We start from the raw sequence: 55,103 nt of genomic DNA on the forward strand, positions 1-55,103 counted from the left end.
CGGCGCCCAGTTGCGGTTCACCGACCTCGACGGGCTGCGGCTGACCTGCTTCGCGACCAACACAAAAGGCGGCCAGCTCGCCGACCTCGAACTGCGTCACCGCCGCCGGGCCCGATGCGAGGACCGCATCCGAGGCGCCCGCGACACCGGCCTGCGCAACCTGCCCCTGCACGACACCGCGCAGAACCGGATCTGGCTGGAGATCGTCTCCCTCGCACTCGACCTCCTCGCCTGGATGCCCATGCTCGCTCTGACCGGCACAACCCGCCGCTGGGAACCCAAGAAGCTCCGCCTGCGGCTGTTCTCCGCCGCCGCCCAGCTCGTGAACACCGGCCGCCGCCGCTGGCTGCGCTTTAGGGCCCGCTGGCCCTGGACCGACGTCATCACCCACGCGATGGACAGGCTCCACACCCTCCCGAACCCCGGATGACCAGCAACTTCGACCATTCCGACAACCCGCACCACCCCACCGGCGAAGTGGAACCCGGCGCCCACCCGACGCGAGAGCCGGGCCCTCAGCCTGCCCCAACCCCGAAAAGACCCCACCGCACAGACACAGAGTCCCCGTCAGCAAGCTGACGGGGACTCATGAATGATCGAGGCTAGGGAAGCCATAAGGCAAGCCGTCACCGAAGGCCGAGCCGGTGACATCGCTTCTGCCCGCCAGAAGCTTCTGACCCTGTGGTCCGCGGTCGGTGTCACGGACGACCCGCTTCACCGCTGCTCTCTCGCTCACTACCTGGCAGATCTCTGTGAAAATCCCGCCCGGGCCCTGACCTGGCGCGTCCGGGCCTTGCAAGCCGGCCGCCATGCAGCGAAGCCGGTGCCCCGCCAACCGGCACACCGCGTCATTCCGAAGGAATGCGAAACTCGAATTCGGGACGGTCCCACGGCACGGCGGGCGGGTTCGCGAACGCGGTCCCGGTCCGCACCGCACCGACGCGGTGGTAGAAGTCCGCGGCGGGAAGGTGCGACACGACCTTGAGACGGTCGATCCCGGCAGCACGGGCCTCGGACTGCATGTGCGCCACGAGCAGCCGTCCAATACCCCGCCCTTGCACTTCGTCGGCGACGAACAGCAGGTCGAGCTCCGGTGGAGCAAGGACGAGCGAGTAGAACCCGAGGACCCGGTCTCCATGCTCGTAGGCGCCGACGGCCACAAAGGCGCGGTGGGCCTCGATGTAATCAGGACCGACCCGGTAGCCCGCGACTGCGGCTGCGTACTTACCCTGGTAGGCGCCTGAGCCACGCACGAGCCGCGTGAGCCGTTTGGCATCCCGCGCGACGGCCCTCCGTATCGTGACCGGCTGGCTGATCGGGGAAGTGCGTGAACTCATCGGGAGAGTATTTCGCACCGGGAAGTGCCTTCGTGCGGCGGGTCGGCTGATTGTGCGGGCGTTCCTGCACCGCTCCCCGGAACCCCTCGCCCAGGCCCCGAACCCGCTCCGGATCCCTGCCCCGCATCCCCGCACAAGCCCCTGCACGGCGACGAAGAGGCCGCCCAGGTAGGAGGAACGGCTGCTGCTCGCCACCGGCCGCCGCGCCCGACCGACATCGAAGCGAGCTGCTAGCGCTGTACCACCAGCAGACCAAGAACCTCCTGGTGTCATACGCCCCGAAGAAACTGGGCTTCTTCTAGCCACGAAAGAAGGGCGCCTGACCAGGCAAGACCGCCGTCAGGCGCCCTTCACCGGGCTCGCCTAAGGAGCGCGCGGGGCACTTCCGGGCCAAGCCTCCGCCAGGAACTTGGCGTAGTAACGGAAGGGGGCTTGGATGCTATGCCCTGCGCGACGCGCGCACTCGGCAGGGTCAGCACCGGAGGCCAACCAGAAGGGAATGCCGGCATGGCGGAGGTCACAGGGGCACATCACAAGCTCAAGGGCATGCTCATCCCCGTCCCCGGCCGCGGTGCCCCGCGGGGCACCGATTCCGCCGACGTGCTCCCCCTTCTCACAGAAGTGGCCGCCTTCCCGTAGAAGTGGGGCGAGGACATCCTCCAGTGCTCCCTGCCCACCATGTAGCGCGACGCATAGGTATACGCCGACGACCACGCCACCACCCCACCCCAGCTGATCACCGGCAGCCGGCGGGCCCTCGCCGACCTGACCGCTGCACGCACCCGCTGGAACCAGGCCACAACACCCCCGCCCGCGACGAGGCTCTTGCCGTCCTGTGCGGGGTGCCCGTCGTAGTCGACGTGGTCTGCATCGGCCGGGCGGGCATGATTCCGGGCGGGAGCACGGTCCGCTGACGGTCCTTACCGCTGCTGGGCCACCGTCCGCAGATACGTGCCGAGCCGGGCGATGGCGGACGGGTTGCGGGGGCTTTCCACCAGGTCGACGTAGTCGAGGACGAAGATCCGCTTGTGCTTGACCGCGGAGACATCACGGAGCGGGGCGTACGACAGCAGGAACTTCCGCTTCTGCTCGGCGCTCAGGTCGCCGTAGTTGCAGACGACGATGACGTCCGGGTTCCGCTCGACGACGGACTCCCAGCCGACGGTGGTCCAGGAGTCGTCGATGTCGTGCATGACGTTGTCCCCGCCGGCCCTGCTGATGATCTCGTCAGGGGCGCCGTAACGGCCCGACGACAAAGGCTGGTTCTGGCCGCTGTCGTAGAGGAAGACCTTCGGCCGGTGGGCGGGCGCCTTCGCCTCGGTGGTGGCGATCTGCCTCTTGAAGTCGGCGATCAGCGCGGCGGCCCGCTTCTCCACACCGAAGAGCTTGCCGAGGTTGGTGAGGTCGGCGTACAGGGCGTCCAGGGGCGGCACGATGCCGCGCGAGGTCTTGGTGCGGCCGTTGCGGCAGGACTCGGTGAGGATGTACGTCGGGATGCCGAGCTTCTTCAGAGCCTCCGGGGTGAAGCCGCTGTCCTCGCGGAAGCCGTAGCTCCAGCCGGCGAAGACGAGGTCGGCGCGTGCGTCGAGGACGTTCTCCTTGGTGAGCCGGTCCTTGGAGAGCCACTTGACCTTGTCGTAGGCGTCCTTCCAGGGCACGTCGGTCAGGTCGCCCTTGTCGTCGGGCATGGCGAACCCGGCCATGCGGTTCTCCAGGCCGAGAGCGAACATCAGCTCGGTGATGCCGACGTCGTTGGTGACGACCCGCCGGGGGACCTTGTCGTACGTCACCTTCTTGCCGCAGTTGGTGAGCGTGACGGCATGGGACTTCGCCTCCTTGGACGACTCGACACTGGCACCGCACCCGGTTGCGGTGACGGTGGCTGCGAGGCAGAGGGCGGCGGCAAGCAACTTACGCATGGAAGTCCTTACTTGGCGGGCCGAAGCAGGTCGAACAGGAGCTGGACCGCGCCGGTCTCCGGGTGCCGCACCGGATGCGCGCTCACCCCGAACACCTCGGCGAGCAGGGCGGGTTGGAGTACGTCGTGCGGTGGTCCGGAGGCGGCGATCCGGCCGCCGGCGATGACGTAGAGGACATCGCAGTGCGCGGCGGCCAGGTTGAGGTCATGCAGGGCGGCGAGCACGGTCGGCCCGCTGTCGCGGACGAGGGAGAGCACGTCCAGCTGGTGGGCGATGTCGAGGTGGTTGGTGGGTTCGTCCAGGACGAGGACGCGGGGTTGCTGGGCGAGGACACGGGCGATGAGGACGCGCTGTTTCTCGCCGCCGGACAGGGCGAGGAACCCGCGGTCGGCGAGGTGCGTGACGCCGGTGCGTTCCATGGCCGCAGCGCACACGGCGCGGTCCTCGGCGGCCGTGCGGCCCTGGTGCGGCAGGCGTCCCATCGCGACCACTTCGGCGACGGTGAAGTCGAACTCGGCGGACGACTCCTGCGGCAGCGCGGCCAACTGCCGGGCGGCGGCCCGCGGTTCCATGGTGTGCAGGTCGTCCCCGTCGAGGCGTACGACTCCCCCGGCCGGGCGCAGTGCCCGGTACACGCAGCGCAGCAACGTCGACTTGCCACTGCCGTTCGGACCGACGAGCCCGACGAACGCCCCGCTGTCCACAGCGAGCCGCACGTCCTCCACCAGCCGAACCCCGGCAGCCTCGACCGTCACGTCCTCGATGTCGAGCCTCATCTGTCACCGACCTCCGAACGCGTAGCCGCCGCGCCGCATCAGCAGCAGGAAGGCGGGGACTCCGACCACTGCGGTGATCACGCCGACCGGCAACTCCGCGGGCGCGAGCAGGAGTCGGGACAGGATGTCCGCCCACACCAGCAGGACGGCTCCGGCGAGGGGTGCCACCGCGAGCACCTTCCGGTGGTCGGCGCCGACGAGCATCCGTACGACGTGCGGCACCATCAGCCCGACGAAACCGATGGCTCCACTGACCGAGACCACCGTGCCGGTCACAGCTGCCGTCACCAGGAACAACACCCTGCGCAGCCGGGCGGGTTGGACGCCGAGCGCGGCGGCCGTCTCGTCGCCCATGGCGAGCGCGTTGAGCGGCTCGGCCCGCCACCGCAGCCACGCCCACCCGGCGGCCACGGTCACCGCGGCGAGCGGCACCTGCGCCCAGGTCGCCCCGCCCAGGCTGCCCAGCAGCCACATCATCGCCGAACGGGCCGCCTCGCCCCGGGCCGCCCCGAACACCATCACCGTGGTGACCGCCTCGAAGCCGTACGCCAGCGCCGTCCCGGTCAGGATCAGCCGCAGCGGGGTCAGCCCGTGCGCCGAGCGAGCCACCGCGTACACGAGGACCATGGCCGCGAGCGCCGAGGCGAACGCCGACACCGACAGCGCCCACACACCCAGCCCGGCGAACGCCCCGAGCAGGATGACCGCGTTCGCGCCCACCGCCGCACCCGAGGAGATGCCCAGCACGAACGGATCGGCGAGCGCGTTGCGCACCATGGCCTGCACGGCGACCCCGACGGCCGCGAGCCCCGCGCCCACGACGGCCCCGAGCACGACGCGCGGCAGCCGGATCTCCCAGACGATGATGTACGCGGCGGCGTCATCGGCATGCACGGTGCCGCCGGTGGTCCCCGCCCACAGGAAGCGGAACACATCCGCGCAGCCGATCCCCGCGGCCCCCAGCACGACACCGCACACGAGCGACACGAGGAGAAGCAATCCGAGGCCAAGTGCCAAGGGAGGTACGGGTATTCGTCCGGGGGTGGGGCTGCGGCGCACGGTCAGGGCGGTCCTTCGCCTAGAGCCGCCGGTCGGACCTCACGCTAGGAGAGAGCCCGTACGACACGAAGGCCGCTCGGTCCCCTCTCGCAGTCCACGGCGAGCAGTCAACGGGTCGCGCCACCCACAGGCGATCGGGCTCACGCGAACAACCAGGGGTCGCCGCGCACACCGTTGCGGGTCAGCGCCGGACTCTCACCGGACTTCCCCCGCGGGAGGCGTCGCGAGCCTAACAGAGGCGGATCAGCAGCAGTCGTGCCGCTCCCGCTCCGGCGAATACAGGTGGCTGCCGTGCGCCTGGGCATCGCTCGCGGGCCTGAACCCGGCTTCACATCCCGCCCCGACTTTCCGGCGGCCACACCTCGCTGCTGCTCGTCCGTGTCCTCGCCCGGCCGCCCAGTTCACCCAGACCGTGCTCCGGTACGGCGTGCCCGTGCTCATCGGCCGCGAAGGCGGCGCCCCGATCGACGCGTCCAGCGTCCTTCAGGTCATGGGGCTGGCGGTGAAGCACGACGAGGCCGTCGTCCTCTCCTGTGAGGCTCCCGGCGCCGACCAGGTGCTGGACGACCTCGCCACGCTGCTGGCCACCGACCTCGACGCGGAGTGACGGTGCCGACCACCCCGCTCATCGAAGGCCTCGGCGTGGGACACGGAGCAGCCGTCGGCCCCGTGAATGGCGCCCGTGGACGAAGAGGTGCGGTCCGCGCTGGAAATCGTTCCCTGACCCAGCGGCCCTGAGTCCTGCCCGGGCGAGACGGCCCGGGACGGCACGACTGGCCCTGCACCCTCCGCCGGGGCCTGCGCCACCTCTTGTATCTGTAAATCAGATGCCGCACAACGAAAACCCCTGTTGGACAGAACTATTGGGGTGCACAGAGGATTTCCTGTGCGGTAGCGGGTCGATTCGACAGTGCAGTGGCCTACCGCCTGAGTGGAGGTTGACATGTCGAGTGAAGAGACCGAGGTAGTCGTCGTCGGGGCGGGTCAGGCAGGTGTGGCGATGAGCGAGCACCTGGGCGCCCACGGCGTACCGCACGTCGTGCTGGAGCGGCACCGCATCGCCGAGCGGTGGCGTTCGGAGCGGTGGGATTCCCTGGTCGCGAACGGGCCCGCGTGGCACGACCGCTTCCCGGGACTGGAGTTCTCCGACGTCCACCCCGACGCCTTCGCCTCGAAGGATCAGGTCGCGGACTACTTCGTCGCGTACGCCGAGAAGATCGGCGCCCCGGTCCGGTGCGGTGTCGAGGTGACGTCGGTGCGCAGGCACGCCGGTCGGGCAGGCTTCCGGGTCGAGACGTCGAAGGGCGCCATCGACGCGCGCTTCGTCGTGGCGGCGACCGGGCCGTTCCAGCGGCCCGTGATCCCGCCGATCGTCCCGGACGGTGCCGTCTGCACACAGATCCACTCCAGCGGTTACCGCAACCCGGAGCAACTGCCCGAGGGCGCGGTCCTCGTAGTCGGGGCCGGCTCCTCGGGCGTGCAGATCGCCGACGAACTGCGCCGGTCGGGCCGGCAGGTCTTCCTCTCCGTCGGTCCGCACGACCGTCCTCCCCGCGAGTACCGCGGACGTGACTTCTGCTGGTGGCTCGGTGTGCTCGGGCTCTGGGACGCGGAGACACCGCCCCAGGGTGCCGAACATGTCACCATCGCGGTCAGCGGCGCCCGCGGCGGCCACACCGTGGACTTCCGTGACCTGGCCGCCGACGGCATTCAGCTCGTGGGTCTGACCATGTCCTACGACGACGGCGTACTGCGCTTCGCGCCGGATCTCGCCACGAACATCGCCCTCGGCGACGCCCAGTACCTGGCACTTCTCCAGGCGGCCGACGCGTACGTCAAGCGCAACGGGCTGGACCTCCCCGAGGAGCCGGAGGCCCACGTCCTCGGGCCGGACCCGGAATGCGTGACCGAGCCCCGACTCGAACTGGACCTGGCCGAGGCGGGTGTCACCTCGATCGTCTGGGCGACGGGCTTCTCCGCCGACTACAGCTGGCTCCAGGTCGACGCGTTCGACGAGAACGGCCGGCCAGAGCAGCGACGAGGAGTTTCCACCGAGCCCGGCGTCTACTTCCTGGGCCTGCCCTGGCTGTCCCGCCGCGGGTCGAGCTTCATCTGGGGTGTGTGGCACGACGCCAGATATGTGTCCGACCACATCGTGACCCAGCGGGGCTACCTCGCCTACGGCAGCGGCCAACGGCCGCTCGCCGCGCCAGTGACCGGAAAGAACTGAAGGGACAGACGATGACCTCCACGAGCGAGGACCGACCGGTCAAGGCCCCGATCGTCGCCGGCGGACACACCCGGATCCGGCCGTTCAACACGCGCGACACCTATCCCGAGCAGAACCTCGACAACGACCTCTGCCAGGCCGTCGTCGCCGGGAACACCGTGTATGTCCGGGGTCAGATCGGCCAGGACCTCGACACCAGTGAGTCCGTGGGCATCGGCGACGCCGAGGCCCAGGCCGAGCAGGCCATGGCCAACATCAAGATGCTGCTCGAAGAAGCGGGCAGCCGGATGGAACACCTGGTCAAACTGACGATCTACCTGGTCGACCCGCGCTATCGCGAGGCGGTGTACCGCACCGTGGGCCGCTGGACCAAGGGTGTGCACCCCATCTCCACCGGTTTGGTGGTCTCCGCCCTCGCCCGCCCGGAGTGGCTGTGCGAGATCGACGCGATCGCGGTGATCCCCGAGGAGGAGCGGCGATGACCTTCTCCCTGGTGGTCCGCGACGGCGAGCGGTTCGGCATCGCGGTCAGCTCGTCCAGTCCCGCCGTCGCGGCCCGGTGCGCGCATCTGCGGCCCGGCGTCGGCGCCGCCGCCTCACAGAACATCACCCATCCTGTCCTCGGCACCGAGTTGCTCGACCGGCTCGCCGAACACGGCGACGCCCAGCGCGCCTTGACCGATGTCACCGGCGCGGACCGCAACGCGCCGACCATCGCATATCGGCAGTTGACCGTTCTGGGGCACACCGGGCCCGGACATGCCTTCAGTGGCTCCGGAACGCTCGGCACATACGCGTCGGCGACCGCGGACGGTGCTGTCGCCGCGGGGAACTTGCTGGCCGGCGCGCACATCCCCGATGTTCTCCTGGACGCCTACTTCGCGGCGACGGGTGAGCTGGAGGAGCGGTTGGTCTCCGCTCTGCGCGCTGCCCTCGCGGTCGGCGGTGAGGCGGGGCCGGTGCGCTCCGCGGGCCTGGCGGTCGTCGCGGACGTGGGCTGGCGGGTGACCGACCTGCGGGTGGACTGGGCCGACGATCCGATCGAACAGCTCGCTGCTCTTCTGGACGTGTGGCTGCCGCAACGGGACGACTACGTGCGGCGCGGCCTCGACCCCGCGGGCTCCCCCTCCTACGGCGTGCCGGGCGATCTGTGATGGGCGCGCTGAAGGAGGCCGCCCGGAGCGCGGTCAACCGGCACGCGGAGGAACTGATCGGGCTGTCCGAGCGGCTGCACGCCGACCCGGAGACGGCCTGGGAGGAACACCGGGCCGCGGCCACCGTGCCGGAGCTGCTGGACCGCGCCGGATTCGACGTCACTTCCACCTATCTCGGCCTGGAGACGGCGTTCTACGCCCGGTTGGGCAGCGGGCCCACCCGCATCGCCGTGTGTGCCGAGTACGACGCGCTGCCGGGCCTGGGCCATGCGTGCGGGCACAACCTGATCGCGGCGAGTTCCATCGGCGCGGCGCTCGGCCTGGCCGCCGTGGCGGACGACGCCGGCCTGACCGTGGAGGTCTACGGCACCCCGGCCGAGGAGGGCGGCGGCGGCAAGATCGAGATGCTGGAGCGTGGCGCCTTCGCCGGGGTGGACCTGGCGATGATGGTGCACCCCGCGCCGGTCGACGTCGCCGAGGCCCGCCCCTTCGCGGTCAGCCACTCCAAGATCTCCTACACCGGCAAGTCCTCACACGCAGCGGCCTACCCGGAGGCCGGGGTCAACGCGGCCGACGCCTTCACCGTGGCCCAGGTCGCCATCGGCCTGCTGCGCCAGCAGTTGCCGGCCTCGGCCCGCGTGCACGGTGTGGTCACCCACGCCGGGGACGCGCCCAACGCCATCCCCGAGCGGGCGACCGGCCGGTGGTACGTACGGGCGGAGACGCTGGCCGAACTGGCCGAGCTGGAACCCCGCGTCATGCGGGCCTTCGAAGCGGGGGCCCTCGCGACCGGCTGCGCGCTGGAGATCGAACCGGAGAGCAAGCCGTACGCGGAGTTCCGCACGGACGAGACCGCCCTGGCGTACTACCGCGCCAACGCCCTCGCGCTGGGCCGGGAGTTCGCGCCGCCCGGCCAGGCCGCCCGGATGAACCGCGCCTCCACCGACATGGGCAACGTCTCACAGGTGGTGCCGGCCATCCACCCCTACATCGGCATCGGTTCCCTGCCCGCCACCAACCACCAGCACGAGTTCGCCGCGTACTGCGTGGGCGGCAAGGCCCAGCGTGCCCTGCTGGACGGGGCGATCGCACTGGCCTGGACCGCAGTGGACCGCGGCGCGGCGGCCACCGCAGCAGTGTGACCGCGGGCGCGGAGGCCGGCCCGGGCCCCGTCGGTTCACGCCCTGTGCCCGGTCGTCACGCTCTTGCGGAGTGGCTGTCAGGTGTCGAGGCCGTTCCCCGGATCCGCTCCCCGCTCTCGTTCATCTCCTGTGACTCTTGAGGACATCATGTCTGCACCATCAGCGGCCGGGCGTCCCGGCGCACACGTCGCGACCGGCTCGGTTTCTCGCCGGGACCACGACATGCTCGGCAGTGTCGAAGTGCCGGGCGATGCCTACTACGGTGCGCACACGGCGCGGGCGGTGGTCAACTTCCCGATCACGGGAGAGACCCTGTCGGCCCGCCCGCACCTGATCCGAGCCCTGGCCGCCGTGAAGCAGGCCGCGGCCGCGGCCAATGCGGAGGTCGGGGCCTTGGACGGGGATCTCGCCTCGGCGATCGCCGACGCCTGCACGGAGATCCGTGAGGGAGCGCTGCACGAGCAGTTCGTGGTCGACCTCATCCAGGGCGGCGCGGGGACGTCGACCAACATGAACGCCAACGAGGTGATCGCCAATCGCGCCCTGGAACTGCTCGGCCTCTCCCGCGGTGAGTACACCGCCCTGCACCCCCTGGACCACGTCAACCTCGGACAGAGCACCAACGACGTCTACCCGACCGCGGTGAAACTGGCCCTGGACGCGCACATCGCCGGGCTGCTCGGTGCGCTGGCCGGGCTTCGTATTGCCTTCGCCGACAAGGCGGCGGAGTTCGCCGACGTACTGAAGATGGGCCGCACCCAGTTGCAGGACGCCGTGCCCATGACGCTGGGCCAGGAGTTCGCGGCGTTCGCCGCGACCCTTGCCGAGGACGAGCAGCGCCTGGGCGAGGCCAGAGTGCTGCTGCACGAACTCAACCTCGGCGGCACGGCGATCGGCACCGGCCTCAACGCACGCCCCGGCTACCGGCAACTCGCGGTGGAGCACCTGCGGCGGCTGACGGGCATACCGACGCTGGTGTCCTCCCCTGACCTGATCGAGGCGACCCAGGACGTCGGCGTGTTCGTGCAGTTGTCCGGTGTGCTCAAGCGGCTCGCGGTGAAACTCTCGAAGATCTGCAACGACCTGCGCCTGCTGTCGTCGGGGCCGCAGGCCGGCCTCGGCGAGATCAACCTCCCGGCGCGCCAGGCCGGTTCGTCCATCATGCCCGGCAAGGTCAACCCGGTGATTCCCGAGGCCGTCAACCAGATCGCGTTCGAGGTCATCGGCAACGACGTGACCGTGACGTTCGCCGCGGAGGGCGGACAGCTCCAGCTCAACGCCTTCGAGCCGATCATCTACCGCAGTCTGAGCGCGGGCCTGGATCATCTCGCCGCGGGGATCACCGTGCTCACCGAGCGGTGTGTGCGCGGCATCACCGCCAACCGGGACCGGCTCGCGCAGACCGTCGCGGCCTCCACCGGACTGGTCACCGCGCTCAGCCCCGCGATCGGGTACGAGTCCGCGTGCGCCATCGCCCTGGAGGCGCACCGTACCGGCCGGCCCGCGCTGGACCTGGTGCGTGAGCGCGCGCTGCTGACCGAGGCGGAGCTGCGCGCCCTCACCAGTCCTGCCATGCTGACGGGCCGACTCGCGCCCTGACCGGCCGGGCGTCGTCCAGGACCGCTGTACCGGTGCCGCCCACCCCTGTAATCTGTTTGCTGGATTCAGTCGGGTAGGCACGCCTCGATAACTGATGCAAGGGTCTGTTATGACACCGCCGGTTGGCTTCACGCTTGTCCAGTTGCGCTATTTCGTGACGGCCGCCGAATGCGGGTCGATGACGGCGGCGGCCGAAAGGCTGCGTATCGCGCAGTCTGCCGTGTCCTCTGCCATCACCAACCTGGAACACGAGTTGCGGGTGCAGCTCTTCGTCCGCCACCGGGCCCGGGGGCTGACCCTGACCTCGGCGGGCGAGCGCCTGCAGCACCAGGCCCGTGAGCTGCTGGCTCGTGCACGCGAGGTGGAGGCGGAGGCCCGCGGCAGCGGCGGTTCCCTGGCCGGCCCGGTCACGCTGGGCTGCTTCGTCACGCTGGCGCCCTACTACCTGCCTGCGCTGTTCGCCGCCTGCAGCGAACAGCATCCGGGGATCGAACTCAACGTGGTGGAGGCGGAGGCAGAACAGCTGGCCCAGGCGCTGCAGAGCGGGAAGATCGATTTCGCGCTCACCTACGATCTCGGCATGTCCGCCACCCCAGCTCTGCGCCGGGACGTCATCGACCAGGCCTCGGCGTACGTGATCATCCCCGAGACGCATCGGTTGGCCGACCGCCAGTCGGTGGAGCTGTCCGAACTGGCCGCCGAACCGATGGTCCTCCTCGACCTCCCCTACAGTCGCGACTACTTCCGGGCACTGGTCACCGCCACGGGCATCGCCCCCGACATCCGTTACCGGACCCAGAGCTATGAGACGGTGCGGTCCCTGGTCGCTCACGGGCTCGGGTACTCGGTCCTCAATCAGCGGCCGGCCACCAGCCAGACCTACGCGGGCAGGGACGTCGTCCCGCTGGAACTCATCGACGACCATCCGCATCTCGACGTGACGATCGCGCTGATGGACGGCGTCCGGCAGACCATGCGCGCTCAGGCCGTGATCGACCTGCTCCGGGAGATCGGCTCGTCGACGAAGCCGCGGGCCGGCCGTCGGTCGCGTTCCCACTAGCAGCGCCAACCGTGGCGCCGGCCGGGGCGCCGCCGCGCAGGCAGCCGCGGCCCGGGGATGGTGACGGCAACTGGGGAAGGTCTCCTCGCAGCGCTCCCGGCGGCGGCCGGCCGGGGGCCGAGTTCGCTGTCCCCCGCTGCCCGGCCCGAGAGGGTGCGGGCAAACCGTTGCCGCGGGCGTCTGTGCCGCCGGGGCACGACAACACAGACGCCTGGCTGTTGCCGGGTCAGATCAGCGCCGCATCGGTGCTCTCCGGCGAGGGCACGACGACGGAAGCGGAACGCCGCAGCGCGGCCTTGGCCCAGAAGTAGTACAGGGGGCTGATGACCGCCAGCCCGACGATCCAGGACAGGTCCACGCCGCCCATCGCGGTCGCCGCGGGCCCCGTGTACATGGTCGTGGAGACGAAGGGCAGCTGGATGACGGCGCCGATGAGGTAACAGCAGACCGCGGGTACGTTGACGCGCCCGTAGATGCCGCCGTCGGCGCGGAAGAACGACTCGACGTCGTAGTCACCGTGGCGCAGCAGGTAGTAGTCGACGAGGTTGATGGCGGTCCACGGCACGAGCACGGTCATCAGCAGGGTGATGAAGTTGAGCCAGTTCGCCATGAAGTTGTTCTGGCCCGCCAGCGCCGCGATCAGCGCCAGGAGGAACAGGGCGACGGCGGTGACGGCCCGTACGACTCTTCCCGGGGACCAGGCCGGTGCGAAGGTCTGCCCGACGGTGAGGGTGGACAGCACGCCGCAGTAGAGGTTCATGGAGTTGGTGGCGGCGATACCGAGCGAGAAGATCAGGATGATGGCGGGCCCGACGGGTCCGGTGAGCTGGTCGAGTCCCGCGACGACGTCCTCGCCGACGGCCACGCCGACGATGGCTCCCAGGATCATCGGGAAGATGGAGCCCAGCGAGCAGCCGGCGTAGCTGGACCAGAAGGCGGGGCGGGCGCCGGTGTCCGCGGGCATGTAGCGCGAGTAGTCCGACACGTACGGAGCGTAGGCGACCTGCCACAGCGCGGACGCGGTGACCGTGCCCATGAAACCGGCGATGCAGACCGAGCCGTGGGAGGCGAAGCCCTCCGGGAGGCCGTGCACGCCGATGATCCAGACGAAGGCGAGGAGCAGGGCGGCCCCGGAGAGGTAGGTCAGGATGCGAGTGTAGGTGTGGATCAGGTCGTACCCGAAGATCACCGCGATCACCGCGACCACACCGACGACGACGATGCCTGTGCTCGTTCCGACCGGAAGTCCCGCGGCGACGAGCGACTGGCCGGCCAGGACCAGGTTCGATGCGAAGAACCCTATGTACATCAGCACCACGAGCACGGTGACCAGCAGCGCCCCGTAGCTTCCGAACTGGCCGCGTGACTGCACCATCTGCGGCACACCGAGCTGGGGGCCTTGCGCGGAATGCAGGGCCATCAGCACGGCGCCCAGAAGGTTGCCGACGAGGATGGCGACGACGGTCAGCCAGAACGGCAGCTGGAAGACAGCGGTGCCCAGCGCTCCGGTGACGACAGTGAGCACCATGATGTTGGAACCGAACCAGATGGTGAACAGGTCACGGGCGCTGCCGTGCCGCTCGGACGGCGGTATGGGCTGGATCGTTTTGTCTTCAAGGCGTTGAGGCACCTCAACCTGCGTCATGGGACGGCCCTCCGCTCAAGGTATGGCTCGAAACTGCCATAACGTTGGGCCCACGGATGTCCCCTGTCCAATAGATGTTTGCGATCCAGTTCCCCTGTTCTTCGCATATGGCCGGCCATGAGACGCAGCGGGTTGACGCAGCCGGACGGGGCGGGCCAGCACTACACCCCATCGAGCACATCATCAAAAGCGATGACGCTGTTCTAAAATATCTGCTTTACAGGTGGCTCACCTGCTGATTCTGTCTATTCATCGCCCCGTTCCCCGCCGTACGGAGAGCCGCATGTCCGCCTCCGTCCGGTTCAGGGCGTGACCACGCGAACCGCTTCACCGGAGGCCCAGGCATGACGGCTGCGAACACCTACCAGCAGTGGACCAAGCTCGCGGCGGGCTTCGCCCCCGACGGCAACGCCTTCATCGACGGTGCCCGCCGCCCGGCCCTCTCCGGCCGCACCTTCTCCACGGTCAATCCGGCCACCGACACCACCATCGCGCAGGTGGCCCGGTGCGAGGCGCCCGACGTCGACGACGCCGTCCGCTCGGCCCGCGACGTCTTCGAACGCGGGGACTGGTCGCGCGCCGACCCCCAGGACCGCAAGGCCGCCCTGCTGCGCCTCGCCGACCTCATCCGCGACAACCTGGAAGAGCTGGCCCTCACCGAGTCCCTGGACATGGGCAAGCTGGTGGCCGACGCCGCCACGATCGACGTGCCGGGGACCGCGGCCGTCTTCGCCTGGTACGCCGAAGCCATCGACAAGCTGTACGACGAGGTGGCGCCGACCGGCCCCGGAAACCTGGCCCTGGTCCGGCGTGAGCCGCTGGGCGTCGTCGGAGCGATCGTGCCCTGGAACTTCCCCCTGGAAATGGCCGCGTGGAAGCTCGCCCCCGCGCTCGCGGCGGGAAACAGTGTGGTTCTCAAACCCGCCGAGCAGTCGCCGCTGTCCGCCCTCAGGCTCGGCGAGCTGGCCATAGCGGCGGGCATCCCGGCAGGCGTCCTCAACGTCGTCCCCGGCTTCGGCGAGGAAGCCGGCAAGGCGATCGGACTCCACCCGGACATCGACTGCGTCGCGTTCACCGGCTCCGGCGAGGTCGGCAAACTGCTCCTCGGCTACGCCGGGCAGTCCAACCTCAAGCAGGTCTGGCTGGAGTGCGGCGGCAAGAGCCCCAACATCGTCTTCACCGACGCCCGCGACCTCGACGAGGTCGCCGAAATGGCCTGCTTCGGCATCTTCGCCAACCAGGGCGAGGTCTGCTCCGCCAACTCCCGGCTCCTCGTGCAGGACACCATCGCCGACGACCTGCTGACCCGCATCATCGAGCGCGCCGCCGACATCAAGCCCGGTGACCCCCTCGACCCCGACGCCACCATGGGAGCGATGGTCGACCGCAAGCACGCCGACCGGGTCAAGGCCCACATCGACGCCGGCCGGAACGTGGCCCGCCTGCTGCACGGCGGCAACCTCGTCCAGGTCGACGGCCGCGGCAGCTTCATCGAGCCCACCGTCTTCGACCGCGTCCCCGCCGACTCGGCCCTGGCCGTCGAGGAGATCTTCGGCCCGGTGCTCGCCGTCCAGCGCTTCACCGAGGAGGACGAGGCACTGCGCATGGCGAACGACACCGTCTACGGTCTCGCCGCCTCGGTCTGGACACAGGACCTCTCCCGCGCACACCGCATGTCCGACCGGCTCAGGGTCGGCACCGTCTCGCTGAACACCGTCGACGCGCTCAACCCCGTCACCCCCTTCGGCGGGTTCAAGCAGTCCGGCTTCGGAAGGGACCTGTCGCTGCACTCCCTCGACAAGTACACGGCACTCAAGACGACCTGGATCAAGTACTGACAGCCGCCTCCGGCACCTGCAACCGCTCACCGGACACGCTCCGGCAGCACCCACCCAAGGCCGCGGCTCCCCCTCAGGAGCCCGGACACCCCGTTACCGACAAGGAGACATCATGCGTGGACTGAATGGAAAAGTGGCCTTCGTCACCGGCGGCGGCTCCGGCATCGGCCAGGCCTGCGCGCTGCGTCTGGCCGACGAGGGCGCCAAGATCGCCGTCGTGGACATCCGCCTCCCTGCCGCCGAAGAGACCGCCAAGACCATCGAAGCCGCCGGCGGGCAGGCCGTCGCGGTCGAGTGCGACGTCGCGTCCAACGAGCAGGTGTCCGCCGCCGTCGCACGCACCGTCGAGGCCTTCGGCGGCCTCAACGTGATCGTCAACGCCGCCGGCATCCTCGCCGCCGAAGGCGACGTCGTCGCGTGCTCGGAGGACGACTGGGACCGTGTCATGGCGATCAACGTCAAGAGCCAGTTCCTGACGGGCAAGCACGGTGTTCCCGCGATCCTGAACTCCGGCGGCGGCTCGATCGTCAACATCGCCTCGGTGTTCGGGTTCACCGCCCTGCCGGACGAATGCGCCTACGACGCGTCGAAGGGAGCCGTGCTCAACCTGACCCGCCACATGGCGATCCAGTACGCGACCAAGGGCATCCGTGTCAACGCCCTGTGTCCGTCCGACTGCGACACTCCCCTGCTCAACGCGCTGATCAGCGACGCGGCCGACCCCGAGGCCGAGAAGGCCAAGCTGGCCGCGCCGATCCCGATGGGCCGTCTCGCCAAGCCGGAGGAGATCGCGGCCGGCGTCGCCTTCCTCGCATCGGACGACGCCGGCTTCGTGACCGGCATCGCACTGCCCGTCGACGGGGGTTTCCTCGCCCAGTGAGCCAGAAGGCGCCGGGTCGTCGAGCGGAGCCATGGATGATGCTCCGCACGACGATCCGCTGCGGCTGCGGCGTCGGCTCCGGCTCCGGCCCGGCAGGGTGCCATGTCGGCGTCGGCTTCGGTCCGCGGTTCCGACGGCGCCGACCAGCCTCTCTGCCCGCCGCGGCCTGGGCAACGGCGGCACGGCCGGGACCGCCAGGGCCGCCCCTTCTCACTGAGGGTGGGGTCTCGGCGCGGGACCACTGGAGAGTTCAGCCAGCACTGCAGCGGCTCGACGCACCGCCGCAGCACGGTGAGACGCCAGATCCTCCAGGGATCTGTGGTCGGCTGTGGAAAGTGAGGCCACTGAAGTCCGCCGCGCGGCCAGGGCGGTTGACGGCAGATGGACCTGGGCAGCGCATTCGCCGTCGGCGACGGCCACAGCTTTTTCCTGTCGGCGGACGGCTGCTGTGGCGCCGTTGCGCTGATACTGCTCCTGCAGCGCGCTCTGCGCGGCCGAGGGCGTGTCGTACCGGTAACCGCGGCTGGCCATGCACCTCCGCCAAGCGGCAAGCGCCGCACGATAAGTGGGCGCCTGTGCCACCTGCTCGGCCAGACGGTTGTCGTACTGGTCCGGGATGTAGACGATGCGCGCCCACAGGGCAAGACTGCCGGCCACGGCCCGACGCCCGTCCGCTTCGCACCCCTTTCCCGGCATGCCCACGGTCTGCCGCCCACCGACGCCCAGGGTGACCCGGTCCGCTTTCTGGCCGAACAGGGCTATGTCGTAACGTTGTTGCTCCCGCGAGGGCAGTCGCTCGTAGTACCGCTCCTGCGCCTGCCGCGGCGGCGAGCCGTCCCGGTCTGCTCCCAGACCGTATCCGTGATCCCGACGGCCCGGCAGGTCGATCGCTGCGGCCTCGTCCTCCGGTGCGGGCAGGGGCGGCGGATCCCCGTCAGGGACATCGAATCCATGCGCGTCAAGGCACCGCCGCACCAGTCGGCTGACCGCCGTTTCAAGGAGGTGCTGGGAGGCCGGCCAGGCGCCCGACCGGGTCGCCAGGTCGGTGACCGATACGCGGGGCGAGGCCGGTGCGGTGCCATCCGGGTGCCGGGCCGGCTGCGCGGAGACGCAACCGGCCAGACCCAGGGCCAGGATCAGTGTCAGACACCGGCCCCCACGTGCGCTTCTCACCGTCGGCCTACCTCGGCGTGCACCAGTGCAGCGAGCTCACCGAGTCATTGAACGACGGGTCCCCGTACCCGGCCGGTGGTCCGGAACGCGACCCGAAGTCCACGATGTAGTCCCCCCGGGACAGACTGTGGTAACTCCCGCGGTAGTTGATGCTCGTCCACAGGTACACGGTGCACTGGCGACCGTCGTTGTAGGCCGAACTCGCACAGTCGTTGAACCCCGCGTGAGTGCACCCTGCGGGTCGGCTCAACCGCCTGAAGTCGGCGTAGTCGTCCTTGAAGAAGTACGCCGATCCGCGGAAGTTCGCGTGGGGCCACAGGCAGGTTCGCCCCGCCTGACAGGAGGGCGCCGCAAGTTGACCGGCCGAGGACGCCGTGCCGGCAGCGGATCCGGGACCGGCCACTGCGGCCGTGGTGCCGGCAAAGAGCAGGGCGGACACCAGGGCCACGGCACCGGTTCCCCAGCGAGCGATGTGCAGCTTCGTCTGTTTGCCCTCCTCTGTGCGCCGAGGAAGCCGCCGCGATGCAGACCACGAGGGTTCCGACGACCTGTTCATACGTTCCCCCTTTCCGAGCGTGGTGCCGGTGGTCGTCCGGCACCGTCGTGATCCCAGAACGTACGGTCCGCGCTGTGTGACCCGCGTCCCACAGGGGGTTGAACTCCCTTGCAGACCGGTGCAGTAGCCGTCCCGCTCCTACAACTTCCGCGGTACCGCGGAAGTTGGACGTCCGCCCACCGGGGCCGGCGTTACGCTGCCACGGTGCGGATCCGCCCTCTCGCCGTCGACACGCTGATCGCCGCGGCGCTGGCCGGTGTGGCCATGCTGCTGGGGCCGGAGGCCGCGCGCCAGGGGCAGAACCCGCTCGATGCGACCGCGTATGCGCTGGTGGTCCTGGTCCACCTGCCGCTTGTGCCGCGCGGCCGGGCTCCCGTCGTGGTCTGCTGCCTCGTGCACGCCGGCTGGCTGGTGTACATCACCGCCGGTTACTGGCCCGTGGTGTGCAGCTTCGGCCCCATGCTCGCCGTCTACACGGTCGCCTCCCTGCGCCCTGTGCGCATCTCTGTGCCGTGTGCGGGCCTGATGGGCGGGGTCTGGATCTACGCGGGCGCGGTGAACCACACCGACGGCTGGCCGTCCGTCGTCGGTCAGGCGATCGTCTACCCGGCGGTGCTGTGGCGATTCGGCGTCGTCGCCCGCCGCTCAGCCGAACTGACCCGGCAGCTACGCCGTGAACAGGCCGAGCGCGCCCGGCGCGAGGTCGCCGCGGAGCGCGGCAGGATCGCCCGCGAACTGCACGACGTGGTCGCCCACCACATGTCCGTGATCTCGGTGCAGACCGGTCTCGCCCGCTTCGTCTTCGACACCGACCACAACACCGCGCGCACCGCGCTGGAGACCATCGACGCCACCGGCAAGGAAGCCCTCGAAGAACTGCGCCGCATGCTCATGGTGCTGCGTGCCGCCGACGACGGCGCCCCGGCCGCACCGATGCCGGACCTGGCCCGTCTCGACGAGATGGCCGAACGCATCCGCACCGGCGGCGTTCCGGTCACCCTCACCGTGGAGGGTACCCCGCGCCCGCTCGCTCCCGGCGTCGAACTGTGCGCCTACCGAGTGGTGCAGGAGGCGCTCACCAACGTGCTCAAACACGCACCCGGATCGTGTGCGGAAGTACGGCTGAGGTATGAGCCGCATCAGGTGACCGTTTCGGTCACGGACGATGGCGAGGGGGTGATTCCGGACAGAGTACGAACCGGCGGGGGGCACGGCTTGATTGGCATGCGCGAACGGGCCAGGCTTTACGGCGGGCAGATCAGCATTGGCCCGCGGGACCAGGGCGGCTTCGCCGTACGGCTGACCTTGCCGACCTCCGCGCGGGCCGCGGCGCAGGGGGACGACGCGACCACATGACCACCGTGCTCGTCGTCGACGACCAGTTCCTCATCCGAGCCGGACTGGTCGGGCTGCTGCATGCCGCACCGGGCATCGAGGTGGTCGGCGAGGCGAGCGACGGCGCGGAGGCCGTGGCGCTCGCCGCCGAAACGGCCCCCGAGGTGATCCTCATGGACATCCGGATGCCCGGCATGAACGGCATCGACGCCACCGAACGCATCCTCGCCCAGGCCGCCGACCCCGCGCCCAGGATCCTCGTGCTGACCACCTTCGACCTCGACGAGTACGTGTACGGCGCGCTGCGCGCAGGAGCGTGCGGGTTTCTCCTCAAGGACTCCGGCCCGGAACGGCTGCTCGCCGCGGTCGCCGCGGTCCGCGGTGGCGATGCGCTCTTCGCGCCCAGCGTCACTCGCCGCCTGGTCGAGGCGTACGCGCGTCAGTCCGCAGGCGAACAGCCCGTCGGCCTGGAGGCGCTGACCTCCCGGGAAGTGGAGGTCCTGAAACTGATCGCACGTGGCCTGTCCAACCTGGAGATCGCCGACCGCCTCTACATCAGTGAGGCGACCGTCAAGACCCACCTCAACCGCACGATGACCAAACTGGACCTGGCCAGCAGGGCGCAGGCGGTCGTGGTGGCGTACGAATCAGGTCTTGTGACCCCGGGCCGATAGCGGCGTCGGCGAGGCCGCTCATCCCAACCGGACGGGCGGAACGGGGGTGATCGCCCGAGCTCAGTCCGTCCCCGAAGAGGCTGCGGACAACGCCGACAGGAGAAGTCCGGTGAGGTCCTGGCGTCGTTGTTCCCCGAGCACGCGTTCCAGGGCGGCGTCCACTTCGGCGTAGGCAGCGCGCCCCGCTCGCAGGAGCTCCTGGCCGGTTGCCGTGACGTGGAGTTCCGCGGTGCGGCCTCGTCCGGGGTCGGTACGGCGCTCGACGGCACCGCGCTCCTCCAGTTGCCGGACGGTGGCTTGGGCGCTCTGTGCGGTGATCCCCGCCCTGCGGCCCAGTTCGCTGTAGGACATGCCCGGCTCCCGCAAGAGGTGACCGAGGGCCGAGAGGTGGCGCAGCGTGTAGCCGGTCGGCTTGAGTGCCCGCTCGACGTCCTGGCGTGTTCGCCGTCCCAGGGCGGCGAGCAGGAAGGCGGTGCTGGTGGGCGGGGGCTGGGCGGTCACGGCTCCTCGTTCCTCCTCGAAAGGTTTCAGTTTGACTTTAACTGGAGTTCCAGGCAGGCTCCAGTCCCAGCAGGCGCGACGCAGGACTGCGCCCCGAGTTTCAGGCCAGCTGAAACGTGAGCGGAGTGGACCTTGCAGTGCCCCCCGCACCCCCGATGGAGACCGAAACCGCCCCAGGACGATCACCGCAGATGCCAGGTGATCCGGATGAAGTGAGATGACGGAGATGAAGCTCCTCGTGGTCGGCGCCAACGGCGGCCTGGGCAGGCAGGTGGTCACCCACTCCCTGGAGCATGGGCACCAGGTGACCGCGCTCGTACGACGGAGTGCGGGGCAGGCGAAGACGCCGGGGCTGCGCATCGTGGAGGGTGCCGTGGGCGATGACCTGGCCGCTGTCCGCCGCGCCGTCGACGGGCAGGACGCGATGGTCAGCGCGCTGGGCAATCCGCTCTGGCTCAAGGCACGTACCGGCTCAGCGGTGATGGCCCGGGCCACCGCGCATCTGATGGCCGCCATGCATCTGCATCAGGTACGGCGAATCGCCATGCCACTGGCCTGGGGAAGCGGCGCCTCACGAGAGCACACCGCGTGGCCGCTCAAGACGCTGACCCGGCTGCTCATCCGCCGCGACTACCAGGACTTCGACACCGCGGAGGCGATCCTCGCCGCCTCGGGGCTCGACTTCACCATCGCCTACTTCGGCTCGCTGACCGACCGGCCCGCCTCGTCCGCCTGGTCCGCCCACCCCGGCATCAAAACCCCCTCACCCCTGGCGATCAGCCGCGCCGACCTGGCCCAGTGCCTGCTGGACGCCGTCGAGTCCCCCAGCCCCGCCGCCGACCGCCTCTCGGGCAGCGGTGCGCCGAAAGGATGACGCTCCCATGAACCTCACGGGCAAGACCATCGTGCTGACGGGGGCCAGCTCGGGTCTGGGCGCCGAGGCCGCCCGCCTCCTTGGCGCCCGAGGTGCCACACTGCACCTCGTGGGCCGCGACGAGAAACGTACAAGGGCCATCGGTGAGGAACTGCACGCGCCCACCTACACGGCCGACTTCACCAGCCTGTCCCAGACGCTCGGTCTTGCCGCGCAGTTGGCCCACGCCGTGCCGAACATCGACGTACTGGCACTCAACGCCGGAGACGTCATGCCCCCGGGCCTCACCGACGACGGGATCGACGCCACCTTCCAGGCCAACGCCCTGGCGCCGTGGCTGCTGATGACACAGCTGGCCGCGAAGCTCGGTACCGGACGCGTCCTTCTGACCAACTCCCGGTCCCACAACAACGCCGTCCTTTCCCCGCACAACCTCGCCGCCGCCCTCGCGGGAGAGCCGCGTGTGTCGGGCCACCGCACCTACGCCCGCGCCAAGCTCGCCGCCGGAGTGCTGCTGCGCGAGTTCCACCGCCGCAACCCGGGCGTGGACGCCGGCGACTTCCACCCCGGCCTCGTCGCCTCGGACTTCGGCCGGCACATGGGCCGCACCGGCAGCCTCCTGAAGACCGCAGCCCGCCCGTTCATCGGCACCCCTCGCCAAGGCGCCGAACGGCTGGCCGAACTGGCCACCCGCCAACAGGCCCTCGCAGGCGCCTACTTCGTCCACACCCGCCGCGCCAAGGGTTCTGTCCAGCTGCACAGCCAGGAGCTCGGCACGGCCCTGTGGGACGTCGCCAACCACGCGACCGCATCCGCCGCGAACTCGACGGAGTAGCGCCTCAGACCCGCCCCGGCGAACGCAGCCGACGGCCGGCCCGGACACCGACCTGCCCCTGCGGGTGGCCGAGCCGACCGCTACCCGGGCCGCCGCACGCCGTGGCCTCCACGGACGCGGATCAAGACCGGTCGGAGCAAGCCCACCCTGCAGGTGGTGCTGCGACTGGCGAAGGAGTACGGCGGCTGCCTGGACGAGCCGGCCGGCACCGCACCCGCCCCTGCCTCCCGCCATCGTGGAGGGTGAAGCGCTGGCCGTCGACGCCCGCTTGCTGATCCGCTCCCTCGCCGGCAAGGAGTCGGCTCTGGTGGTCGAGGACTCACCGGAGCTGTCCCGGACGGCGCTGGAGCGCAACGCACCGATGCTCCGTGCCGGCCGGCGGCCGACGCGGGCGGTGACGGTGTCCGAGGTCTCCCTGACGGGCGGACAGAACGCCCTGGAAGCAACCCTGTACGTACCCGCGTCCTGCCCTGGAACGTCAGGTGCGCTGGTGTTCTTCCACGGCGGTGGCTGGGTGATCGGCAGCCGCGCCGGCTACGACCACGTGGGACGCTTTCTCGCCGAACACTCGGGCCACCGAGTGCTGTCGGTGGACTACCGGCTCGCGCCCGAGGACCCGTTCCCCGCCGCGGTGGACGATGCGCTGGCAGCATTCGACGACACCGTTGCGCGGGCTGAGGAATTCGGCATCGCCCCGGACAGGATCGTGGTCGGTGGGGACAGCGCGGGGGCCACGCTCGCCGCGGTGACCGCCCGTCGTGCCGCCGGGCGGAAGCACGGCCCCGTCCCGGCCGGGCAGTGGTTGCTGTATCCCGCCACGGACCTGGCCACTCGTCACCCGTCCCGGGACCCATACGGCAAGGGATTCCTGCCGACCGACGACGACATCCGCTGGTTCTACGACCACTACCTTCCCCCTGGAGTGGACCGTAGGGATCCGGATGTGTCGGTCCTCTACGGTGAGGTCGCCCCGGACACGCCACCGGCGCACCTCGTCACGGCGGGATTCGATCCGCTGCGTGACGAAGGCGAGTCCTACGCCGACAGACTTCGCTCCGCGGGTGTCCCGGTCACAGCCGTCCGCGAAGCGGACCTGCCGCACGGCTTCCTGCCGTTCGTCCGTCTCGGCCCCCGGTTCAACAAGGCCGTCACCGCAAGCGCTCACGCGCTGCGCCGGATGCTGGGCTGACCGGTTTCCCGTTGCATCCTCCTCGCGCACGCCGGACTGGCGGACGGCCGGCCGCTGGTCACACACGAGCGGGGCCAGGACCTCGCCGGAACGAAGGCCGTCCCGGTAGAGGCGCCCGCATGGTCGACGACGGCAACCTGCTCAGCTGCGGCAACGTCCAGCATTGCGTCGCCGGCGCTCACCCGACGGCCACGCGGCCGTCGAGTGGCCGTCCAGTGAGCAGGGATGTCATGGATACGTCCTGTTTCTCAGGGATCGGTCGGGGTGATCAGGCGGTGTCGTCGCAGGCCGTGGCGGCGGACTTGTCCTGCCAGGCCGCGAGGTCGTCCTGAAGGCTGCGGATCTTGACCAGTTGGCGTTCGATCGCGTCGCGGCCCAGGGCCAGATGCCCGGGGAGCTTGTCCCCGCTGGTGACCTCGTAGATCAGGGCGGCGCCCTTGACGGGGTCACCGAGCTGGGTGTGGTTGGCGGTGTCGACCCAGTCGAGGGTCGCGTGGGCGGGTGTGCCGTCGTAGGCGGGGATGCGCTGGGCCGCGGTCGACAGGGAACTGGCGTCGAGGAAGTCGGTGCGGAAGACGCCCGGCTCCACGACCATGCTCTGGATCCCGAACGGCTCCAGCTCGACCGCCAGCGCCTCGCCGATGCCGGCCACCGCGAACTTCGAGGCGCTGTACAGGCTCACTCCGGGCTCCCCCTCGAATCCGGAGCGGGAGCCGATGTGCACGATCTTCCCCGCTCCGGCTGCTCGCATCACGGGCAGCACGGCGCGGGTCATGTTGATCAGCCCGAAGACGTTGAGGTCGAACAGGGAGCGTGCCTCGGAGTCGGTGATCTCCTCCAGCGCCCCGAGCAGGCCACGGCCCGCGTTGTTGACGAGGACGTCGATGCCGCCGAAGTGCTGCACGGCCGTCTCGACGGCAGCCGTGATCTGCTCACTGCGGGTGACGTCGAGTGCGACGCCGAGGACTCGGTCGGAGTGCCGCAGGTCGTCCGGCAGCTTCTGCGGGTTCCGGGCGGCGGCCACGACCGTGTCGCCGCCCCGGAGCGCGGCCCGCGCGATGTCCAGACCCAGCCCGCGGGATGCGCCGGTGATGAACCACGTCGACATGAGATGCCTCCACATTGTGTGCTCAGAAGGTGTCCCGGCCGCCACTGCCGGCGGCGCGGCCCTGCATCCACTGAACCAGCTCTGAGCAGGCACAAGAGGCCGCAGAAGGGCCCGTCTGATCGGGGGACAAAGTGGGCCACCCTCCCGGCGTCGAATCCCCGGCGACTGCGCGACCCTGGATGGATGGACCGTGAGCACCCCACCAGCGCACCGATGGCGGAATTCCTCCGCGCCGCCCGCTCGCGCCTCACCCCGCGGGAAGCCGGCCTCGACGACCCCGGCCTGGGCCGGCGCCGGGTGTCGGGCCTGCGCCGGGAGGAACTGGCCCGGCTGGCCGGTGTGAGCGTGGACTACTACACGCGCCTCGAACAGGGCCGCAGCCGCAGCGCCTCCGCGGAAGTCCTCGACGCACTCGCCACCGCCCTGCACCTGGACGACGCCGAGCGCAGCCACCTGCACACCCTCGCCCGGCCCCGGCCCGTCCGGCGCCGCCGCCCCCGCCCCCAGCGGGTCCACCCCGCCACCTGGGACCTGCTGGACGCCCTCCAGCAGGCCTGCCGCCCCGGCTTCGTCCTCGGGCGGCGCCTCGACGTGCTGGCCCACAACCAGCTGGCCGGGCGGCTGATCACCGACTTCCGGACGCTAACCGCGGCCGAGCGGAACCAGGCACGCTTCGTCTTCCTCGACCCGCACGCGCGCGAGCTGTACCGGGACTGGACCCGCGTCGCCGCGGACACCGCCGCCATGCTCCGCCTCGACGCGGGCCGCCACCCGGACGACCCGACCCTGGGCGCCCTGGTCGGTGACCTGTCCATACACAGCGAGGAGTTCCGCCGCTTCTGGTCGGACAACAAGGTCCACCGGCGCACGACCGGCACCAAGGACTACCACCACCCGCTCGTCGGCGACCTCACCGTCACCTACCAGGCCCTCACCCCCGCAGACGACCCGGACCAGATCCTCTTCGTCTACGGCACCGAACCCGGCAGCCCCTCCGAGACCTCCCTGCGCCTGCTGGCCCAATGGAGCAGGGCGGCAGCCGACACCGGCGGCGTCACAGCGCAGGCCCCAGGAGCCCACGACTGACACAAGCCCGCTCCAGGCTTTGCGCCCCGGGTCAGCGGGAGACCAGCGGCACCGAAGCCCGGCGGGAGCGTGGGCGGCGCGTTGGTTGGCGGGTTCCCGCCGGCGGGCGGGGGCCGCGGGTCAGCGGGGTGTGGGGCGTCCTCGCACGGCGAGGATCAGGAGTACGGTCACCAGGGCGAGTGCGGCATATCCCCAGCCGAGGGTGACGGTCGAGGCGATCGACGCGACGAGGAGCGGGCCTCCGGCGTCGCCGAGTTCGCGGCCGAGTTCGGCCGCGCCCATGGTCTGTCCCATCCGCTCCGGCGGTGTCGACGCGGCCAGGGCCGCGAAGCCGAGCGGTGTGATCAGCCCGGTCCCCGCACCGATCAGGACCGCCGCCACCAGCAGACCGGCGACACCGGGCAGGACGGCGGCGGCCAGGCCGCACCCGGTCAGTGCCAGCCCCGCGACAAGGCCGGAGCGGGTGGTCAGCCGCTCCGTGTCCAGGGCGCGCCCGGCCCACGGCTGGATGAGCGCCGCGCACGCGGCCAGCAGCGACACGGCCGCGCCGGTGGCCACCGGCGGCAGACCGTCGGCCCTCCCGGACAGGGGCAGGAACCCGACGCCGACGGACAGTGCGGCGGTGGCGGCGGCCAGTGCGGCCACCGGCCGCACGAACGACCCGTCCGCCAGGCGGCGCACCAGGCCGGCGAGGGTCTGCCGCGTCCTGGGCAGCGGCGGCACGGCCGGGACCGCCAGGGCCGCCCACAGTGCGACCGCCGCGGCCAGCACCATCAGCACGGCGAACAGCAGCGTCAGCCCGCCCGCCCACACCAGCACCCCGCCGAGCAGCGGCCCCGCGGTGTAGCCGATGCTCTTGCAGAAGCCGTAGGAGCCGAACGCCCGCCCGCGCTTGGCCCGCGGGTTCAGGCGGGCGACCAGCGCGGAGGCGGCCGGGGAGAACGCCGAGGCCGCCGCTCCCTGCCCGAGCCGGGCGGCCCACAGCCAGGCCGGGTCCCGTACGGCGACGAACACGGCCGAGGCGGCGGCGAACGCGATCAGACCGCCCCCCAGGACCGGACGGGCGCCGACGCGGTCGGCGAGCGTGCCGAACACCGGCTTGAGGACGACCTCCGCGCCGTCGTACAGGGCCAGCAGCACCCCCAGATACAGCACCGACCGGACCAGGTCGGCATCGCCCGCACCGAGGTTGGCCGCGATGCCGTGCGCGCCGAAGGCGGTGGTGAACCCGGCCGCGTACAACGGCCACATCCGCCGCCGCCCCGCGGCGGGTATCGCGGCGGCCGTCCGCCCGCTCACGGCTTGCCCTCTGCGTCGGCGCTGGAGAAGGCGTGCAGGTGGGCGAAGACCCGCTCGCTGTAGTCCTCGAACCGCCGTGCGCACTCGGTGAGTTGCCGGTCGGCCTGCTGGACGCTCCGGGCCCCGAACACGTCCCGGGCCTTCAGGTCCCGGTGCCAGCGCCGCAGCCGCTCCAGCGACTGCTCCTCCTCTTCCAGCTCGGCCAGGGTGAACTTGCCCTTGCCGATCTCCTTGTCCAGCTCCGCGGTGTACTTGCCGCAGTCGGCGGTGAACTCCGCCCAGTCCTCCTCGCGGGCGGCGGTGAACATCGCCTCGAACCGGGCGGCGTCCTCGGGTCCCCGGCCGGCGGCCCGCAGCACCACGCTCTCGCCCCGGGCACGCTCGGCCAACTCCAGCGCGCGCCGCACGCCGTCGGCGAAGGCCGGCACGTCCGGGACCGCCCACACGCCCTGGCCGAGCGACAGCGCACCGACCTTGCGCAGCTCCCGCCACACCGCGACCCGATGCCGCGACGGCCGCACCGGCAGCCGCACGATCAGCACCACCCATTGCATCACCGGTCCGCCACTCACCCGCTGAAAGTAACACGCGTTACAAACCCATGAGGAGTGGGCGTCACGTGCTGCTCTGCCGGGCGGGTACAGCAAGTGGCTGCCAAGAAGAGCAGCCGGCAAGCCTCAGCCGTAAGACCAGATGCCTCACGGCTTAATTGACTGTAAAAATCGGGTATTGACCGGTCATTTGGCCGCCTCTACATTTTTGGCCATGGCATTCCCGGCGTACCTGCGGATCCGCAACGAGTTCGAGCAGCAGATCCGCTCCGGCGCACTTCCTCCCGGCAGTCGGCTTCCCACTGAGGCCGAGCTTCAGCAGCTGTACTCGATCGGCCGCGCGACCGCGCAGCGGGTGCTGACCGAGCTGGCGCAGGCCGGGCTGGTGGAGCGCCACCGCCGGCGGGGCACCTTCGTCACCGACGGAGCACGGCAGGAGAATCTGCTGCGCTTCGTCAACACGTCCCTCCCGGGGCCGAAGATCCCCGGGCGGCATGCCGTGGAGTCCGCACAGGTGGTCCAGGCCGGCGAGGCCGGTCTGGATCTGCCGGGCGTGGACGGCGACACACCCGTGCATCAACTGCGACGGCTGAAGTACGACGTCGACGACAACGTGATCGCCGTCGAACTGTCCGTCATCCCGTTCGCCCTCGCACCCCGATTGCAGGAGGAGGATCTCGGCCACCTGACGACACATGACTACTTCGCCCGCACGGGCATCCCAGCGGTCAAATCCCGCATCTACATCGATCCCATCGCGCTCGACGCCGCGACCGCGGCGCGGCTGCGCGTGCCCGAGGGCCAGGCGGTGATCCGGCTGCGCCGGCTGACCTGGCTGGCCGACGGCAAGCTCGCCGAAGCGAGGTGGGACATCACCCGCCCCGACCTCGTCGAGTTCTTCCTTGAGCAAACCATCGATCCCCGACCGGGCTCCTAGGTCCTGCCGTCAAACTCCCGTCGTTCGCCCGGAGGGCGAGGCAGGCGGGGGGTTTGACGACAGGGGCTAGGTCCGACGGGCTCCGTCGGACAATCTGACCGGCGGCCGGCTCACCGCGGCAGCACGGCACAGCGCTCGCCCGAGCCGGGTCACGTCCTTCACCACCCACGCGGTCTGTCCGGCACGGGCCCCTGGCCTTCCTGTACCGGACGGGTCCGCGACCCAAGATCATGGCGCGCCCGGCCCGGTCGGCGCGCTACGAAGCAGCTCTCCGCAGCGTGCCAGGCACGGCCTCGGTCCATCGCGACCGACTGCTCAAGCGTGCCGTCGCCCCCGTCAGGGGCAACATCGGCGCACTCACCGAGCGGCTTCTCCCACCAGTACGCCGTCCGGCCCGCTCCCGGCCGCTGCCCAACCCTGCCCGGGTTCTCCGAACGCGGTGTCACCCAGCAGTTCTCCAGCCCGATCGCCTTCGGGATCCGTCACGCGCCGAACCGGCCCTTCAGTACGGACTCGCACGTGGACGGACGGAACACCACGCATCGGACAGATGCATCCCCTGTTGTCCCTGAAGCGGCTCCAGCGCAACCGACCCGAAAGGCCTCTGAGATGACGCAAACCGCGAGCAGCAGACCGGTCGCCGACCCCTCCATGAAACGGCTGTTCCGGGCGCTCAGCGCCATCGAACGAGCGGGAAACAAGCTCCCCCATCCGTTCTGGCTGTTCTGTATTCTGGCGGCCCTCCTCGGCGTGACGAGTGCCGTGCTGGCCGGTGCCCATGTGTCCGTCACGCTGCCCTCGACGGGTGACTCCGTCGCGGTGCAGAACCTGTTCTCCGCCGCTGGAGCCAAGTTCGCGGCGCAGTCCGCGCTGGACAACTTCGCCGGCTTCCCGCCCCTGGCGGTCGTCGTGGTGGTCCTGCTCGGCGTCAGTGTCACCGAGAAGAGCGGACTGCTCACCGCTCTCCTGCGCGTCACGATCGGCCGGCTGCCCAAGCGCTGGCTGACCTTCTCCATCGCCTTGAGTGCCATGACCGCGCACGTCATGAGCGATTCGGCCTACATCGTGATGATTCCGCTCGGCGCCCTCGCCTATCGCAGCGTGGGCCGCAGTCCTCTGCTGGGCCTGATGGTCGCGTACGCGGCGACGGCGATCGGTTTCAACGCCAGCCCGCTCGTGACGCCGGCCGACGCCATACGTTCCTCCCTCGCGACCGCGGCCGCACACACCGTCGATCCCCACTACGTCATCACCCCGGTCGCCACATACTTCTTCACCGCCGCATCCTCGGTCTTCCTTGCCGCCGTCATCGCCCTCACCGTCGATCTGTTCCTGGCGAAACGGCCCGAGTTCGCCTCGACACCCGAGGACGAGGCGGTCGCCGACACGGTCTTCAACGCCCGGCACGCCGACACCCCCGGGCTCGGTGACGCCCCGAACGCCATCGCGCTGACCGCCACCGAGAAGCGCGCCATGAAGCTGTCCGCCGCGGTGCTCGTGGTCTACGCCGTGGGGGTGGCGGCACTGCTGTGGCCGGGCTCCCCCTTCCGCGGAGAGGGCGGCAGCATCGTCCAGTCCGTGGTGGTCGTGAACATCGCCGTGTTCATCGCGCTGCTGTTCGCGATCCTCGGGATCGTGTACGGCAGGCAGGTGGGCACGATCCCCACCCTGTCGTCCGTCCCGGCCGTCATGGCGGACGGTATCCGCTCCATCGCCCCCGTGATCGTGCTGTTCTTCGCGGTCGCGCAGTTCCTCGCCTACTTCACATGGACCGGCATCGGATCCGTGATCACCTTCGAGGGCGCCGATCTCCTCAAGTCCCTGGATGCGCCGCACGTGGTCATCCTGCTGGTGATCGTCGTGGCCATCAGCGGCCTCAACATCATCATCAGCAGCGGCTCGGCCATGTGGTCCATCCTCGCCCCCGTGGTGGTCCCGCTGGCGATGTACATCGGGCTCGCGCCCCAGGCCGCCATGGTCGCCTTCGCGATCGGAGACTCGGTCACCAACACCACCCCGATGAACGCGTACTTCGTCCTGGCCCTGGGATTCGTCCAGCAGTTCCGCAAGGGCGCCGGCATCGGAACGCTGCTGTCCTTCACGGTTCCCGTCGGATTCACCGTGCTCGTCTCATGGGCGTCCTTCTTCGCCCTCTGGTACACGCTCGGCATCCCGCTCGGACCAGGCGTGCCCATCAGGTAGACCCGTCGGGCCCGCTGCCGGCGGCAAGTTGCCGAGCAGCCGGCGCCTGATGACCGCGGGGCGAATCTCACGACCACACAGCCCCTGCGGGACTTCACACCTCGGCCGAGCCGGGGCCACGTCCGGATCGCAACAGAAAGAGAGAACGTCTCGCATGGGTAGCATCGCCATCATCGGTGCGGGGAACGTCGGTCAGGCCATCGCCGGCCATATGTCGCTCCAGGGCCACGACGTGCGGCTCTTCGACAGGTGGGGCCACGATCTCGAACCGATCAGGGCCAATGACGGCGGCATCGATCTCGTCGGCGAGGTGGAGGGTCACGGCAGGCCGTCCGTGCTGACCACCGACCTGAAGGAAGCCGTCGACGGCGCACAGGTCGTCGTCGTCGCCGCGCCGGCCTTCGCACACGCCTATATCTCGCAGGAACTCGCGGCCGTCCTGGAACCCTCCCAACTCGTCCTGTTCCAGCCGGGGGTGCTGGGCAGCGGTGTCGAACTCGCCCGCATGTTCTCGCTCGCCGGGCGCACCCGCTGCCTCATCGCGGAAACACCGACCAGTCTGTACACATGCCGCCTGCGCAAGCCCGCGCATGTCTACATCGGGGCGATCAAGCACTCGGTACCGCTGGCCGCCGTCCCCCACACGGACACCCCGCGGGCCCTGGAGATCCTGCGGGCCTATTTCGGACAGCGGTACGCGGCGGGCGGGGACACGCTGGCCGTCGGGCTCTCCAACTGCAACCCCATCTATCACGTCCCGCCGGCGGTGCTGAACTTCAAAACGGTCGAGGACGCCGACCGACACCCGTTGCACTCCCTGGTCACGCCCCGCATCGCCGAGGTCATCGACGCACTCGACAAGGAACGCCTCAGCCTGGCGCACGCCCTCGGAGTCGAGGCGACCAGCTTCTGGGACTTCCTCACCACCGCCTACGGTGTCACTGAGGGCACTTTCGTCGAACGGATCGTGCAGGGCTACGGCCGGCAGGCCTTCCCCGAACCGGACTCGGTCACCCACCGCTACTTCACTGAGGACATCCCGTTCGGACTGGTCATCTGGCGCTCGCTGGCCGAACAGCTCGGGCTCTCCCTGCCCTTGACCGACTCCTTCATCGCGGTGAGCAGCACCCTCTGCGGACGGGACTTCGCCGCCGACGGCAGGACGGCCGAGTCACTGGGCCTGCTGCGCTCCGACGCCGCCGGCATCCGCGCGGCCTTCATCGACGGCGCGGTGTGCTGACCTTCTGACCGACGGGAGCGCGCCGCCTCTCGTGGCCGGTTGTGAGGCCGCACAAACAGGCGCGCTCCCCGCATCACCGGCCCTTCCCGGAGACAACCAAGCTGCCGCGGGCGCCTGACGGCGGGCGCCCGCGGCTCCGTCGGGTGTGCTACCGGGCGTATGCCTCGGGAGCCTCGCCGCCGGGCCCGTAGTCAGCTACGTGTAGCACCGCTTCGCAACAGGGACCTTGTCACGATGCGCATGACCATGTCGGGCCGTAGCAGCACTCGGGGCTTCTTGAGCAGGCTCAGGACGTTCATGAGCTCGGCGCACACCTTGACGTCCTTCGTGGCAGCGGTCAGGGCATGGACGTAGTACTTGATGAACAGCCGCCCCACGGCGTTGGGTCGAGCACCGGTGGTCTCCGGGTAGCGCCGGTCTTCGCAGGTGGCCACGGTCCACGCGCCGGACGCCGCACGGGCGACGGCTCGCTGGAACTCGGCGGTGGATGAAGCTCCGCCGGCCAGCCAGCCCTCCAGGGCCTGCGCGCAGAGCGCAGCGACGCTCATGCCGTGGCCGTAGACAGGATTGAAGGCACAGGCGGAATCGCCCAATGCTATGAGCCCGGCCGGCCACGTGGACATCTTCTCCCAGTGATGGTGGCGATTGGCGGCCTGTCTGAAGGCCGATATTCTGCCGACGGGCTTGGCCTTTGTCAGCAGGGCGTGCAGCGCGGGATCACGCAGGGTGCGGGCGTATTCCAGGAAGCCTTCGGGGGTGTTCGGTGGGTAGTCACCTCCATAGCCGGCAAGGGTGCACCTCCATGTCCTGTCCTCCTGGAGAAACATGTAGGCACAGCGGTGTGTGACAGGGGGTCGGTGCTGCAGAGCGATGGCCTTGAAGTCAGGGGTGTGCTCGGGCGGGATGTCGAAGTCCTGTGTGGCATGCCCCATGTGGGCGTCCACCACGGTCGCTTCGGGAAGGGTGTGTCCCAGCTCGGCCAGCCAGGTGGGGAGTCGGGACGAGCGTCCGGTGGCGTCCACCACCAGGTCCGCGTACAGCGTCTTCTGTTCATCGGCCGTGCGAGCCCGGATGCCGACAACGCGGCCGGCCGCGTCGGTGAGCAGGCCGGTGGCCGTGGTGCGGTCCACGATCGTCACCTTGGTGAGGCGCTGCCGCAGGGCGGTCTCCAGCACGGAGCGGCTGCAGGTGAACACACTCGTCAGGGGAAGGCGCGGGAGCCATCCCACCGTGCTCAGCCACCGTGCATCGGCGGGAAAGGAGAGGCGGGGCGCTCCCGATGCGCAGAGGGTGTCCAGCACACCCGGGAAGAAGGACTCCAGGACCTGCTGTCCGGCGGGCCACAGGATGTGAACGTGACGGTGTTGCGGCACACCGGCACGGCCGCGATCACTGCCGGTCACGTTCTATCACTGTGACTGTTTCACAGTGACGTGAGAGGGCTTCGGCCGCAAGGATTCCGGCCACACCCGAGCCCATGACGACGGCACTCTTCACAAGACGTCCCTTCCCCCGTTTGTGCTGGTACGGGCGCACCCCACGAGCATGGGCACGGCGCGGTGACGTGCCTAGTGCAGCCCGCGGCCGACGCGTCCCGCAAGGGGCGTCTGACCCCGGGGACGGGGCACAGCGCTCAACTTTGTGCGATTGTGCAAGGTCCGGTTCGCGCCAGGGTGGCCGCAGGCACCCGGGTGAGGGGAGACGGGGGCGGGCTGGTGTCAGGTGTTGGTCAGGTGTTGGATGGTTTCGCGGGTTCGGGCTGCTGCGTCCTCGGTCGTCATGTGGCGCGCGCCGCTCGTGGCCGCTCGTGTGAAGGTCTGTTGTCTCACGACTTGGTCGAGTGCGGCGGCGAGTCGTTCGGCGGTGAGGGATCGGAAGAGGATCGGGTCGGCGGCGGCGCCGAGGGCGGCAAGTCGTGCCGCCCAGAACGGCTGATCGGCGCTCACCGGCACGGTGACCGCGGGCACTCCGGCGCGCAACGCGGCGGCCGAGGTGCCGGCCCCTGCGTGATGGACCACCGCGGCCAGCCGTGGGAACAGCAGGGCGTGCGGTACGTCCCCGACGGTGAGGACGTCGTCGCCGTCGGCGGCGAGCCCGGCGCTGCCGGCCTGGAGGATGCCGCGCAGTCCGGCGCGTCGCAGGGCGTGCACGGCGATCTCGCTCAGCCGCTCCCCGTCGCCGGCCGCCATGCTGCCGAAACCGATGAGGACCGGCCGGGGCCCGGCCTGAAGGAAGTCCTCCAGGCCGGTGGGCAGCCGTTCGGCCGCATCGTGATGGGGCCACCAGTTGCCCACCACGTCCAGGCCGGAACGCCAGTCGGCGGGGCGCGGCACCAGCGCCGTACTGAAGCCGTGCAGGATGGGCCAGTTCGCCCGTTCCTGCCGTCGGCGCATCGCGGGGGCGGACAGCGGGGGCAGCTGGAGGCTTCGGCGCAGCTTCGCCACCGCCTGCGCGTAGACGCGGTCGGCCATCCGCAGAGCGAAGCGTCCGGCCATGAGGTTGGCGGGGCGGCCCAGCGAGCGTGAGCCGGTGACGACGGGCGGGAAGTCGCCGGTCGGTGCGGTGGGTTGGAGGTACACGCCGAGGCTCGGTGTGCCCATGGCCTCGGCGAGGTGCCAGCCGAGCGGGGCCGTGGTGGTCGACAGCAGGAGCAGATCCGTGTCGTCGGCCATCGCGTCGGCGAACCCCTGGCCCAGTTCGGTGATGAACGCGGCGGCGGTACGCATCAGTTCACGCTTGCTCTCGACGCCGCCGCGCGAGCTGGGGTCGGCGGGCAGAGTGCGGAATTCCAGGCCGGCGCCGCGTACGAGGGGGGCGAAGGTGTCGGTGGTGGCGAGGGCGACGTCGTGGCCGGCGCGGCGCAGTTCGGCGCCCAGACCCGTGTAGGGCGCGACGTCGCCGCGCGATCCGGCCGCGGCGATCAGGATCTTCATCGGTCCTCCTCGGATGCGGCGCGGCCGCCTGTGCGGCGGTCCGCGTTGGCGTGGACCGCCCTGCACACATAGGCGGCCAGGCCCGGGCGTTGCTGCGACGGCGGTACCACCAGGGCGAAGGCGCGCGGGTCGGCGACGAAGTCGTCCGCGATGCGCCGGTGCATGTCGGGCGGGCAGGAGGTGAACCAGCGTGAGATGTGCAGGCGGTGCTCCTCGGCAAGGTCCATGGCACGCTCGCCGTCGCTCGGCTCCCCCTCGTCGAAGGCGGCGAGCAGTTCCGCGCGCCAGGCACCGGCCTCGCCCATGAGCTGCCGCCAGTCCTCCTTGGTGTGGGCGGCGGCGCGCGCCATCGCCTCGCGCTGTCCCCGCGAGTGTGCCCACTTCGCCTCGGCCTCGGTGGCGTAGCTCAGGTCGAAGGTGATCTCACCGAAGACCTCGAAACGTTCCTGAGGGGTCAGGGACACCCCTGTCTGCTGGACCTCGATGGCCCGTTCCGCCACCTCGGCCAAGCGCCGCAGCCTGGCGATCTCCTCGCTCAGCTGCCGCTGCCGGGCCCGCAGTTGCTCCAGGGCGTTCGCCTGCGGGTCTGTGAAGATCGCGGCGATCTCGTCGAGGGAGAAGCCGAGTTCGCGGTAGAACAGGATCTGCTGCAGACGCGCCAGGTCGGCGTCGCTGTAGAGCCGGTAGCCGGCATGGCTGCGGCCGCTGGGCGAGAGCAGCCCCGCCTTGTCGTAGTGGTGCAGCGTACGCACCGTCACCCCGGCGAAGGCCGAGACCTGCCCCACGGAATAGCTCATCCGTCTGCCCTTTCGTCGGCGTACAGCCTCAAGCCTGACGTAAGGGGAGGGTCAACTCGGGCTCGCCGGCCCTTGTCGTCGCCTGGGCCGGCCCGTGCCGGACACATGTCGACGGACCCGACTGTTCGCGCCGGCCTCTTCGTGGTCAGTTCACGTCCGGCAGGGCCCGTTCGAGAAGGATCTCCGCTGCCGCCCGTGCGTGCCGGCCGTAGTCCGCTTCGTCCAGCACCATGGCGCGGCCGGCCGCCCCGTCCGCGAGGGTGGCCAGCTGTTCGGCGAGTACGACGGGTTCGCGGCAGCCCAGCTCCGTCAGCAGGGCGGCGATCAGCCGCACCATCCGGAGTTTCTGTTCACGGGCGTAGGAGTGGACCGCGCTCCCCGGGTCGGGGAACTCCGCCGCGGCGTCGATGAACGGACATCCGCGCACCGGAGCCGCCTCCGTCACGGGCTGGTCGAACAGTTTGAGGATCCGTTCCCGCGGGGGGATGTCCTCGCGGGTCAGCGCGCTCTCCAGGGTGGCACCCGATTGCACCAGTCCCTGCAAGTGGGCGATGACCAGATCGTTCTTGGTCCTGAAGTGCGCGTAGAGGGTCCGCTTCGACACGGGCGCCCGCTCCGCGACCTGCTCCATGCCGGTCGCGTTGATCCCCTGGGTCGCGAACAGATGGGCGGCGGCGGCCAGAATGCGCTCCCGGCCGCCACGTCCGCGCCGTTGAGGCGCCGTGGCCGTTGTACTCACAAAGGAAGTATACGGTCACGTTTACTTCCGTCAATGGACTCCGTTAGGGTGGGCCCCCGTGTAAACGATCGCGTTTACTTGATGGGAGGAGCCCCATGAGCACACCGGACCTCACCGAGCAGAGCGGCTACGCGGAGAAGCTGATACGTGGCCGCCGCGCGACCCGCGCCTTCCGCCCCGAGGCCGTGCCCGCGGACACGATCCGTGCGATCTTCTCGCTGGCCGGCGCGGCGCCGTCCGCCTCCAACGCACAGCCGTGGCAGGTGATGGTGGTCAGCGGCGCGGCGCGTGAGCGTCTGGCGGACGCTCTGCAAGCGGCCCACGCCGAGAAGCGCGTCTCCGTGGACTTTCCGTACGACGAAGGCATGTACTCGCAGGTGCATCAGACACGCCGGGCGTCGTTCGGCGCCAAGCTGTACGGAGCGCTGGGCATCGGCCGTGACGATCACACGGCACGGGCGGCCTACGACGCGGAGAGCCTGCGCTTCTACGGCGCGCCGCACGCCGCGTTCCTGTTCGTCGACGGTGACGGCGAGCCACGACTGGCCGCGGATGTCGGCGCGTACATGCAGACGCTGCTGCTGGCGATGACCGCGTACGGCGTGGGCAGTTGCCCGCAGGGGATGCTGAGCTTCTACGCCGACACCGTCCGCGCCGAACTCGGCGTCACCGGCGGAAGGCTGCTCGTGGGTGTCTCCTTCGGCTACGCCGACGAGGCCGCGCCGGTGAACCGGGTCACGACCGGGCGTGCCGCGCTCGCGGCAACCACGACGTTCCTTGCCTGACCGACCGTTCCCCTGTGCTTCGGCGGACACCTCCCTCGTACGTCCCGCTCAAGGGCGCGGCCACCATTCGGCGGCCAGTGCGTCCACCTCGGCGGGTGTGGCCACGGGGCGGACCTGGAGGTGCGGGGGCAGCAGGCGGCGGGCGAGGCCGGTCAGTGTGCTGCCCGGGCCGAGTTCGACCAGGCGGAGCGGGCCGCCGGGCCCCCGCTCGGCCATGCCGGCGAGGGTCCGCATGGAGTCGGACCAGCGGACCGGCAGGACAAGCTGACGGACCATCAACTCCCGCCAGGTCGCCGCGTCCCCCCGACGGGCGCGGGCGTCGACGTTGGCGATGACCGGGCAGCGTGCGCGGTGCAGCGGGGCGCGGGCCACGGCGGCGGCGAGGCGGGGTCCGGCGGGCGTCATCATCGGGGTGTGGAAGGCGCCGCCCACCGCAATGCCCACCGCCCGCGCGCCGTCCCCGGCCGCCCGCGCGGCCAACGCCGCGACGGCCTCGGCGGTGCCGGAGACCACCGCCTGGTCGGGTCCGTTGACGTTCGCCACCCACACCTGGGCCCCGTCCTCGGCGCGCAGCCGTGCGGCCAGAGAAGACGCGGTCCGCGCGACGCCCGGGGCGATGAGGACCGTCATGGTGCCCGGGGCCAGCCGTACCGTCTCCGCCATGGCCGCGCCGCGCTCGGCGACCAGCCGTCCGGCGTCCCCGGGCGACAGGACCCCGGCGGCGGTCAGTGCCGCGTACTCGCCGAGGCTGTGTCCCGCGCACACCGCGGGCGACAGCGGGCCCACAGCGGTCGTCAGCGCGTCGAGGACGACCATCTCCAGGGCGAAGGTGGCGATCTGCGCGTTGTCCGTACGGGTCAGCCGCTCGGTGTCGGCGTGCAGCAGCAGCGCGCCGACGTCACGGCCGCAGGACTCGGACAGCAGGTCGACGATCCGCCAGTGCGGTGTGTTCCGCCAGGGCTCACCCATGCCGGGCCGCTGGGCCCCCTGACCGGGGAAGAGCAGGCCCGTGCGGGGCGGTCCCGCGCTCCGTGGGCGGGCGGTCGCCGGGGGTGCGGCCGGTGAGGTCGGGGCCGGTGAAGTCAGGGCCCGTGCAGTCGGTGGAGACAACGGTCCAGTCCTTTCCCAGTACGCAGACGGCGGCGGCGTATCCGCCGCCCGGACACGGGCGCGGGACGGTCCAGTCGCCCGGAAGCCCGAACGGCGCCCCGGTGTCCTCGGGGACCACGAGCCGGCGTGCGGCCCGCGGCGTCACCCCGCGGCCGTCGCCATGCAGTTCGGGCGGGGCGAGCACGGCGGCGACCAGGCCGTCCGGGTCCCGGTCGCCCGCCGGGCCCGCCCCGGGGTACTCAAGGTCCGCGCCGACCGGCACGCCACGGCACTCGGCGAGCAGCGCGCGGTCACGGCTGGTCGCGGTGCGCAGGGCGACGCCGGACGTGCAGGAGTCCGGGTGCCGGCAGCGGGAGGGTGCCCTCCGCGTGGATCCGCGGGGCCGGGGAGCGCGCAAGCACCTGTGTCATGGAGCGCCCCTCAGCGCGCCCGGGTCGCCGGGTCGGTGCCATGGGCGCCCGGCACGGGTGTGCCCAGGACCGCGCCGAGGAAGTCGGGCAGTGAGGCCCGGACCCCGCCGAAGGGCTCGTGCCCGCCGGGATAGCGCTGAAAGGTCACCGGATGGCCCCAGGCGGTGAGCAGATCGCGCATCCCCGTGCCGCTGCGCTCCGGGACGATCCAGTCCCGGGCCCCATGGCCGATCCACACCGGCAGCCGGGCGTTGGCCTCCGCCGGGCGTCCGCCGGGCAGCAGCACGGTCGGGTCGGGTGGCAGGTACGGCGCGTACAGGGCCGTGCCTGCCAGCGGTTCGGGATGCCCGAGCGCCAGGCTCAGGGCGACCGTGGCGCCCTGCGAGAAGCCCGCGATCACCGTGCGCCCGGCGCCGATCCGTTCCGTCTCCGCGGTGAGCAGGGCGGTGAGGGGGCGCAGCGCGGCGAACAGTCCCTCGACGTCGATCCGGTCCAGCGCGAGGATGCTCTGCGGGAACCAGCACGGCACCGGCAGCCCGGTCAGCAGGCTCGGCGCCGTGACGGGCGCGCGCGGGAACACCCCGCGCACGCCCGCCTCGGCGAGGCGGAGCCGGTCGGCCACGGCCGCCAGTTCGCCGGGCACCTGGCCGATGCCGTGCAGCCACACGACGGTGCCGCGGTGCGGGCCGCCGGGTTCGATCTCCTCGTACTCGGGTGGCTCGTCCACCGGGTGCGGCCGGTTCGGTGAGCTGTGGTGCGAAGACTCCGACTCTCGCCGTTTCACGGCCCGTTCACACCGCCTCGGGCGCCGGCCGCGACGCGTCGGGGCGGCGCAGCAGCATCGATGCGTACTGGCCGCCGAAGCCGAAGGAGTTCTTCAGCACGGCCCCGACCGGCCGTGCCACGGGGGTGAGCGAGGTGCGGACCGCGCAGGCCGGGTCGGGTTCGGTGCACGTCGGCACCGGCGGTACGATCCCGTGCCGCATGGTCAGGGCCGAGGCCACCGTCTCCACGACACCGGAGGCGGCCGAGCCGTGACCGGTCAGCGACTTCACCGCGCTGACGGGCAGTTCGGCCATCCGCTCGCCGAAGACGCGGTGCAGCGCACGCGCCTCGGTGACGTCGTTGAGACGGGTGGAGGTGCCGTGGGCGTTGACCGTGTCGACGTCGTCGGGTCGCGCGCCGGCCTCGGCGAGTGCGGTGCGCATGACGCGTTCGATCATCTCCGCGCGGGGCGCGGTCATGTGGCTGGTGTCCACGGCGAGACCCCAGCCGCCGATGACGGCGTACGGCTCGGCGATGCCGCGTGCGGCGGCGTGCTCGGCGGTCTCCAGGACCAGCGCGCCCGCCGACTCGTTGATGACCATGCCGGTGCGGCGCCGGTCGAACGGCATGGACGCCAGGGCCGGGTCGCCCTTCCAGCGCGACAGCGCCATCAGCTGGCCGTACTGGGACAGGACGTACGGTGTGTTCCGCGAGACGGACGCCGAGACCACGGCGTACCGTGCGCGTCCCGAGCGCAGCAGCCGGGCGGCCTCGGCGATGGCCCGCAGTCCCCCGGAGCAGGTGGCCTCCAGGCGGACCGGGAGCACGGCCGTGCCCAGGCGTTCGGCGATCTCCCTCGGGTAGGCCGACAGGTCGCGGGTCTCCAGCGGGAGGTCCTTGCCGCGCAGGTGCCGCAGGACGGCCGCCGGGTCGTTGCCTGTGGTGTCGTAGCGTTCGGCGAGGTCGTTCATGTGCGTGACATAGTCCTGCGGGAACGATCCGGTGGGGCCCGGCCACACCCTGGCGTACACCAGGGCGGCGGGGCCCTCGGCGGCGGGTTGCGCGTCGAGACGGGCGTCGGTGAGCGCCTGCTCGACCGACGCGTGCATGAGGGTGTCGCCCCAGGAGCGGTGCGGGGCGCCATGGCCGGCGGCGACCTTCTCCTTGACCTCCTCGGGGATCAGCCCGGCGGTCCAGCCGCAGGGCAGTCCGGTGGTGTCCATCCGTTCCTCCAGGACGATCCCGGAGCGGCCTTCGAGGTTCGCCGACCAGAAGCTCTGCACGTCGCCCCCGATGGGGGTGACCACGCCCATGCCGGTGATGACGATGTCGTCGGTCATGCCGTCGCCCTCTCCTTGTCCGTCGTACGTCCGCCGGCCGCCGCGAGGATCAGCGCGCCCGCCGCCGTCGCCTCGGCCCCCTGGCCCAGCGCCGTCAGCAGCACCGTCGCCGCAGGCGGGAGGGGGCGTGCTTCGCCGATGACCGGGTCGAGGTCGCGCAGGAGGGGGTCGGGGCGACCCAGGAGGCCCACCGGGGGCAGCTCGCCGCGGGCAAGGCTCTCCACGGCGAGGGCGGTGTCGATGAGCGCCGAGCACTCGAAGGCGTTGCCGATGGTGCCCTTGGAACCGGTGACGGGCAGGGCGCCCAGGCGCGGCGGTACGGTCTCGGCCTCGACGCGGTCCAGGCGGACCGATCCGGCGCCGTGCGCCCACCAGGCGACGGGCGTGGCGTCCTCGGCGGTGAGCACGGCATCGACGGCGAGCCCCGCCGCCGTCGGCAGGTCCGCGGCGGCCAGCACCTCGCAGCCGAGGAGGCGGGCCCGGGCGGTGCCGGCCGCGGCGTCGGCCCGCTCCAGCAGGACGGCGGCGGCGCCCTGTCCGGGCAGGGCGCCGGACCGTTCGGCGTCGAAGGGTCCGGCCCCGGTCGTGGCCCGGGTGCCGAATGGCTCGTCCTGGTCGGCGGCGGCCATGCCGGTGACCGTGAGCGGCGCCCCGACGCCGACCACCAGGACCCGGTCGAGTTCGCCGGACTCCAGCAGGCGCGCGGCCAGCGCGAGCGCGCCCGTGCCGCCGGCGGCGGCCTCGCCGTAGGCCGCGACGTTGGAGCCGCGGAATCCGCTGGCCATGGACACGAACTGGCCGAGCTGGGAGGGGATGCCGCGGATGTAGGAGTAGTCCGGCACCTCGTCGTGCAGGAACTTCACCAGCGGCCGGGAGTCGTGCCGGTACGCCGACGCGAGCTGCGGGATGACGTCGCTCAGTTCGTCGCCGCTGCTGGCGACGGCCATGACGGTGCCCGCGCGCACGTCCTCCGTCTCGCCGGTGATCCCCGCCTGCTGCAGGGCCTGGCGGGCCACCGCGACCGCCCAACGGGCCGACTGGTTGGCGTACTTGGAGGCGTTGGCCCATGCCTTGCCGGCGGGCCAGGTGATCTCCGAGGAGTCCACGGCGGCGGTCGGCCACGGCAGGCCGGCGCCGTCCGGGTGCTCGAAGAAGGTCTTGCCGGCGGCCATGGCCTCCCACAGCCGGGCCGTGCCCGGCCCGGCCGGGGAGATCACGCCGGCCCCGGTGACGACGATGCCGGGACGTTCACTCGCCACGACGGCCCCCGCCGCCGATGCCGCCCCACAGGCGGTACCCGCCGTCGACGGTGACGGTCTGGCCGGCGATCCAGGACGCCTCCTCCAGGCACAGCAGGGCGACCACGTCGGCGCTGTTCTCGGCCGTGGTCATCTTCTCGCCCGGCCACGGGGAGACGGCCAGTTCCTTGGCGACGCCGTGCGCGAAGTCGGGGCGCACCTTGAAGACGCCGGTCTGGACGAGGCCGGGGCGCACGCAGTTGGCGACGATGCCGTACGGCGCCAGCTCGTAGGAGAGGTAGTCGGTCAGCGCCTCCAGGCCGGCCTTGGCCGCGGCGAAGAGGCCGGCCCGCGGGATGATGCGGGTGGTGGTGGAGTTGGTGATGGTGATGAAGCGGGCCCCCCTGCCGTTCCCGCATCAGCGGGACGGCGTGCTTGGCCAGCAGCCAGGTGGCGCGGGAGTTGGTGTCCTGGACGAACTGCCAGTCGCCGAGGGTGGCGTCCGCCAGCCGGGTGAACTTGGTCGCGGCGGCGTTCTGGACGAGGATGTGCAGGTCGTGGTGGATCTCGCCGATCTCCGCGAGCAGGTTCTCGATCTGTGCCGGATCGCTCAGGTCCGCGCGGTGCAGGGTGACTTCCGTGCCCTGCCCGCCCAGTTCCGCGGCGAGTTCCTTGGCGGGGCCCTCCCGGTCGACGTAGTTGATCGCCAGGGTGGCTCCCCAGGCGGCGAGTTTGCGGCTGATGCCGGCGCCGATGCCGCGCGAACCGCCGGTCACCAGGGCCACCCGGCCCTTGAGCGGCTGGTACTGACTGCTCATCAGTGTTTCCTTCCCGTCGTGGCGGCCGGCCGGGCGGCCCGCCGCAGCAGCACGACGCTCATCCGTCCGATGGCGTAGACCCGGTCGTTCTCGTCGAGGACCCGGCGGGTGGTCTCCACCAGGCCGAGCCGGTCGTCGATCTCCGCGGCCCGGTCCGTGCGGGTGGTGAACCAGAACGGCGTGTCCGGGTAGAGCGGCCGCACGAAGTCCCAGCTCAGCCGGCGCATGCCGACGATGGCCGCCGGGGCGCCGTGCTGGACCACCCAGCCGGAGGTGATCGAGTGGATGAATCCGCCGGGCACGATGCGCTGCCGACGGTCCGTGCCGTGGGCGAAGTCGTCGCTGTCATGCACCGGATGCCGCTCGCCCATCAGGTCGAGGAGCTGGTCGAGGAGCGCGCCGCCGAACACGAGGGGCCCGAACCGTCGTACGGGTGCTTCGGCCAGGTCCTCCCAGTACTTCACGGTCCCGCTCACCGCGATCGCCGTCCCGAGCCGCTGCGCATGACCATGCGGCCGCCGTCCACGGTGAACGTCTGGCCCTGGATGTAGTCGGCCTCGTCGCCGGCGAGGAAGGCCACGAGACCGCTGATGTCCTCGGGCAGACCCCACCGGGTGCCGTCGCCGTCCGCGCCGAGCCGGTCGGCGACGGCCGCGGTCATCTCGGTGCGCACCTTGCCGGGTGCCACGCAGTTGACCCGGATGCCCTTGCGTCCGACCTCCACGGCCAGGGCGCGGGTGAGTGCTTCGATGCCGCCCTTGGAGGCGGCGTACGCGCTCTGTCCGGGGCCGGGTGTGCGCGCCGAGTTGGAGGAGACGTTGATGAGGCGTCCCCAGCCCTGGTCGAGCATCACCGGCAGCACGGCCCTGCTGGTCAGGAAGGGACCGGTGAGGTTGGTCCGCAGGACCCGCTCCCAGCGGTGGGTGGGCGTCACGGCGAGCAGCTGGTCGTCGATGACGGCGGCGTTGTTGACCAGGACGTGCAGCGCGCCCTCCTGCCCGGTCACCCGCTCCACCAGGTCCTCGACCTCGGCCTCGTCGCCGACGTCCGCCCGGTGCAGGACGGCGCGCCCGCCGTCGGCCTCGATCTCCTTGACCACGCGGCGTCCGGCGTCCTGGGCGCTGTGGCACACCACGTGCACGGCCAGTCCGTCCGCGGCGAGCCGGCGGGCGATGGCCGCGCCGATGCCGCGCGATCCGCCGGTCACCAGGGCGACCCGGCGGGTCGCGGCCGGCTCAGGCACGGTCGCCCGCGGCCACGACGGCCACGATCGAGGCGACGCTGCGCCGGTGCCGGTCGGCGTCGGCGTTCCAGCGGTCGAGGTCGAACTCGACCCCGAACTGCCGGTTGATCCGGCGGGCGAGCTGAAGCAGGTCGAGCGAGTCGAGGCCCAGGTCCTCGACCACGGACTGGCCCGGCTCGACGCTCTGGTCGGCGAGGCCCGGCTTGACGTCCTTGATCAGGTCGATGATGTCGTCGAGCGTGGCATTCGATGCCGTGGTCATCACGTTCCTCCGCGAGGGTGTCAAAGTGGATTTGCGGCCGGTCTCGCGGGCCGCCGTAATCCATGCCAACAGAGCCGGGAACGGAACTGCAAGAATATCCGTACGGGGGCCGCCGGACACCGGCTCGGATATTGTCGGACGGCCTGGCGAAAACGGCTCGTTGACCACAGAATTTGTTCGTCCGTTTCTCGGACAGAATGAAGCAACCAACGGATGGCTGGATCATGAAAGAGCGGCAAGGTAAAAGTGGGTAAAGGCTTCTTGACCCTTCATGAAGGCGATTTATAGGGTTTCGTATCAGCACGGGAAAACGAACTCCGCGGGTCCAGGATCCATAAGGTCAGGGGGCAGTGGTGGGTCGCAGCAAGGCACCGGTTCCGCAGTCCGCGCACTACTACGAACTCGCCCAGTGGCTGCGTTCGCTGCGCGCGCGGTCGGGGCTCACGTACCGGCGGATGGCGCAGCTGATCGAGGACGCCCGGATCGCCGGGCCGGGCTGTTCGGCGGTGACCCTGTCCCGTGCCGACCGCGGCACGGTCCTGCCGCGCCGTGACGTGGTGGAGGCGTACGCGCTGGTCTGCGGCGGCACCCGGCGCGATGCGCGGGTGCGCTGGGAGCGCGCGGCGCAGCGGGCCGATGCCGCGGACGGCGCGGGCGAGCCGCCGCTCGTTACGCGCCCGGGGCACCGGCCGGAATTCGTCTACCACCCGGCCCATCTGCTGGAGGCCATGCACCGATTACACCTGGACGCCGGCCGGCCGTCCCTTCGGGAAATGCAGAGGCGGGCCCGTGAACTCGGTGCGGGACCGCTGCCCCGCAGCACTCTGGCAGATGTGCTGGCGGGCCAGCGCATGCCGTCGGAGGAACTTCTCGTCGCGTATGTGCGCGCCTGCGGTCAGCACGACGAAAAAATACCGCTGTGGCGCAATGCATGGGCTCGTGCGCTCAGCTCCGGCAGGGCCGAGGCGCCGGCCTCTTTCTTTCGTTTCGGTAAACGGCATTCCAAGAGCCGCTGATTCACCGGGGCGAAATCACGCTGCGGGCGCGATAATTCGATGTAAATTCAGGGTGTCCGCGCGGCCGTGGCGACGCTCCAGCCGAGCGGGGGAAGGGACACGGAACCGGCGCCGGACGGGACGACCGCGTCGCCCGCGGCGTGCGTCCAGGGGGCTTTTGGCAGCGCGGCCGTGGCCGGTTCGGCCCCGTAGTTGAGCGCGACGGCGACGGCGGAACCGGTGTCGGGGTCGGTGAGGGTGTAGGAGAGCACGGCCTGGCCGACGGTGTGCAGGTCGGTCTGGGCGCGGACCAGCCAGGCGTTGCGCCGGCGGACGCCGATCAGGCTCTGGTGGAGCCGCTGGACGGGCAGGCCCTCGGCGCCGAGGCCCGAGGGCGTGGCGGGAAACGCGGGGCGTACGGCGTCGTCCCCGCCCTCGCGCTCCTCCTTCACACCCCGCCAGGCCCGTTCGTCGCCGGCGTAGACGGACGGTGTGCCGCCGACGGTAAACAGGACCGTGAGGGCGTGCGCCAGGTGACGGGGTTCGCGCAGCCGGCTGGCGATACGGGTCACGTCGTGGTTGCCGACGAACGTCTGCGGGGCGAAGGTGCCGAGCAGGGCGTTGTGGCGTTTGAGCGCCCAGGCCAGCTCGTGCGGGTTGGTGTCGTTCAGCGAGCTCCAGATCGCCTTCCACAGCTCGTACTGCGTGACGGAGTCGAGGCCGCCCTCGGTGACGTGTGCGGCGTAGTCGCCGTGGATCACCTCGCCGCTGAACCACGCCTCGGGGAAGCGCGCCCGGACCCGGTCGGTGACGGTGCGCCAGAAGGGCCGTGGGACGGCGTAGGCGGCGTCCAGCCGCCAGCCGGCGACGCCGCGGTCGAGCCAGTGACCGAGGACAGCGGTGACATGGTCGGCGACGGCGGGGCATGCGTGGTTCAGCGCGACCAGACGGTGATGGCCCTCGAAGGTGCGGAAGTCGTCGCCCTCGGAGATGAACCAGTCGGCGTACGGGGAGTCGGCGCCGCGCCGCGCCACGTCGGCGAACGGGCCGAAGGACCGGCCCACATGGTGGAAGACGCCGTCCAGCAGGACGCGCACCCCGCGGGCCGCGGCCCGCTCGACCAGCTCGGTCAGGTCGTCCTCGGTACCCAGGCGGGGATCGATCCGGAAGTGGTCGACCGTGTCGTAGCCGTGTGTCTCGGACGCGAAGACCGGCCCCAGCGCGAGACCGTTGCACCCCAGGCCGATCAGATGGTCCAGCCAGTCGGCCAGGGCCGGAAGACGGTGCCGTGGTGGCTCGTCGGCGGGCAGGGCGGCGCGCTCGGCACCGAGGAAGCCCAGCGGGTACACGTGCCACCAGATGGCGTGGTCGGACCAGGACACGGCAGCCTCCGTCAGTGTGGGGGAATCTGCGGTCGGGCGGGCGGGATCGAGGCGGTCGGCCGGCTCAGGGGGCCGGAGGGCCGGGGAGGCGGGTGGGTGTGCCGGCGGGGTGTGCGGGTGTGTCCACCGGGCGGGTGGATGTGTCCGCGCGACGGGCGGGTGTGTCGGCGAGGCAGGTGGGCGAGTCGGCGAGGCGGGTCATCAGCCGGGCGGCCAGCAGCAGGACCTGGCGCTCGGTCTCGGTGAGGTCGGCGAGGGCGATGTCGAGCCATGCGTCGCGCTGCGCCATGTCGCGGACCAGCGCATCACGGCCCTTGTCCGTCAGCTCCAGCACCCGTTGCCGCCCGTCGCGGTCGTCCCGGGTGCGCACGACCAGGCCCTCGCGCTCCAGCTCGGCGAAGACCCGGGTCAGGGACTGCGGCTGCTGGTGGTCGGCGGCGGCGAGGGAGCCGGCCGACATGGGGCCGTTGCGCAGCAGATGACCGAGGACGCTGCTCTTGTTCAGGCTGAGGCCGTCCGCGGGGCGCTCCGCGCTCAGCCTGCGGGCGAGCCGGACGACGCCCTGCCGCACCTCCGTGGGCAGTGCCTGCTGCGCTGGTCGCTCTGACATCACAACGCTAAGGTATCACTTACTAAATTTCGAGAGGGTGAACTCTCGACGGCGATGCTCTTGGCATCCTAGCTGGCGGTGATTCTACGTGCTGCGTACTAATCCGGCCGCGTTGCGCAAGGCGGTCCGCTTCGATCCCGGGTGGTGGTACCTGCGGGCGACGGCGGTGGGCGTGGTCACCATGCTCGGCACCTACGGCTGGTCCCTGTTCATCGAGCACGAGGCCGGGCTGCACGTGGACAGCGTCGTGCAGGCCGTGGTGATCTCCGCGTCCTTCGGCCGCGTCCAGCTTGTCTTCGACCGGACCGACCGGCTCATGGCCTGCGTCGTGCTGCCGTGCGCGGCGGCCGGCGCCACGGAGCTGAGCGCCCTGACCCAGCACCATCCCGACGTCGGCGACGCGGTGTTCACCCTCGCGATGGCCGGATCGATCTGGGTCCGGCGGTTCGGGCTGCGGGCGACCCGGGCGGGCACGCTCCTCGTCCTGCCGCTGACCGCCGTACTGGTGGTGCCCGGCGGAATCGCGGCCCTGGGCGGGCACGAGCGCACCTGGTGGGCGGCGGTGACCGCGCTGGTCGCGGTCGCGTGGGGTACCGCGGTGACCTGGACGGCGCAGCGCACGGGCCTCGTGCGCAGGCCGCCGTCGGCCGCGGTGGCCGCCCCGGACGCTCCGGCCGCTCCGGCCGCTCCGGCACGCAAGGGCATGCGGGCCGGCACCAGGATGGCGCTGCAGATGGCGGTTGCGCTCGCCTGCGCGTTCGTCGTCGGGCGCACCCTGTGGCCGGATCACTGGGCATGGACCGTGCTCACGGCGTTCCTCGTCTGCAGCGGCGCGCGCAGCCGCGGAGACGTCCTCGTGAAGGGCGTGTGGCGGACGATCGGCGCCTCGGCGGGCACGGTCGTGGCCGGTGCCGTCGCCGGATCGTTCGGGCCCAGGTCGGATGCCGCGGTCGTGGTGATCTTCTCGGTGCTGGCCGTGGCCGGCTGGCTGCGCGAGCTGAGCTACGCGTTCTGGGCGGGCTGTGTGACCGCCGTGCTGTCGCTGCTGTACGACTGGTTCGGGCAGGACTCCGGTGATCTCCTGGGCACCCGGCTCGCGGGGATCGCGGTCGGGGCCGTCCTGGGCCTCGCCGCGTCCTGGCTGGTGCTGCCGATCCGCACGTCGGCCGTGGTGCGGGCCCGGACGGCGGCGGCGCTGGCCGGGCTCGGCGAACTGCTGGAGGCCGACTGGCACGACACCCGGGCGATCCGCACGGCACGGGCCAGGTTCGCCCACCGCGTCGATCAACTGGTCATCGCCACGGCGCCGTTGAAGGTCCTGGCCGCGTTGCCCGTCCCAAGCGCCCGGTCCGCGCGGTGGCGGCCGGACCTCGGCCCGCTGCGCGTCGCGGCGGCGCTGCGCCGTTGCGCCGGGCCCGTGTCCCACCTCGTCACCGCCGCGACCACGGCCCCGGACGCGCTCACCGAGGACCCACGCGTGGCGTGGCGCCGTACAAAGGTCGCGGCGCACGTCCTCGCCGTGCGCCGCGCGATCGGCCGCCGCCCGGCGCCGTCGCCCACCCCCTCCCGGCCGGCACCGCCGGCCCCGGTCGGGCCGACCGGACCGGAGGCCGAGGCAGTCACGGACGCTCTGCTCGCCCTGTCCGGGATCGACAGCCAACTCGACGCCCTCACCACCGAGTTCGGCCCGGCTGCGACCACGCCCACCGGCGACGTGCTCGCCGAACCGACCCGGGACCCGGCCGACCGGGCGGCGGACCGTGGCGCATGACCGAGGTCAATCGACGCACACGGAGGCCCGTCCTCGCTCCGGGCGAGTCCACCGCGGGGGACGACCGGAGCACCGCCGGGATCCCCCGGCGCACACGGTCCGGCCGCCTTCCCGAGCGCCCCCGCCACGACACCCCTTGCCGAAGACGTCTTGTGGAGCCCCTGTGACGTTCGCCGCCGGTGGAGAAGACCGGCGCGGAGGACGTCGCTCATGCCGAGCCCGGGCATCACGCAAGGGCTCGCCATTCGGGAGCGAGGATCGCCCAGAGCTGCTGGTCGTACCGCACTCCCCCGTACAGCCATGCCTCGCGCCGCACGCCCTCCAGCGTCATGCCGAGCCGCTTGGCCACCGCGGCGCTCCGGTCGTTGTCGGCGCGGCAGTGCCACTCGGCCCTGTGCAGCCCGCGGACCGTGAACGCCCAGTCCAGCAGCGCGCCACACGCCCGCGTGACCAGGCCCTGGCCCTCGGCGGACGGCTCCAGCCAGCAACCGATCTCGCAGGAACCGGCGGCGGCGTCGAGATCGGTGAACATCACGCCGCCGACCAGCACGCCGTCCCGCCAGATGCCGCACAGGCGGGCGCCGTCGCCGGCCTGGCGTTCGGCGTACCGCCTGAGCGTGGCGCGCGCACCGTCCAGGTCGTCGGTGACGAACGAGGGCCCGACCCAGGGGCGAATGTGCTCGCGGGCCCGGTCCAGATGCTCGGCGAACTCCTCGGCATGCCGGACCTCCAGCGGCCCGAGGCGCGCACCGTCGCACAGCGGCAGCGAGAACATGAGCGGCCTCCCCCTTCACCCGACCAGCGCGTTCACAGAACAAGCGTGCCGGCAATGTACCGCTCGGCACGCGGCTTTCGTACCGTCAACCCGGCCTGCCCTAAGGTGGGGCGGACACCACACGGGGGGAGGCGTCGGCGTACAGCGCATCGGTTCCTACACGATCGACCGGGTGCTGGGTGAGGGCGGCATGGGCACCGTCTACCTGGCGACATCACGAGGCGGCCGCAGTGTGGCCGTGAAGGTCGCCAAGCCGGAACTGGCGAGGGACCCCGGGTTCCGGGAACGCTTCCGCGCGGAGATCACGGCCGCCCGCGCGGTGGGCGGCTTCCACACCGCGCCGGTCGTGGACGCGGACCCGGACGCCCCGGCGCCCTGGCTCGCCACCGCGTATGTGCCCGGCCCCAACCTGGCCGAACTCCTCGCCGCTCGGGGGCCGATGGACGAGGCGGCCCTCGTCCGGCTCGGCCTCGCACTGGCCGAGGCCCTGCAGGCCATTCACGCCTGCGGTCTGGTCCACCGTGACCTCAAACCCGGAAACATCATCATGGCCGACGACGGCCCCCGGGTCGTCGACTTCGGCATCGCCCGTGCCGTCGAGGGAGCCGGGCTGACCGTCACCGGAATGGCTCTCGGCACCCCTGGCTTCCTGGCCCCCGAACAGGCGGAGGGACTGCCCGTCACGGCAGCCGCGGACATCTTCGCGCTGGGCGCCGTCCTCGTCGCGGCGGCGGGCGGCAGCGCCTTCGGGGCGGGCACACCCATGGGGCTGATGTACCGCTCCGTCCACCACGAGGCGGACCTGAGCGCGGTGCCCGCGGGACTGCGTGCGACGGTGGCCGCCTGCATGGCCAAGGACCCCGGGCGGCGTCCCAGCGCCGCACACCTGATGGACCTGCTCACACCCCCTGGGGCGAACGCGCCGCACGTCTATACGCCGACCGTGGTGGCGCCCCCCGCGCCCACGCCGACGGCCCCCGCGACGCCGCCGATCGCCCCGGCGGCCCTGCCGACGGCCCCCGCCGCCGCGCCGTATCCGCCCGCTCCCGTGGCGCCACCGCCCGGGGTCTTCGGACCCCCTGCGGCCTTCGGACCGCCCGAACCGGCGGCCGACGGCCCGGAGTTCCTGGCGATGGACCACAAGAACGCCGTGGTCGCCGATGCCCATGGCATCTCGTTGGGGATCAACGGCCGTCCCAGCGACTTCCCCTGGCACGCCGTCCGGGCCGTCTCCCACACCACGTCGGGACGCGGGCACTCCCTCAGCGTGACGGTCCACCTGCACGACGGCCTCTCGCGGCCGTGCCGCGTCACCGCGGACGACGAGGACGAACTGACCGGATGGATCGCGGACCTGACCCAGGTGGTGAACCGCTTCCTCGGTCCGCTCGGGTAGCCGCGTCGCCCCGTCAGGACCTGGTGCGTACGACGACGCTGTTGGCCGCCTTGTCGTGCAGGCACTGCTGGAACGGCTTGTCCCAAAGGCACCACAGCACGTCGAGCAGGCCCAGCAACGGCACGCATCCCATCAGGAAGCTGGTGAACCAGCGCAGCCAGGCGCGTGAGAAGGAGAGGTTGGCGCCGTCGTCGAGCCGGGCGACCCGCAAGCCGCAGATCCGCTTCCCGTAGGTGGCGCCGGACTTCCACAGCATGACGGGTTCGTAGCAGAGCAGGACCAGGCCGATCCCGGCGTATCCGATCACCCCCGCAACCATCCCGATGAGGTCGCTGTCGACGGTCAGGTTCTGGATCAGCACGACCAGACCGCCCACGAGCAGCACGGCCAGGACCATGAACACCCCGTCCAGGAACCGGGCGGCGAGCCGCGCGCCCTGGTTGCCGAGAGCGCCGGGGGGCGGACCCGCCCACGGGGCGGGCGCGGCCGGCGGGGGATACATCGGCTGCCCGTATCCGTAGGGCTGCTGTGGGGGCGGGTACATGCTCATGCGCGATCCAGAGGGGTCGGAGGGTTCGTCGAGCGGGTGCGGCCGTGACGCACAACTTCCGCGGCCGGCAAGGCGATCGGAACGCGACACGGCCACTGGAGATTCGCCGAGTCACGTCCGCGCGTCAACCCCCCGGACGATCTTCGCCGCCGTCTTCCTCGGCATCGCTCCGCCGAGGGCGCACCGCGATCAGAACGGGGCGCCTGACCGGGCGGATGCCCGTCAGACGCCCCTTGGGTCCTGCAGCCCCCTGTTCCTTGCCCACCACTACCGGAGGGCGACGATCACGATGGCTCCGTTGTCGAAGCGGTCGTCGAAATCGCGGCCGAAGCGGTGGTCGAATCGGTGGTCGAAGTCGCGGTCAAAACCGTGACGGAAGCCAAAACCATGGTCAAAGCCGAAGCCATGGTCGAAACCATGGTCAAAGCCGTGATCGAAGCCGAAACCGTGATCGAAGCGATTGTCGAAGCAGTCGCGGTCGAAGCACCGGTCGGTGGTCACACGGGTGTGCACGGTGGGGGTCGCCGCGGCGGCGGTGCCCGTCGCGCCGATCGCGGCGCCGGCGGCCACCAGGACGCCCGCCGCGGACGCCGCGACAAGACGCCTCACGTGTTGCGCTCGCATGATGGACACATCCTTCTTTTCGATCGCATGTCGCATCGAGGAGGCCACGGCACGGGAACCGGCCGGCCAGGCGGCGCAGCCCGGGCCGCGGCCTCTGGTTGTGGTACGGGGGCGGTGCCCATTTGGATTGGGCCGTGCCTCCGGGTGACGACCGGATACGGTGTGTAGCGATCCGCTCCGGGTGACGGCTGGCCCTGGACCGGCACAGGGGCACACTGGAGGTACGGGGAACCAGGTGAGGAGGACATCGTGGACTTCGATGTGATCGTGGAGATCCCCCAGGGCTCCCGCAACAAGTACGAGATGGACCATGTCCTCCATCGCATCCGGCTGGACCGGATGCTGTTCACCTCCACGCAGTACCCGGCCGACTACGGCTATATCGAAGGCACGCTCGGCCGTGACGGCGACCCGCTGGACGCCCTGGTCCTGACCGGTGATCCGACCTTCCCCGGGTGCGTCGTCGAGTGCCGGGCGGTGGGCATGTTCTGCATGAAGGACGAGGCCGGACCGGACGAGAAGGTCCTGTGCGTGCCCGCACACGACCCCCGGTACCACGACGTCCAGGACATCACCGACGTACCCGAGTTCGACCGGCTGGAGATCACACACTTCTTCGAGGTCTACAAGGACCTCGAGCCGGGCAAGTCGGTCGAGGGCTCGCACTGGGAGGGCCGGGACTCGGCGTACGCGGAGATCGGCTTGGCGCGCGAACGTGCCGCCGAGCCCCCTCGCTAGGTCCTGTCGCGCGGGGGCCATGCTCCTCATCGGTGGTGGCCGGCCGTGCCGGTGCCGCGGCGGTGTGCGGTCCGGGTCGTCGTGAGGTAGGCGACGGCGGCGGCGAGGGACAGCCCGACCACCGCGGCGGGCAGGACGGCGACGGCCCACCGGTCCGGCGCGTGCTCGGGCCACGCGACCGCCCCGAGGGCCACGACGGCGGCAGCGGGCCCGAGGCCGATGAGCAGGGCGACGACGGTCCGGGCACGCGCGACACCGGACTCCTGCCGCGCGCGGCCCAACTCCGCCCAGCCGCACGCCGATTCACGTGCCTCACGGCGGCGCTGTACGGCCGCGCGCGCCCGCAGGCCCACCGTGACGACCGCACCGGCCACCGCCGCGGCACACGGCGCCCACCACGACGGCGAGACGAGCAGCAGTGCCGCGACGATCCCGCTCGTGGTCCACCCGCTGACGCAGGCCGTCGCGGCGCCGCGCCGGGAGTCGGGCCGGTCGGCTCCCGCGCGCAGGTCGGCGAGCGCCGGCAGGTACCAGACGGCGCCCGCCACGGTCACCGCCGCGAGTCCGAGGGCGAGAACCGCTCGGGGCATGGACTACCTCGCCTCCTCGAACGCGACGATCTCGGGGTGGTGCAGGTCGAACGCCGGGGACTCGCTGCGGATGCGCGGAAGCGCGGCGAAGTTGTGGCGCGGCGGTGGGCAGGAGGTCGCCCACTCCAGCGAACGGCCGTACCCCCAGGGGTCGTCGGCCTCCACGGGCGTGCCGTACTTCGCGGTCTTCCAGACGTTGTAGAAGAACGGCAGGATCGACAGGCCGAGCAGGAACGCCCCTACCGTGGACAGGGTGTTGAGGGCGGTGAAGCCGTCGGCGGCCAGGTAGTCGGCGTACCGGCGGGGCATGCCCTCCGCACCCAGCCAGTGCTGGACCAGGAAGGTCAGGTGGAACCCGACGGTGAGCGTCCAGAAGGTGATCTTCCCGAGGCGTTCGTCGAGCATCTTGCCGGTGAACTTGGGCCACCAGAAGTGGAATCCGGCGAACATCGCGTACACGACCGTGCCGAAGACGGTGTAGTGGAAGTGGGCGACGACGAAGTACGAGTCGGAGAGGTGGAAGTCCATCGGCGGTGACGCCAGGATCACTCCGGTCAGACCACCGAAGACGAACGTGATCAGGAAGCCCGTGGTCCACAGCATCGGTGTCTCGAAGGACAGGGAGCCCTTCCACATGGTGCCGATCCAGTTGAAGAACTTCACCCCGGTCGGTACCGCGATCAGGAAGGTCATGAAGGAGAAGAACGGCAGCAGCACACCGCCGGTGACATACATGTGATGCGCCCACACCGTCACGGACAGGCCGGCGATGGCGATGGTCGCGGCGACCAGGCCCATGTAGCCGAACATCGGCTTGCGGGAGAAGACCGGGACGACCTCGGAGACGATGCCGAAGAACGGCAGCGCCAGGATGTACACCTCCGGGTGCCCGAAGAACCAGAACAGGTGCTGCCACAGCAGCGCACCGCCGTTGGCTGCGTCGAAGACATGGCTGCCGAACTTGCGGTCGCACTCAAGGGCGAACAGCGCCGCGGCCAGCACCGGGAACACGATCAGGACCAGCAGTGCGGTCA

Annotated in this window: 56 protein-coding genes, 3 pseudogenes and 1 riboswitch (1 of these 60 running past the window's edge); of the genes and pseudogenes, 27 read left to right on the plus strand and 32 right to left on the minus strand. The window is 71.0% G+C overall.

Annotated elements, in window-relative coordinates:
- Both ACIRFL_RS30540 and ACIRFL_RS30545 read left to right on the plus strand, forming a co-directional pair.
- Positions 1-430: transposase (locus ACIRFL_RS30540; protein WP_404034668.1), on the plus strand; the 430-nt coding region annotated here is incomplete at its 5' end.
- Positions 431-592: 162 nt separating this feature from the next.
- Positions 593-802: pseudogene (locus tag ACIRFL_RS30545) on the plus strand (hypothetical protein); the annotation flags it as partial.
- Positions 803-848: 46 nt separating this feature from the next.
- On the opposite strand, the gene ACIRFL_RS30550 reads toward ACIRFL_RS30545, so the two are convergent.
- Complete coding sequence (locus tag ACIRFL_RS30550) at positions 849-1,337, minus strand: GNAT family N-acetyltransferase (RefSeq protein WP_404034670.1); 489 nt, start codon at positions 1,335-1,337, stop codon at positions 849-851.
- A 507-nt stretch (positions 1,338-1,844) separates the two neighbouring features.
- On the opposite strand from ACIRFL_RS30550, the gene ACIRFL_RS30555 reads away from it, so the two are divergent.
- The gene (locus ACIRFL_RS30555; RefSeq protein WP_404034672.1) at positions 1,845-1,976 is read left to right on the plus strand and encodes a hypothetical protein; all 132 of its coding nucleotides are present in this window, start codon (positions 1,845-1,847) and stop codon (positions 1,974-1,976) included.
- Between the two features lie 281 nt (positions 1,977-2,257).
- On the opposite strand, the gene ACIRFL_RS30560 is transcribed toward ACIRFL_RS30555, so the two are convergent.
- Genes ACIRFL_RS30560 through ACIRFL_RS30570 form a run of 3 tightly spaced genes read right to left on the minus strand, consistent with a single transcriptional unit; the run spans position 2,258 to position 5,049 of the window.
- Positions 2,258-3,256: an ABC transporter substrate-binding protein gene (locus ACIRFL_RS30560; protein ID WP_404034674.1), complete on the minus strand. Its 999-nt coding sequence runs from the start codon at positions 3,254-3,256 to the stop codon at positions 2,258-2,260.
- An 8-nt stretch (positions 3,257-3,264) separates the two neighbouring features.
- A complete protein-coding gene (locus ACIRFL_RS30565) occupies positions 3,265-4,032 on the minus strand; it encodes an ABC transporter ATP-binding protein (protein WP_404034676.1) in 768 nt (255 codons plus the stop codon).
- Between the two features lie 3 nt (positions 4,033-4,035).
- Positions 4,036-5,049, minus strand: a complete 1,014-nt coding sequence (locus tag ACIRFL_RS30570) for a FecCD family ABC transporter permease (protein WP_404034678.1) — start codon at positions 5,047-5,049, stop codon at positions 4,036-4,038.
- A 171-nt stretch (positions 5,050-5,220) separates the two neighbouring features.
- Positions 5,221-5,300, minus strand: a riboswitch (cobalamin riboswitch).
- 107 nt (positions 5,301-5,407) lie between these two features.
- Between ACIRFL_RS30570 and ACIRFL_RS30575 the strand changes: the two genes are divergently transcribed.
- From ACIRFL_RS30575 to ACIRFL_RS30605, 7 genes are all read left to right on the plus strand, one after another.
- Complete coding sequence (locus ACIRFL_RS30575) at positions 5,408-5,698, plus strand: HPr family phosphocarrier protein (protein WP_404034806.1); 291 nt, start codon at positions 5,408-5,410, stop codon at positions 5,696-5,698.
- Positions 5,699-6,034: 336 nt separating this feature from the next.
- Entirely contained in the window at positions 6,035-7,321 is a 1,287-nt protein-coding gene (locus ACIRFL_RS30580) for a flavin-containing monooxygenase (protein WP_404034680.1), read from the plus strand.
- A gap of 11 nt (positions 7,322-7,332) precedes the next feature.
- Positions 7,333-7,803 (plus strand): RidA family protein, encoded by a 471-nt coding sequence (locus tag ACIRFL_RS30585; protein ID WP_404034682.1) that lies wholly within the window; start codon positions 7,333-7,335, stop codon positions 7,801-7,803.
- A complete protein-coding gene (locus ACIRFL_RS30590) occupies positions 7,800-8,474 on the plus strand; it encodes a DUF1028 domain-containing protein (protein ID WP_404034684.1) in 675 nt (224 codons plus the stop codon). The genes ACIRFL_RS30585 and ACIRFL_RS30590 overlap by 4 nt, the downstream gene beginning before the upstream one ends.
- The gene (locus ACIRFL_RS30595) at positions 8,474-9,616 is read left to right on the plus strand and encodes a M20 family metallopeptidase (protein WP_404034686.1); all 1,143 of its coding nucleotides are present in this window, start codon (positions 8,474-8,476) and stop codon (positions 9,614-9,616) included. Before ACIRFL_RS30590 ends, ACIRFL_RS30595 begins: the two co-directional genes overlap by 1 nt.
- A gap of 147 nt (positions 9,617-9,763) precedes the next feature.
- Complete coding sequence (locus ACIRFL_RS30600; protein ID WP_404034688.1) at positions 9,764-11,215, plus strand: aspartate ammonia-lyase; 1,452 nt, start codon at positions 9,764-9,766, stop codon at positions 11,213-11,215.
- 109 nt (positions 11,216-11,324) lie between these two features.
- Positions 11,325-12,275: a LysR family transcriptional regulator gene (locus tag ACIRFL_RS30605; protein WP_404034690.1), complete on the plus strand. Its 951-nt coding sequence runs from the start codon at positions 11,325-11,327 to the stop codon at positions 12,273-12,275.
- A gap of 226 nt (positions 12,276-12,501) precedes the next feature.
- Here ACIRFL_RS30605 and ACIRFL_RS30610 read toward each other — a convergent pair whose 3' ends face one another.
- Positions 12,502-13,920: a purine-cytosine permease family protein gene (locus ACIRFL_RS30610; RefSeq protein WP_404034692.1), complete on the minus strand. Its 1,419-nt coding sequence runs from the start codon at positions 13,918-13,920 to the stop codon at positions 12,502-12,504.
- A gap of 344 nt (positions 13,921-14,264) precedes the next feature.
- On the opposite strand from ACIRFL_RS30610, the gene ACIRFL_RS30615 reads away from it, so the two are divergent.
- Both ACIRFL_RS30615 and ACIRFL_RS30620 read left to right on the plus strand, forming a co-directional pair.
- Positions 14,265-15,758 carry an aldehyde dehydrogenase gene (locus tag ACIRFL_RS30615; RefSeq protein ID WP_404034694.1) on the plus strand — a complete coding sequence of 498 codons (1,494 nt, stop codon included), beginning with the start codon at positions 14,265-14,267 and terminating at the stop codon, positions 15,756-15,758.
- Between the two features lie 112 nt (positions 15,759-15,870).
- Positions 15,871-16,638 (plus strand): SDR family NAD(P)-dependent oxidoreductase, encoded by a 768-nt coding sequence (locus tag ACIRFL_RS30620; RefSeq protein ID WP_404034696.1) that lies wholly within the window; start codon positions 15,871-15,873, stop codon positions 16,636-16,638.
- Positions 16,639-16,848: 210 nt separating this feature from the next.
- On the opposite strand, the gene ACIRFL_RS30625 is transcribed toward ACIRFL_RS30620, so the two are convergent.
- On the minus strand, positions 16,849-17,811 hold the full coding sequence (locus ACIRFL_RS30625) for a hypothetical protein (RefSeq protein ID WP_404034698.1): 963 nt from the start codon (positions 17,809-17,811) through the stop codon (positions 16,849-16,851).
- Between the two features lie 7 nt (positions 17,812-17,818).
- Positions 17,819-18,367 (minus strand): peptidase inhibitor family I36 protein, encoded by a 549-nt coding sequence (locus ACIRFL_RS30630; protein ID WP_404034700.1) that lies wholly within the window; start codon positions 18,365-18,367, stop codon positions 17,819-17,821.
- 204 nt (positions 18,368-18,571) lie between these two features.
- Between ACIRFL_RS30630 and ACIRFL_RS30635 the strand changes: the two genes are divergently transcribed.
- Together ACIRFL_RS30635 and ACIRFL_RS30640 are read left to right on the plus strand one after the other, a co-directional pair.
- Positions 18,572-19,723 carry a sensor histidine kinase gene (locus ACIRFL_RS30635; protein ID WP_404034702.1) on the plus strand — a complete coding sequence of 384 codons (1,152 nt, stop codon included), beginning with the start codon at positions 18,572-18,574 and terminating at the stop codon, positions 19,721-19,723.
- The gene (locus tag ACIRFL_RS30640; protein ID WP_404034704.1) at positions 19,720-20,376 is read left to right on the plus strand and encodes a response regulator; all 657 of its coding nucleotides are present in this window, start codon (positions 19,720-19,722) and stop codon (positions 20,374-20,376) included. The genes ACIRFL_RS30635 and ACIRFL_RS30640 overlap by 4 nt, the downstream gene beginning before the upstream one ends.
- A gap of 60 nt (positions 20,377-20,436) precedes the next feature.
- On the opposite strand, the gene ACIRFL_RS30645 is transcribed toward ACIRFL_RS30640, so the two are convergent.
- A complete protein-coding gene (locus ACIRFL_RS30645; protein WP_404034706.1) occupies positions 20,437-20,877 on the minus strand; it encodes a MarR family winged helix-turn-helix transcriptional regulator in 441 nt (146 codons plus the stop codon).
- 217 nt (positions 20,878-21,094) lie between these two features.
- On the opposite strand from ACIRFL_RS30645, the gene ACIRFL_RS30650 reads away from it, so the two are divergent.
- The 4 genes and pseudogenes from ACIRFL_RS30650 (at position 21,095) to ACIRFL_RS30665 (ending at position 23,775) form a co-directional block, all read left to right on the plus strand.
- Complete coding sequence (locus ACIRFL_RS30650; protein WP_404034708.1) at positions 21,095-21,751, plus strand: NAD(P)-dependent oxidoreductase; 657 nt, start codon at positions 21,095-21,097, stop codon at positions 21,749-21,751.
- A 7-nt stretch (positions 21,752-21,758) separates the two neighbouring features.
- Positions 21,759-22,586, plus strand: coding sequence for an SDR family NAD(P)-dependent oxidoreductase (locus tag ACIRFL_RS30655; protein WP_404034710.1), 828 nt, complete (start codon positions 21,759-21,761; stop codon positions 22,584-22,586).
- Between the two features lie 114 nt (positions 22,587-22,700).
- Positions 22,701-22,823, plus strand: a pseudogene (locus ACIRFL_RS30660) (transcriptional regulator); the annotation flags it as partial.
- Positions 22,822-23,775: an alpha/beta hydrolase gene (locus tag ACIRFL_RS30665; protein ID WP_404034712.1), complete on the plus strand. Its 954-nt coding sequence runs from the start codon at positions 22,822-22,824 to the stop codon at positions 23,773-23,775. The pseudogene ACIRFL_RS30660 and the gene ACIRFL_RS30665, both read left to right, overlap by 2 nt.
- Positions 23,776-24,043: 268 nt before the next feature.
- Here ACIRFL_RS30665 and ACIRFL_RS30670 read toward each other — a convergent pair whose 3' ends face one another.
- Positions 24,044-24,883 carry an SDR family NAD(P)-dependent oxidoreductase gene (locus ACIRFL_RS30670; RefSeq protein ID WP_404034714.1) on the minus strand — a complete coding sequence of 280 codons (840 nt, stop codon included), beginning with the start codon at positions 24,881-24,883 and terminating at the stop codon, positions 24,044-24,046.
- A 183-nt stretch (positions 24,884-25,066) separates the two neighbouring features.
- Here ACIRFL_RS30670 and ACIRFL_RS30675 point away from each other — a divergent pair, with 183 nt between their 5' ends.
- Positions 25,067-25,969: a helix-turn-helix transcriptional regulator gene (locus ACIRFL_RS30675; RefSeq protein ID WP_404034716.1), complete on the plus strand. Its 903-nt coding sequence runs from the start codon at positions 25,067-25,069 to the stop codon at positions 25,967-25,969.
- Between the two features lie 120 nt (positions 25,970-26,089).
- Here ACIRFL_RS30675 and ACIRFL_RS30680 read toward each other — a convergent pair whose 3' ends face one another.
- Positions 26,090-27,220 carry an MFS transporter gene (locus ACIRFL_RS30680; RefSeq protein WP_404034808.1) on the minus strand — a complete coding sequence of 377 codons (1,131 nt, stop codon included), beginning with the start codon at positions 27,218-27,220 and terminating at the stop codon, positions 26,090-26,092.
- 44 nt (positions 27,221-27,264) lie between these two features.
- Positions 27,265-27,840, minus strand: a complete 576-nt coding sequence (locus tag ACIRFL_RS30685) for a Chromate resistance protein ChrB (protein ID WP_404034718.1) — start codon at positions 27,838-27,840, stop codon at positions 27,265-27,267.
- Between the two features lie 193 nt (positions 27,841-28,033).
- Here ACIRFL_RS30685 and ACIRFL_RS30690 point away from each other — a divergent pair, with 193 nt between their 5' ends.
- From ACIRFL_RS30690 to ACIRFL_RS30700, 3 genes are all read left to right on the plus strand, one after another.
- Positions 28,034-28,756: a GntR family transcriptional regulator gene (locus tag ACIRFL_RS30690; protein WP_404034720.1), complete on the plus strand. Its 723-nt coding sequence runs from the start codon at positions 28,034-28,036 to the stop codon at positions 28,754-28,756.
- Between the two features lie 609 nt (positions 28,757-29,365).
- Complete coding sequence (locus tag ACIRFL_RS30695) at positions 29,366-30,958, plus strand: AbgT family transporter (protein WP_404034722.1); 1,593 nt, start codon at positions 29,366-29,368, stop codon at positions 30,956-30,958.
- Positions 30,959-31,112: 154 nt separating this feature from the next.
- Positions 31,113-32,198, plus strand: a complete 1,086-nt coding sequence (locus tag ACIRFL_RS30700) for an NAD/NADP octopine/nopaline dehydrogenase family protein (RefSeq protein WP_404034724.1) — start codon at positions 31,113-31,115, stop codon at positions 32,196-32,198.
- 191 nt (positions 32,199-32,389) lie between these two features.
- Here ACIRFL_RS30700 and ACIRFL_RS30705 read toward each other — a convergent pair whose 3' ends face one another.
- The 4 genes from ACIRFL_RS30705 to ACIRFL_RS30720 form a co-directional block, all read right to left on the minus strand.
- Complete coding sequence (locus ACIRFL_RS30705; RefSeq protein ID WP_404034726.1) at positions 32,390-33,373, minus strand: NAD(P)/FAD-dependent oxidoreductase; 984 nt, start codon at positions 33,371-33,373, stop codon at positions 32,390-32,392.
- 543 nt (positions 33,374-33,916) lie between these two features.
- Positions 33,917-35,131 (minus strand): glycosyltransferase, encoded by a 1,215-nt coding sequence (locus ACIRFL_RS30710; protein WP_404034728.1) that lies wholly within the window; start codon positions 35,129-35,131, stop codon positions 33,917-33,919.
- Positions 35,128-35,928, minus strand: coding sequence for a MerR family transcriptional regulator (locus tag ACIRFL_RS30715; protein WP_404034730.1), 801 nt, complete (start codon positions 35,926-35,928; stop codon positions 35,128-35,130). Before ACIRFL_RS30715 ends, ACIRFL_RS30710 begins: the two co-directional genes overlap by 4 nt.
- A gap of 145 nt (positions 35,929-36,073) precedes the next feature.
- Positions 36,074-36,667, minus strand: a complete 594-nt coding sequence (locus ACIRFL_RS30720) for a TetR/AcrR family transcriptional regulator (protein WP_404034732.1) — start codon at positions 36,665-36,667, stop codon at positions 36,074-36,076.
- Positions 36,668-36,762: 95 nt separating this feature from the next.
- Between ACIRFL_RS30720 and ACIRFL_RS30725 the strand changes: the two genes are divergently transcribed.
- On the plus strand, positions 36,763-37,452 hold the full coding sequence (locus tag ACIRFL_RS30725; protein WP_404034734.1) for a nitroreductase: 690 nt from the start codon (positions 36,763-36,765) through the stop codon (positions 37,450-37,452).
- Between the two features lie 48 nt (positions 37,453-37,500).
- On the opposite strand, the gene ACIRFL_RS30730 is transcribed toward ACIRFL_RS30725, so the two are convergent.
- The 10 genes and pseudogenes from ACIRFL_RS30730 to ACIRFL_RS30775 all read right to left on the minus strand — a co-directional run bounded on the left by ACIRFL_RS30730 (position 37,501) and on the right by ACIRFL_RS30775 (position 44,638).
- Complete coding sequence (locus ACIRFL_RS30730) at positions 37,501-38,421, minus strand: ACP S-malonyltransferase (RefSeq protein WP_404034736.1); 921 nt, start codon at positions 38,419-38,421, stop codon at positions 37,501-37,503.
- The gene (locus ACIRFL_RS30735) at positions 38,414-38,959 is read right to left on the minus strand and encodes a hypothetical protein (protein WP_404034738.1); all 546 of its coding nucleotides are present in this window, start codon (positions 38,957-38,959) and stop codon (positions 38,414-38,416) included. Before ACIRFL_RS30735 ends, ACIRFL_RS30730 begins: the two co-directional genes overlap by 8 nt.
- 23 nt (positions 38,960-38,982) lie before the next feature.
- On the minus strand, positions 38,983-39,699 hold the full coding sequence (locus tag ACIRFL_RS30740; RefSeq protein ID WP_404034740.1) for an alpha/beta hydrolase: 717 nt from the start codon (positions 39,697-39,699) through the stop codon (positions 38,983-38,985).
- A gap of 64 nt (positions 39,700-39,763) precedes the next feature.
- Positions 39,764-41,077: a beta-ketoacyl-[acyl-carrier-protein] synthase family protein gene (locus tag ACIRFL_RS30745; RefSeq protein WP_404034742.1), complete on the minus strand. Its 1,314-nt coding sequence runs from the start codon at positions 41,075-41,077 to the stop codon at positions 39,764-39,766.
- Positions 41,074-42,336, minus strand: a complete 1,263-nt coding sequence (locus tag ACIRFL_RS30750; RefSeq protein WP_404034744.1) for a beta-ketoacyl synthase N-terminal-like domain-containing protein — start codon at positions 42,334-42,336, stop codon at positions 41,074-41,076. Before ACIRFL_RS30750 ends, ACIRFL_RS30745 begins: the two co-directional genes overlap by 4 nt.
- Complete coding sequence (locus ACIRFL_RS30755) at positions 42,326-42,706, minus strand: SDR family oxidoreductase (protein WP_404034810.1); 381 nt, start codon at positions 42,704-42,706, stop codon at positions 42,326-42,328. The genes ACIRFL_RS30750 and ACIRFL_RS30755 overlap by 11 nt, the downstream gene beginning before the upstream one ends.
- 67 nt (positions 42,707-42,773) lie before the next feature.
- Positions 42,774-43,133, minus strand: a pseudogene (locus tag ACIRFL_RS30760) (SDR family NAD(P)-dependent oxidoreductase); the annotation flags it as partial.
- The gene (locus ACIRFL_RS30765) at positions 43,133-43,609 is read right to left on the minus strand and encodes a MaoC family dehydratase (protein WP_404034746.1); all 477 of its coding nucleotides are present in this window, start codon (positions 43,607-43,609) and stop codon (positions 43,133-43,135) included. The gene ACIRFL_RS30765 and the pseudogene ACIRFL_RS30760, both read right to left, overlap by 1 nt.
- Positions 43,606-44,376, minus strand: a complete 771-nt coding sequence (locus ACIRFL_RS30770; RefSeq protein ID WP_404034748.1) for an SDR family NAD(P)-dependent oxidoreductase — start codon at positions 44,374-44,376, stop codon at positions 43,606-43,608. Before ACIRFL_RS30770 ends, ACIRFL_RS30765 begins: the two co-directional genes overlap by 4 nt.
- The gene (locus tag ACIRFL_RS30775; RefSeq protein ID WP_404034750.1) at positions 44,369-44,638 is read right to left on the minus strand and encodes a phosphopantetheine-binding protein; all 270 of its coding nucleotides are present in this window, start codon (positions 44,636-44,638) and stop codon (positions 44,369-44,371) included. The genes ACIRFL_RS30770 and ACIRFL_RS30775 overlap by 8 nt, the downstream gene beginning before the upstream one ends.
- Positions 44,639-44,991: 353 nt before the next feature.
- Between ACIRFL_RS30775 and ACIRFL_RS30780 the strand changes: the two genes are divergently transcribed.
- Positions 44,992-45,654: a helix-turn-helix domain-containing protein gene (locus ACIRFL_RS30780; RefSeq protein ID WP_404034752.1), complete on the plus strand. Its 663-nt coding sequence runs from the start codon at positions 44,992-44,994 to the stop codon at positions 45,652-45,654.
- A 47-nt stretch (positions 45,655-45,701) separates the two neighbouring features.
- On the opposite strand, the gene ACIRFL_RS30785 is transcribed toward ACIRFL_RS30780, so the two are convergent.
- Positions 45,702-47,015, minus strand: a complete 1,314-nt coding sequence (locus ACIRFL_RS30785) for an alpha-amylase family protein (protein WP_404034754.1) — start codon at positions 47,013-47,015, stop codon at positions 45,702-45,704.
- Between the two features lie 64 nt (positions 47,016-47,079).
- Positions 47,080-47,625: a MarR family winged helix-turn-helix transcriptional regulator gene (locus tag ACIRFL_RS30790; RefSeq protein ID WP_404034756.1), complete on the minus strand. Its 546-nt coding sequence runs from the start codon at positions 47,623-47,625 to the stop codon at positions 47,080-47,082.
- 88 nt (positions 47,626-47,713) lie between these two features.
- Between ACIRFL_RS30790 and ACIRFL_RS30795 the strand changes: the two genes are divergently transcribed.
- A complete protein-coding gene (locus tag ACIRFL_RS30795) occupies positions 47,714-49,396 on the plus strand; it encodes an FUSC family protein (RefSeq protein WP_404034758.1) in 1,683 nt (560 codons plus the stop codon).
- A 226-nt stretch (positions 49,397-49,622) separates the two neighbouring features.
- Here ACIRFL_RS30795 and ACIRFL_RS30800 read toward each other — a convergent pair whose 3' ends face one another.
- Positions 49,623-50,171 (minus strand): GNAT family N-acetyltransferase, encoded by a 549-nt coding sequence (locus ACIRFL_RS30800; protein ID WP_404034760.1) that lies wholly within the window; start codon positions 50,169-50,171, stop codon positions 49,623-49,625.
- Between the two features lie 148 nt (positions 50,172-50,319).
- Here ACIRFL_RS30800 and ACIRFL_RS30805 point away from each other — a divergent pair, with 148 nt between their 5' ends.
- Positions 50,320-51,567, plus strand: coding sequence for a serine/threonine-protein kinase (locus ACIRFL_RS30805; protein ID WP_404034812.1), 1,248 nt, complete (start codon positions 50,320-50,322; stop codon positions 51,565-51,567).
- Between the two features lie 13 nt (positions 51,568-51,580).
- On the opposite strand, the gene ACIRFL_RS30810 is transcribed toward ACIRFL_RS30805, so the two are convergent.
- Complete coding sequence (locus tag ACIRFL_RS30810) at positions 51,581-52,117, minus strand: RDD family protein (RefSeq protein WP_404034762.1); 537 nt, start codon at positions 52,115-52,117, stop codon at positions 51,581-51,583.
- Between the two features lie 267 nt (positions 52,118-52,384).
- Positions 52,385-52,789 carry a hypothetical protein gene (locus ACIRFL_RS30815; protein ID WP_404034764.1) on the minus strand — a complete coding sequence of 135 codons (405 nt, stop codon included), beginning with the start codon at positions 52,787-52,789 and terminating at the stop codon, positions 52,385-52,387.
- A gap of 201 nt (positions 52,790-52,990) precedes the next feature.
- Between ACIRFL_RS30815 and ACIRFL_RS30820 the strand changes: the two genes are divergently transcribed.
- The gene (locus tag ACIRFL_RS30820; protein ID WP_404034766.1) at positions 52,991-53,479 is read left to right on the plus strand and encodes an inorganic diphosphatase; all 489 of its coding nucleotides are present in this window, start codon (positions 52,991-52,993) and stop codon (positions 53,477-53,479) included.
- Between the two features lie 26 nt (positions 53,480-53,505).
- Here ACIRFL_RS30820 and ACIRFL_RS30825 read toward each other — a convergent pair whose 3' ends face one another.
- Together ACIRFL_RS30825 and ctaD are read right to left on the minus strand one after the other, a co-directional pair.
- A complete protein-coding gene (locus ACIRFL_RS30825) occupies positions 53,506-54,069 on the minus strand; it encodes a hypothetical protein (RefSeq protein WP_404034768.1) in 564 nt (187 codons plus the stop codon).
- A 3-nt stretch (positions 54,070-54,072) separates the two neighbouring features.
- Positions 54,073-55,103 carry the 3' portion of a cytochrome c oxidase subunit I gene (gene ctaD, locus ACIRFL_RS30830; protein ID WP_404034770.1) on the minus strand. The gene runs 679 nt beyond the window's last position, so only the last 1,031 of its 1,710 coding nucleotides appear in the window; the start codon falls outside the window, past its right edge; its stop codon occupies positions 54,073-54,075.

It is taken from the genome of Streptomyces sp. NPDC102462 (assembly GCF_044765425.1).
Taxonomy (GTDB): Bacteria; Actinomycetota; Actinomycetes; order Streptomycetales; family Streptomycetaceae; genus Streptomyces.

Excerpts from the sequence above, each read along its gene's own strand:
- ACIRFL_RS30550 (WP_404034670.1), bottom strand. The coding sequence starts at position 1,337 with ATGAGTTCACGCACTTCCCCGATCAGCCAGCCGGTCACGATACGGAGG.
- ACIRFL_RS30555 (WP_404034672.1), top strand. The coding sequence starts at position 1,845 with ATGGCGGAGGTCACAGGGGCACATCACAAGCTCAAGGGCATGCTCATC.
- ACIRFL_RS30560 (WP_404034674.1), bottom strand. The coding sequence starts at position 3,256 with ATGCGTAAGTTGCTTGCCGCCGCCCTCTGCCTCGCAGCCACCGTCACC.
- ACIRFL_RS30565 (WP_404034676.1), bottom strand. The coding sequence starts at position 4,032 with ATGAGGCTCGACATCGAGGACGTGACGGTCGAGGCTGCCGGGGTTCGG.
- ACIRFL_RS30580 (WP_404034680.1), top strand. The coding sequence starts at position 6,035 with ATGTCGAGTGAAGAGACCGAGGTAGTCGTCGTCGGGGCGGGTCAGGCA.
- ACIRFL_RS30585 (WP_404034682.1), top strand. The coding sequence starts at position 7,333 with ATGACCTCCACGAGCGAGGACCGACCGGTCAAGGCCCCGATCGTCGCC.
- ACIRFL_RS30590 (WP_404034684.1), top strand. The coding sequence starts at position 7,800 with ATGACCTTCTCCCTGGTGGTCCGCGACGGCGAGCGGTTCGGCATCGCG.
- ACIRFL_RS30595 (WP_404034686.1), top strand. The coding sequence starts at position 8,474 with ATGGGCGCGCTGAAGGAGGCCGCCCGGAGCGCGGTCAACCGGCACGCG.
- ACIRFL_RS30600 (WP_404034688.1), top strand. The coding sequence starts at position 9,764 with ATGTCTGCACCATCAGCGGCCGGGCGTCCCGGCGCACACGTCGCGACC.
- ACIRFL_RS30605 (WP_404034690.1), top strand. The coding sequence starts at position 11,325 with ATGACACCGCCGGTTGGCTTCACGCTTGTCCAGTTGCGCTATTTCGTG.
- ACIRFL_RS30610 (WP_404034692.1), bottom strand. The coding sequence starts at position 13,920 with ATGACGCAGGTTGAGGTGCCTCAACGCCTTGAAGACAAAACGATCCAG.
- ACIRFL_RS30615 (WP_404034694.1), top strand. The coding sequence starts at position 14,265 with ATGACGGCTGCGAACACCTACCAGCAGTGGACCAAGCTCGCGGCGGGC.
- ACIRFL_RS30620 (WP_404034696.1), top strand. The coding sequence starts at position 15,871 with ATGCGTGGACTGAATGGAAAAGTGGCCTTCGTCACCGGCGGCGGCTCC.
- ACIRFL_RS30630 (WP_404034700.1), bottom strand. The coding sequence starts at position 18,367 with ATGAACAGGTCGTCGGAACCCTCGTGGTCTGCATCGCGGCGGCTTCCT.
- ACIRFL_RS30640 (WP_404034704.1), top strand. The coding sequence starts at position 19,720 with ATGACCACCGTGCTCGTCGTCGACGACCAGTTCCTCATCCGAGCCGGA.
- ACIRFL_RS30650 (WP_404034708.1), top strand. The coding sequence starts at position 21,095 with ATGACGGAGATGAAGCTCCTCGTGGTCGGCGCCAACGGCGGCCTGGGC.
- ACIRFL_RS30655 (WP_404034710.1), top strand. The coding sequence starts at position 21,759 with ATGAACCTCACGGGCAAGACCATCGTGCTGACGGGGGCCAGCTCGGGT.
- ACIRFL_RS30670 (WP_404034714.1), bottom strand. The coding sequence starts at position 24,883 with ATGTCGACGTGGTTCATCACCGGCGCATCCCGCGGGCTGGGTCTGGAC.
- ACIRFL_RS30675 (WP_404034716.1), top strand. The coding sequence starts at position 25,067 with ATGGACCGTGAGCACCCCACCAGCGCACCGATGGCGGAATTCCTCCGC.
- ACIRFL_RS30680 (WP_404034808.1), bottom strand. The coding sequence starts at position 27,220 with ATGTGGCCGTTGTACGCGGCCGGGTTCACCACCGCCTTCGGCGCGCAC.
- ACIRFL_RS30690 (WP_404034720.1), top strand. The coding sequence starts at position 28,034 with ATGGCATTCCCGGCGTACCTGCGGATCCGCAACGAGTTCGAGCAGCAG.
- ACIRFL_RS30695 (WP_404034722.1), top strand. The coding sequence starts at position 29,366 with ATGACGCAAACCGCGAGCAGCAGACCGGTCGCCGACCCCTCCATGAAA.
- ACIRFL_RS30700 (WP_404034724.1), top strand. The coding sequence starts at position 31,113 with ATGGGTAGCATCGCCATCATCGGTGCGGGGAACGTCGGTCAGGCCATC.
- ACIRFL_RS30710 (WP_404034728.1), bottom strand. The coding sequence starts at position 35,131 with ATGAAGATCCTGATCGCCGCGGCCGGATCGCGCGGCGACGTCGCGCCC.
- ACIRFL_RS30715 (WP_404034730.1), bottom strand. The coding sequence starts at position 35,928 with ATGAGCTATTCCGTGGGGCAGGTCTCGGCCTTCGCCGGGGTGACGGTG.
- ACIRFL_RS30725 (WP_404034734.1), top strand. The coding sequence starts at position 36,763 with ATGAGCACACCGGACCTCACCGAGCAGAGCGGCTACGCGGAGAAGCTG.
- ACIRFL_RS30730 (WP_404034736.1), bottom strand. The coding sequence starts at position 38,421 with ATGGGTGAGCCCTGGCGGAACACACCGCACTGGCGGATCGTCGACCTG.
- ACIRFL_RS30745 (WP_404034742.1), bottom strand. The coding sequence starts at position 41,077 with ATGACCGACGACATCGTCATCACCGGCATGGGCGTGGTCACCCCCATC.
- ACIRFL_RS30775 (WP_404034750.1), bottom strand. The coding sequence starts at position 44,638 with ATGACCACGGCATCGAATGCCACGCTCGACGACATCATCGACCTGATC.
- ACIRFL_RS30790 (WP_404034756.1), bottom strand. The coding sequence starts at position 47,625 with ATGTCAGAGCGACCAGCGCAGCAGGCACTGCCCACGGAGGTGCGGCAG.
- ACIRFL_RS30800 (WP_404034760.1), bottom strand. The coding sequence starts at position 50,171 with ATGTTCTCGCTGCCGCTGTGCGACGGTGCGCGCCTCGGGCCGCTGGAG.
- ACIRFL_RS30810 (WP_404034762.1), bottom strand. The coding sequence starts at position 52,117 with ATGAGCATGTACCCGCCCCCACAGCAGCCCTACGGATACGGGCAGCCG.
- ACIRFL_RS30825 (WP_404034768.1), bottom strand. The coding sequence starts at position 54,069 with ATGCCCCGAGCGGTTCTCGCCCTCGGACTCGCGGCGGTGACCGTGGCG.